This is a genomic window from Achromobacter sp. GW823-FHT04E03 (genome assembly GCF_058796095.1).
In genome coordinates this window covers 448291-488710 of sequence record NZ_JBXAIJ010000004.1, presented here as the reverse complement: position 1 = coordinate 488710, position 40420 = coordinate 448291, and the positions used below count along the sequence as shown (strand labels likewise).

Sequence of the window (40420 nt, the reverse complement as noted above, 5' to 3'; positions counted from 1 at the left end):
CGCTTGTGGCCGAAGCCACTATGCACTCGCATCAAGCGCCCACACTTATCGGTTGTTTAATTGTTAAAGAGCGGTACTGCCAAATTCTGTACTACTTACTGCCTGCTCGCTTCGCTACGCCGCTTTCGCTGGCGCCGCGCTGTTTGCAGCAGAGAAGCGAGATTATGAAGAAGTTTTTTCCGCTTGTCAAGTCGGCGTCACATACTGCGTTTCGCTTTCTTGCTTGCGACCTCTTCAGGTCCGCCTCTCTTAGCAGCTATCGAAATATCAGGGTTAACCCTAAGCTTTCGGCAACTGCCAAGCCCAAGACTATAACACGATTTTTGCAGATTGTGCAACTGGCTTTTGCCTAACTTGCACCTTATCTAGCAACCCCATCGCCGCCGCTTTCGCTTTGAATCTGAGATCGGTTACCGCCTGGATGGCCAGCGATATAAGGGTAAACCCTTAATAATCATCACCAGCCAAGCCCAAGACTATAGCACGTTTTTTGCAGATTACGCAACTGGCTTCTGCCTAATTTGCTGCAACCCTTGCAATAACCGCTGTCAACATCGCTGCTGACCTGGCGGCAGGCCGGCTAGTTTTCCCTTAGCCAACCCGTGTGCCTGCTTGGCTTCACGCTTCAAAACTGCCCGAATCGCGAAGGAGCGAGACTATAGCACGGAATTTTGGCGGGACTACGAAGGTGACACCCTTTTTTTAAAAGATGCATCCTTTACGGGGACGCACCATTCGCTCTGGACACCCCACGACAAACGTCTGATGGCGGTACCTATATATAGAGAGGGGCTGAAAAGCCATAGCTAGAGCCTGAGCTCTGTGGTTTCCTTGATCTGCTGTAGGGCGAAGAATGAACGCATGTCCACCACTGCAGGGTGGCGCATCAGCGTATCCATGGCGAACCGGGAGAAATGCGCCAGGTCGGCGACCTGTATACGCAACAGGTAGTCCATGTCTCCGGACATGGCATAGCACTCCACGACCTCCGGCCATAGTTGCACGTCGCGTGCGAAGTCGCTCATGGGAGCATGACTGGATCCGCTGTGCTTGTTCAGACGGATGTTTACGTAGGCGAGCAGCCCCAGGCCGACCTTCTTCGCGTCGATCAGGGCGACGTACTTCTTGATGAAGCCCTTCTCTTCCAGTCTGCGGACCCGCCGCAGGCAGGGACTGGGCGACAGCGACACACGATCGGCCAGCTCCTGGTTGCTGAGGCGGCCGTCGCGCTGCAATTCGGCCAGAATCCGTATATCTGTCCTATCCAGCTCAATGTCAGACATTTTCAGCCCTTAATATTTTCTATCCGGCAATATTATTGCTCAACCTACTGGCTTTCGCGACATGTTTGCAATTGTCTGCCCGTCGTTCCTTCCTACAATCTCCGTCTAGACTTGAAGAACAAGTCGTCCTTAAAAACGATGCAAGGGAGCAGACTTATGAGCAGCGCTTTCCAACCCTGGGACAACCCGATGGGCACCGCCGGGTTCGAATTCATTGAATATGCCGCGCCGGACCCCGCCGCGCTGCGCAAGGTGTTCGAACTGCTGGGCTTCAAGGCCATCGCCAAGCACCGCCACAAGGACGTGACCCTGTACCGCCAGGGCGGCGTCAACTTCCTGATCAACGCAGAACCGGATTCCTTCGCCCAGCGTTTCGCGCGCCTGCACGGCCCGTCGATCTGTGCGATCGGCTTTCGTGTGCAAGATGCCAACGCCGCCTACAAGCGCGCGCTGGAACTGGGCGCGTGGGGCTTCGATTCGCACAGCGGCCCGATGGAATTGAACATTCCGGCGATCAAGGGAATCGGCGATTCGCTGATCTACCTGGTGGACCGCTGGGCTGGCAAGGACGGCCATGGCGGTATTGGCGACATCAGCATCTATGACGTGGACTTCGTTCCCGTGGATCCGCAAAACGCCCAGGCCGACTTGAATCACCGCGGCGCAGGCTTGACGCTGGTGGACCACCTGACGCACAACGTGCACAAGGGCCGCATGGCCGAGTGGGCAGAGTTCTACGAACGCCTTTTCAATTTCCGCGAAGTGCGCTACTTCGACATCGAGGGCAAGGTGACGGGCGTGAAGTCCAAAGCCATGACCTCGCCTTGCGGCAACATCCGCATTCCGATCAACGAGGAAGGCACGGAAGAAAAAGGCCAAATCCAGGAATACCTGGACCTGTACCGTGGCGAAGGCATCCAGCACATCGCCATGGCCACGGAAGATATCTACGCCACCATCGAAGCGCTGCGCCAGAACGGCGTAGTGTTCCTGGACACGCCGGAAACCTACTACGAGCTGCTGGACCGGCGTCTGCCGAACCACGGCGAAGACGTAGCGCGCCTGCAAAAGAACCGCATCCTGTTGGACGGCGCCCCCGGCGGCGGCCTGCTGCTGCAGATCTTCACCGAAAACCAGATCGGCCCGATCTTCTTCGAGATCATCCAGCGCAAGGGCAACGATGGCTTCGGCGAAGGTAACTTCAAGGCCCTGTTCGAGTCGATCGAACTGGACCAGATGCGCCGCGGCGTGGTGAAGACCGTCGAATAAAGTCTTCCCCCGCCAGCGCCCGGTGCTCGGGCATCGGCGCTGGCTTTGAAACCTCACCTTGTGGTGAGGTTTTTTTTGCCTGCTACTTTTGCAGCCGCTCCTGGAACTGCTTGCGGAACTTGGCGACCTTGGGCGCGATCACGAATTGGCAATAGCCTTGCTCGGGATGCAGGGCGAAGTAGTTGCTGTGGTAGTCCTCGGCCTGCCAGAACTTGGCGGGCGGCAGCACGTGCGTCACGATGGGCGCATCGTAGATCTGCTGTGCATTGACCTCGGCGATGACGGCTTGGGCCTGCTCGCGCTGCCCCTCGTTCTGCCAGAAGATGGCGGATTCGTATTGCGGACCGACGTCATTGCCCTGGCGGCCCGGTGTGGTGGGGTCGTGGGTCGCGAAGAATACGCGCAGCAAGTCACTGTAGGACAGTTCAGCGGGATCGAACTCGATGCGGGCCACTTCGATGTGGCCCGTGGCCTTGCCGCAGACCTGCTCGTAGCTGGGATTGTCCACATGCCCGCCGCTATAACCGGGCAGCACGCTCTTGACCCCGCGCAGCTCGGTGAACACCGCTTCAACGCACCAGAAGCAGCCGCCGCCAAGTACCGCGACCTCATTGCCCGGAGAGGGTTGTTCTGCCATGACGATTCCTTCCTGATAAAGGGCCGCGGAATACGGCCTGGCGTCCCGGCTTTCGTGCGCGGAACGCGAGAGAATAAGACTACTGCTTGGGCGGAGCCAGCGACAAGATCCATTCGGCGAGCGCGCGGGCGTCGTCCGGGCTGACCTGAGTCTGCGCGGGCATGGGCACGGCACCCCAGGCGCCGCGACCGCCGCCGCGGATCTTGCCTGCCAGGTAATCGACCATGGCGTCGCCCTGCCCCGCATAGCGTTCAGCCACGCTCTTGAGCGGCGGGCCGACACGCTTGGCTTCGACCTGGTGGCAGGCCATACAGGCCTTGTTCTTGGCCAGATCCAACCCGGTGGTTTGCGCTTGCGCCGCCCCCGCGCCCAGGACGCAGGCGGCGGCCAACAACAGACTACTCTTCAAATGCATCGGTAACTGCCCCACGGCTCGCGGTGCTGGCGAGCTTGCCGAATTTGGCAAGCACACCGCGTGTATAACGCGGCCGGGGCTGAACCCAGGCCTGGCGACGAGCCGCCATTTCTTCGTCGCTGATATTGAGCTGCAATAGCAGCTTGTGGGCATCGATGGTAACCGAATCGCCCTCGCGGATCAGCGCGATGGGGCCGCCCACGAAAGCCTCCGGCGCGACATGGCCCACGACCATCCCCCAGGTGCCACCGGAAAAACGGCCGTCGGTGATGAGACCCACCGTTTCGCCCAGTCCCTGGCCGACCAGCGCGGAGGTCGGCGCAAGCATCTCACGCATGCCGGGACCGCCCTTCGGCCCTTCGTAGCGGATGACCACCACGTCGCCATCGCGGATCTCGCGCGCCATGATGGCGGTCATGGCGTCATCCTCGGAATCGAAGACGCGCGCCGGGCCCGTGATGACGGGATTCTTCAGGCCAGTGATCTTGGCGACACAGCCTTCGGGAGAGAGATTGCCTTTCAGGATGGCAAGATGGCCTTGCGGGTACAGCGCGCGATCCAGCGGCATGATGACATCCTGGTCCGCCCTGGGAGCGTCGGGCACATCAGCCAGGGTCTCGGCGATGGTCTTGCCGGTGATGGTGATGCAGTCGCCGTGCAACAGGCCGGCGTTGAGCAGCAGCTTCATGACCTGCGGAATGCCGCCGGCGCGATGCAGGTCGGTGGCGACATATTTGCCGGACGGTTTCAGGTCGCACAGGACAGGCACGCGCTTGCGGATGCGTTCAAAGTCGTCGATGGTCCACGGCACTTCCGCCGCATGCGCGATTGCCAGGAAATGCAGCACGGCGTTGGTGGAGCCGCCCGTGGCCATGATGACGGACACCGCGTTTTCGATGGATTCGCGCGTGATGATGTCGCGCGGGCGCAAACCCTTCCTGACCGCCTCGACAAGCACGCGCGCAGACTCCGCGGCGGAGGTGACCTTTTCTTCGTCCTCGTTGGCCATGGTGCTGGAATACGGCAGGCTCATGCCCATGGCTTCGAACGCGGAGCTCATGGTGTTGGCGGTGTACATGCCGCCACAGGACCCGGAGCCGGGAATCGCGCACTTCTCTATCTGCTTGAAATCTTCTTCGGGCATGCGGCCCATGGTGTATTCGCCCACGGCCTCGAAGACGGAGACGATGGTGAGATCGTTGCCCTTGTAGTGGCCGGGCTTGATGGTGCCGCCATAGACGTAGATGCCGGGCACATTGGTGCGCGCCAGTGCGATCATGCCGCCAGGCATGTTCTTGTCGCACCCGCCTATCACCACCACGCCGTCCATCCACTGCCCTTGCGCCGCGGTCTCGATGCAGTCGGCGATGACCTCGCGGGAGACCAGCGAGTACTTCATGCCCTCGGTGCCCATGGACATGCCGTCTGAAATGGTGGGCGTGCCGAATACCTGGGGATTGGCCCGTGACGCGCGGATCGCATCGATGGCCGCATCGGCCAGGCGCTGCAGGCCGCTATTGCATGGCGTGATCGTCGAATGGCCGTTGGCCACGCCGATCATGGGATTTTCGAAGTCGGCTTCCTGATAGCCCAGCGCGTAATACATGGCGCGATTGGGCGCGCGCGCGACACCGTGGGTGATGTGGCGGGAACGATCGTTGTGCGGCATGGTCTGTCTCCTGTCGGCCGCCGGGGCTCGGACATGGCAACCGCCCCGGGGGAACTGGCTCGCTTGCGCGCGAATCTTCAATGTTCGCCGGTTATTATCATTCAACTTTATTGTGTCGGGCAGAACATGCTGCAATATCCCCAATTTGACCCCGTCGCCCTGCAGATCGGGCCGCTTGCCATCCACTGGTACGGACTGATGTACCTGGTGGGCTTCGCCCTGGTGTACCTGCTGGGACGCCGCCGCATCACTTCCGGCCACACCACGTCACTGAACGTGAAGGATCTGGAAGACCTGATCTTCTATAGCGTGCTGGGCGTGGTGCTGGGCGGACGGCTGGGTTATGTGCTGTTCTACAAGCCCTCTTACTACCTGTCCCATCCGCTGGAAGTGCTGTACCTGTGGCAGGGCGGCATGTCGTTCCATGGCGGGCTGATCGGCGTAATCGTGGTGATGCTGCTGTTCGCACGCAAGAAGAAGCTGCCATTCTTCGCGGTCAGCGATTTCATCGCGCCGCTGATTCCGCTGGGGCTGGGCTTTGGCCGCCTGGGCAACTTCATCAATGGCGAACTCTGGGGCCGGCCCACCGATGTGCCGTGGGCCATGGTGTTTCCGGGCAGCGGCGACGGACTGGCGCGCCACCCCTCGCAACTCTATGAGCTGGGCCTGGAAGGCATCGTGCTGTTCGCGCTGCTGTGGTGGTTTTCGAGCAAGCCGCGCCCGCTGGGCCAGGTGAGCGGGCTCTTCCTGATGGGTTACGGAACGTTCCGCTTCCTGGTGGAATTCACCCGCGAGCCGGACAATTTCCTGGGCCTGCTCGCGGGCGGGTTGAGCATGGGACAGTGGCTGTCCGTGCCGATGGTCGCCCTGGGCGCCATCATGTTCAGCCTTACTGCAAAACGATCGTCCCGTTGACCGCGATGCTGACCGTGACGTTGCCCGCTTCCAGCGGGACGTCCGGGCTATAGCCGCCCGAGGCGTCCTTGGCCATGGCCGCGGCGCCCATCATGCGCGGCATCGGCACGGGGCCGCCCGAGCCGCCCAGTTCCAGCTTGGACAGGCGGTAGCCCGAGAAACCGAAGGCGTTGGCTGCGGCCAGCGCGCGGTCCTTGAAGGCTTGCGCGGCTTCCTTGAGCAGCTTGCGCTCTTCCGCCTCGCGCACTTCGCGCGACAGCAGGAAGCTGATATTCGAGATGGCGGTCTTGTCCGACAGCTTGGACGCCAACGCCGCCGCGGCTTCGAAGTCCTTGGATTCCAGGATCACTTCGCCCTGGCCGCGCCAGGAACCGATCTTGCCCTTGCTGGAAGTGTTCGGCCAGACGTTGTAGCCGCCAGTGCGCACTTCCACGCCTTTGACGTCGCGCGCACGCTTGACCACGTCGTCCAAGGCCGCGCTCAGCTTCTTGCCTGCGGCGGGCTGGTCGGGCGCCTCGACTTCGGCGGACAAGGAAATGCGAACCGTGTCCTGCTTGACTTCAGAAGACGCATTGGCCTGCAGAGTCAGTTCGGGCGCGCGGCTGGCCGACGCTTCGGTCGCGGCGGCGGGCGCCTGGGTCTGCGCATGGGCAAGCGGCGCGGCGCTCAGAGCGGCCACGGCTGCGCACGCTGCGCCGAGTTTGGTCAGCGAGAAAACAGGGTGTTTGAACATGGACTGGTCCTAGAGGGAGGACGAAGGGGAGTGGTGAGGCGCCCGAGGCGGACCTGCTCTTATGGCAGGCCCGCTGGGATAGATGCCCCGCCTGTGCCGTCAAGGCCGGCATCTCGAACCCTGAGGTTCAAGGTGGTCGCGTTCCGAAGAGCGTCGGGTTCGTCTACAGGAGACGATCACTCCAGCTCTGCACTCCCGCAACCAATATGCCATAAGACATAGGTTCAGAGAATGTATGGCCTAGTCACGAACACGGCAGGGACAAACTGAAAATACTTGAGTACTGCTATATGAACTGTCAGAGCAGCTTTTCCTGACCCGACAAGGCGTCATCGAGTACTGCGTTCATGTCCTCGATTCTACGCTTGAAGTCGCCGACCGCCAAACCGCCCAGCGGACCATCGGGCGCTTTCATGGCGAGCAGCTCGCCCGCGACTTGCAGCGCGGCCATCACGGCGATGCGTTCATTGCTGGAGACCTTGCCCGTGCCCTGGATGCGCAGCATCAGTTGGTCCACGTGGCGCACGGCGGCCAGCAGCGTCGGCTTCTCTTCGGCGGAACACGCCAAAGAATAGTCGCGCCCCAGTATGGTGACATCTACGCGTTCCATCAGTGTTGCTCTCCAGACGGTGCGCCCGGCAAGCGGGCCAGCACGGCGTCAATGCGCTCGCGGGCCGATGCGGCGGCCACGCGCAAGCGCTGTAATTCGGTGTCGCGGGTCTGCAAGCTGCCTTGCAATTCGGTTTCACGGGCGGAGAAACGCGATTCGAGAGACTGGCGCTCGGAGGTTTCGCGGGCCAGTTGCTCGCGTAGCGCGGCCTCGGCCTGCTGGGCTTGCTCGAGCATGGAGGTGACCGCGCCGTCGTGATCCTGAAGCTTGCTCTGGAGCGTGACGATTTCGGCCTCGCGCTCGGCGGCGCGCTGCTTGAGCACACGCTGCTCAGCTTCGGTTTCGTTCAGGCGTTGGCGCAACGCGTCACGCTCTGCGTGGAGTTGCCGGGTGCGTTGCACCAGTTGCCCTATGCGGGCGGCGAGTTGGTCTAGATCTTGCAGCATGGGCGCTATCGTAAACCATCCTGAGTTGAACGGGGTCTCTTCACGCAAGGTGAGAAACCCGGCAATATTCAGTAGGATTTATTCCTGCCTCATTCGAAAGCCACGCATCCGGCCGATCCTGCTTTCGTCTTTCTTTCTATAAACTTTCACTTAGCTTTCAAAAAGCCCTCAAACTTCCTGACCCGTTACAACTCGGGGTCGGGAGTTCCCGAATTCTAGGGAAAACCCCAGCCTTTCACCGACCTTACAGGGTTTGCAGCGTGGCGGGCGTCCATTACCATTCGCCCTTTCAAGAATCCCAGCCTTACCTTTCATAAGAACAAATGGCACCCTGAAGTGCCTTTTTTGTGCCTGTCACTCGCCTGTCGGCGGGATTGGCCACAGACCTTTTTATCTACATGCTGTAAACAGGAGCCAACCAATCATGCAGCTACGCAATCGACAGGACTTCTGGTCGGGGGTGATGTTCATCGCCCTTGGACTGGGATTCGCCTGGCAGGCCAGCAGCTACCAAATGGGTACTGCCGCCCGAATGGGCCCAGGGTATTTTCCTTTCTGGCTAGGCATTGTTCTGGCATTGCTGGGCGCCATCGTGCTGCTTGGCTCGATGTCCAAGAAGGCGCACGAAACCCACGTCGACAAGTTCGACTGGCGCATCGTGTTCCTGGTGGTCGGATCGGTCGTGCTCTACGGCTTCATCCTCAAGCTGCTGGGCATCTACATCTCGGTGTTCGTTCTGGTTGTCGTCAGCAGCCTGGCCAGCCATGAGTTCAGCCTGAAGGTCGCCGTTGCCAACGCGATCTTCCTGGTGGTGTTCTCGTATCTGGCATTCGTCAAGGGGCTGGGGCTGATTTTCCCGCTGTGGCCGTCGTTTCTGGGCATGAACTAAGGAGCCTTCGGCCATGGAATTGTTTGACAACCTCATGCTGGGCTTCTCGGTGGCGTTCACGCCCGAGAACCTGGCCTATGCCCTGCTGGGCTGCATCCTGGGCACGCTGATCGGCGTGCTGCCGGGCATCGGCCCTGTCCCGACCATCGCAATGCTGCTGCCGATCACGTACGTGCTGCCCCCGGTGGCCGGCCTGATCATGCTGGCAGGCATCTACTACGGCGCCCAATATGGCGGCTCCACAACGGCAATTCTCGTGGCCTTGCCAGGGGAAACGTCCGCGGTGGTGACCGTGCTGGACGGCCACCAGATGGCCCGCAACGGCCGCGCGGGCGCCGCGCTGGCAATCGCTGCGCTGGGTTCGTTCTTCGCAGGCTGCGTGGCCACGCTGCTGCTGGCCGCCTTCGCGCCCCCGCTGGCTGAAGTCGCGTTCAAGTTCGGCCCGGCCGAGTACTTCTCGCTGATGTGCCTGGGCCTGGTCGGCGCCGTGGTGCTGGCTTCGGGTTCGCTGCCGAAGGCCATCGCGATGATCCTGCTGGGTCTGCTGCTGGGCATGGTGGGCACCGACGTGAACTCGGGCGTCGCCCGCTTCGACTTCGGCATCCCCGAACTGCAAGACGGCATCGACTTCGCCATCGTGGCCATGGGCGTGTTCGGCTTCGCCGAAATCATGACCAACCTCGAGCAGAAGGAAAACCGCGTCGACATCACCGACAAGATCGGCTCGCTGTACCCCAACAAGCAGGAATTCAAGGAAGCCGCCCCCGCTGTGCTGCGCGGCACGGCTCTGGGTTCGGCCCTGGGCATCCTGCCTGGCGGTGGCGCCGTGTTGTCGTCGTTCGCCTCCTACACGCTGGAAAAGAAGATCTCGCGCAATCCGGAACGCTTCGGCAAGGGCCACCCGGCCGGCCTGGCTGGCCCGGAATCGGCGAACAACGCTGCTGCCCAGACCTCGTTCATCCCGCTGCTGACCCTGGGCATCCCGGGTAACGCCGTGATGGCGCTGATGGTCGGCGCGATGACCATCCACAACATCCAGCCCGGCCCGCAAGTCATGACGAGCCACCCGGAGCTGTTCTGGGGCCTGATCGCCTCGATGTGGATCGGCAACCTGATGCTGGTCGTGCTGAACCTGCCGCTGATCGGCCTGTGGGTCAAGCTGCTGAAGGTGCCCTACCGCATCCTGTTCCCGGCGATTCTGGTGTTCTGCACGATCGGCGTGTACTCGTTGAACTACAACACGTTCGACATCTTCACCACCGCCATCTTCGGCATCATCGGCTACGTGTGGTCCAAGCTGAAGTGCGAAGGCGCACCGCTGCTGCTGGGCCTGGTGCTGGGTCCCATGATGGAAGAGAACTTCCGTCGCGCCCTGCTGCTGTCGCGCGGCGACTTCACGACCTTCGTGACGCGTCCGCTGTCGGCTTCGCTGCTGGCCGTCGCCGTCTTCCTGGTGATCCTGGTGGCCCTGCCGGCGATCCGCAAGAAGCGCGAAGAGACCTTCGTCGAAGAAGACTAAAGCCAGCCTGCCGCCCCGCTGCGGCAGTCTCGCCCTGAAAACCCCCGGGTTCCGCCCGGGGGTTTTTCTTTGCGCGTCCGGCATCCAGTCCGATAAACGCTACGAATCAATACAACTCAATACGAGTTATGTTCAAACGCAGTTCGCGTACGGTAAGCTAGGGGTTTACCCCACGCGATGATTCGAGATGAATTTCAACTGGAACAACCCCTATCCCACCACCCGCCGCCCCGTGTTCGCACGCAACGTGGTCGCCACGTCACAACCGCTGGCCGCCCAGGCAGGCTTGCGGATCCTGGCGCAAGGCGGCAACGCTGTCGACGCGGCGATCGCTGCGGCCGCCACGCTGGCCCTGACGGAGCCGGTCAGCAACGGGCTGGGATCGGATTGTTTCGCCATCATCTGGGACGGGTCCAAGCTGCATGGACTGAATGCATCGGGAACGGCGCCGGCAGCCTGGAACATGGATTATTTCCGGCGCAAGCACCAGGGCGCCATCCCGATGCGCGGCTGGGACAGCGTGACGGTGCCGGGCTGCGTGGCGGGCTGGGCCGCCCTGCACGAAAAGCTGGGCCGGTTGTCCTTTGCCGACGTGCTTGCACCCGCCATCGAATACGCCGAGCGCGGCTTTGCCGTGTCGCCCATCGTGCAGGAAAAGTGGGCGGCGCAAGCCGACCTCCTGCAACCGCAGCCGGGCTTCGCCGAGCATTTCCTACCTCGCGGACGCGCGCCGCAGGTCGGCGAGCACTTCGTGCTTCAAGGCGCGGCCGCCACGCTCAAGCGCATTGCGGCCAGCGGCGGCCGGGACTTCTACGAAGGCGAGACCGCCCACAAGCTGGTGGCGCATGCCCAAGCCCACGACGCCGCGCTGACGCTGGCGGATCTGCGCGATTACGCGCCGCAGTGGGTGACGCCGATCAGCCAAAGCTACCGCGGCCACACGTTGCATCAGATTCCGCCCAACGGCCAAGGCATCGCCGCCCTGATCGCCCTGGGCATCCTGCAGAACTTCGACGTGGCGGCACGCCCGGTGGATCACCCTGCAACGCAGCACCTGCTGATCGAGGCGATGAAGCTGGCCTTTGCCGATGTCTACGCGCACGTGGCCGACTCGCAGCACATGCAGGTCACGCCCGAACAGATGCTGGCCGCGGACTATCTGGCGCAGCGCGCGCGCCTGATCGACCCCGATGCGGCGCAGCCCCACGCCAGCGGCCACGCGCCGCGCGGCGGCACCGTCTACCTGACGGCCGCAGACAAGTGCGGCATGATGGTCAGCTTCATCCAGTCGAACTACATGGGCTTCGGCTCCGGCGTGGTGGTGCCGGGCACCGGCGTCAGCCTGCAGAACCGCGGCCATTGCTTCAGCACCGACCCTGGCCACGCCAATGCGGTGGCGGGCGGCAAGCGCCCCTTCCACACCATCATCCCCGGCTTCCTGATGCGCAATGGCGCACCCGTCATGAGTTTCGGGGTCATGGGAGGCAATATGCAGCCCCAGGGGCAGGTGCAGACGCTGGTCCGGATGCTGGACTATGGCCAGCAGCCGCAGGCCGCCTGCGACGCGCCTCGCTGGAAATGGAATCATGGACTGTCGCTGGACGCGGAGGCCGGCCTGCCCGCGGCCGTTGCCGAGGGACTGCGCGCCCGCGGCCATGTGCTCGAAAGCATGGCGGATCCCTACATGGACTTCGGATCGGGGCAGTTCATCTGGCGCCTGGGCGACCCGGCCGTGGACGGATATGTCAGCGCCAGCGACAGCCGGCGCGATGGACTCGCCGCGGGCTTTTGATTGCGTTAAGGTTAGGGCCTGTTTACAGGCGTCAACGCCTGACGGCCCCAATCACATAAAGCGGAGTCCCCTGCATGGCAACGATCGGTACCAAGAGCTACGACGCTGTCGTAGCCCAGAAAGTCACTTTCCTCGGATTGGGCGTGATGGGCCTGCCCATGGCCGGCCACCTGGCGCGCGCAGGACACGACGTCACGGTCTACAACCGCTCGCCCGCCAAGGCCCAGGCCTGGGTCGCCGAATTCGGCGGCAAGAGCGCAGCCACGCCGCGCGAAGCCGTGGCCGGCGCGCAGATCGTGTTCGCCTGCGTCGGCAATGACGATGACCTGCGCAGCGTCGTGCTGGGCCCCGACGGCGCTTTCGCCGGCATGACGCCCGGCGCGGTCTTCGTCGACCACACCACCGCATCCGCCGACGTGGCGCGCGAACTCTACGCGCAGGCCAAGGAGCTGGGCCTGAATTTCGTCGACGCGCCGGTATCCGGCGGACAGGCAGGCGCGGTCAACGGCGTGTTGACCATCATGTGCGGCGGCGAACAAGCCGTGTTCGATGCGATCAAGCCCGTGGCGCAGAGCTTCGGCCGCGCGGTCACGCTGGTGGGCCCGCCCGGAGCCGGCCAACTGGCCAAGATGGTCAACCAGATCTGCATCGCAGGCGTCGTGCAGGGCCTGTCCGAGGCGATCGCTTTCGGCCAGGCTGCCGACCTGGACATGAAGCTGGTGCTGGACGTGATCAGCAAGGGCGCGGCGCAGAGCTGGCAGATGGAAAACCGTGGCGGCACCATGGTCGACGACAAGTTCGACTTCGGCTTCGCGGTGGACTGGATGCGCAAGGATCTGGGCCTGGTGCTGGCCGAAGCCCGCCACAATGGCGCGCGCCTGCCCCTGACGGCCCTGGTGGACCAGTTCTATGGCGACGTCCAGAAGCTGGGCGGCGGCCGCTGGGATACCTCCAGCCTGATCAAGCGCCTGCGCGACTGAGCCCTGCCCTCGCGGCAAGAAAAAAGGCGAGCCGCAAGGCTCGCCTTTTGCTTTGGACGCCTGCGCTTACGCAGCCAGGCTGTCCTGCTGCGCAGCGGGCAGCAGCGCGTCGATGCGCTGCTTGGCCTGCGCCATGCCTTCCAGCGCGGCCACTTCACCCATGGCCATGCCTTCGGCGGCGATGAAGGTGACGTCGGTCATGCCCAGGAAGGCCAGCATCTGGCGCAAGTAAGGCGTCATCGTGTCCGAAGGCGTGCCTTCGGCCTTGCCGCCGCGGGCGGTCAGCACGAACACCTGCTTGCCCTTGACCAGGCCTTCCGGCACGCCTTCGGGGGTATAGCGGAAGGTGACGCCGGCGCGGGCGAGATGATCGAGATAGCTCTTGAACTGAGCGGGCATGTTGAAGTTGTAGACCGGAACGGCGAACACGATGCGATCGGCATCCATCAATTCGGCTACCAGCGCGTCGCTCATCTCAACCAGGCGTTGCTGGTCCACGCTGCGGGCATCGGCCGGAGTGAACAGGGCGCCGGCGGTGTTGCCGTCGAAGTAAGGGATGGGCTGGGCGCCGATGTCGCGGACCTTGATGGCCGCGGCCGGATTAGACGCCTTGACGCGGTTGATCAGGTGATCGGCCAATTGCTTGCTGTTGGAACGATCGCCGAGAATAGAGGAAAGGATAACCAGGGTCTTCATTGCAAATTTCTCCAGTGAGGGCCCGCTCGCTGCGGGCGGTCAGGATCCGTAGGCTTTGATCAGATCCCGAGTGCATGGCGTCACTGTAGACGGGTTAATTGTTCACATAAATCCGGTTATGATGAACTATTCGTTCCAGGAATAGAACAATCATGCAAGATCTCAACGACCTCTACTACTTTTCCCAGGTAGTCGAACAGGGAGGGTTCAGCGCCGCCGCCAGGGTGCTGGACATTCCGAAATCCCGCTTGTCGCGCCGAATCTCGCACCTGGAGGAAAGCCTGGGCGTGCGCCTTCTGCAACGCACGACGCGCCGCTTGCGCCTGACCTCGGCGGGCGAACGTTATCTGCACTATTGCCGCGAAATGGCCGCATCGGCGCGCGCGGCGGACGACGCCATGCGGCAGTTGCAGGCCGAACCCACCGGCCCCGTGATCGTGAGCTGCCCCGTATCCATCGCGCAGGACGTGCTGTCGCCGCTGCTGCCCGAGTTCCTGGACGCCTGGCCCGCCGTGTCGGTGCAGTTGCTTGTGACCAACCGCCGCGTGGACCTGATCCGCGAGGGCGTGGACCTGGCGCTGCGCGTGCGCACCAAGCTGGATACCGACGCCGAACTGGTCGTGCGTCACTTCGGCACCGCGCGCGGCACACTGGTCGCCAGCCCCAGCTACCTGCAGCGCCATGGCACGCCCGACACGCCGCAGGACCTCGCCACGCACACCACACTGAGCTTCAGTGATCCGCAAAACGAAGTGCGCTGGCCCCTGCGCAACGACAAGGGCGAGGAAGTGCATGTGGAATTGAAACCGCAGCTGTCATGCAACGACTTCATCGTGCTGACCGAAGCCGCGGTGCGGGGCCGCGGCATCGCCCTGCTGCCCTCGATCGCCACGCATGAACAGCTGCGGCGCGGCCAGCTGGTGCAGGTCTTGCCGCAATGGCAGTCACCCGAGGGCATCGTGCATTGCATCTATCCGTCGCGGCGGGGCATGATGCCCGCCGTGCGCGCCCTGCTCGATTTCCTGTCGGAGCGCCTGCCCGCCATGTACCAGCGGCTGGAAAAAGCCCCGCTGCCGCCGGCTCAGTAGCCGCGCGAGCGGTCGACCACGCCGGTGATGGCTTCGCCGCGCTGCAACTGCGCGACCTTGCCTGCGATCTGGCGAATGCTCTCATCGCGCAAGGTGCGCGCCGCGATGTGCGGAGTCACGTGCACCCGCGCATCGCGCCAGAACGCGTGGTCCTTGGGCAAGGGTTCGGTGTGGAACACATCCAGCGTGGCGCCGTCGATTTCGCCTTCTTCGAGCATCTGCACCAGGTCATCCTCGACCAGGTGTTCGCCCCGGCCCACGTTGACCAGATGCGCATGGGGCAGCAACTGCGACAGCGTTTCGCGGTTGAGGATGCCAACGGTGTCCGGCGTGAGCGGCAGCACGTTCACCAGGAAGCGCGTGCGGGCCAGGAACGCCGGCAAGGCGGCCGCGCCCGCAAAGGTCTCGACGCCGGGAATTTCGCGCGGCGTGCGCGACCAGCCCGCCACGGGATAGCCGAATTCGGCCAGGGTCTGAGCGACTCTGGCGCCCACCTGCCCCAGGCCCAGCACGCCGACCGGCCAGTCCGCCTGCCGCGAGCCTTCGCGGGTATCCCAGTGCTGCCGCGCCTGCGCATGATCGAAAGCTTCGAAATCGCGCGCGACGCGCAGCAACGCGTACAGCGCGTATTCCGCCATCTGCACCGACATGCCCGCGTCTTCCAGACGGACGATGCGCACCTGCGGCGGGATCTCGGGCATCTTCAGCAAGGCGTCGACGCCCGCGCCCAGGTTGAACAGCGTGGTGAGGCCGGTCTCGTGCTTGAAGAGTTCGGCCGGCGGACGCCACACCAGAGCCGCCTGCGCGCCCGAAGGCGGGCCGTCCGGGTTCCACACGGAAATGCGGCATCCGGGCATGGCGGCTTCCAGCAGCGGAACCCAGGCGGCGGGATCATGGTGGGGACAGGCAAAGAGTATGTGCATGGTGGCTCTGTGTGCAGACTGGGGAAGCCTCAAGCATGAGGGATGCCGCCGCACAAATCAAACGGCCCGGCATGTAGCCGGGCCGCGTGCAGGCAAACGGAAAAGCGCTCAGGCCGCCTGCGGCACCTCGGGCTTGCCTTTGCCCTTGTTCTTGTTGCGGCGCAGGAAGGCCCACACCTGCAGGAGGACCAGCAAGGCGCTCGCACCGATGAACCACGCGCTGATCGGGCGCTCCACAAACACCGCCAGATCGCCGCGCGACAGCAGCAACGCCCGGCGGAAGTTCTCTTCGACCATAGGGCCGAGCACGAAGCCGAGCAGGATGGGCGCAACCGAGAATTCCAGCGTCATGAGGATGGCGCCGATTACACCGAAAGCCAGCACTTCCCAGATCTGGAAGAGACTGTTCTGGGTACTGAACACGCCCACCGCGATGAAGAACAGCGCCGACGGGAACAGATAGCGGTACGGTACCTGCAGCAGTTTCACCCACACGCCGATCAGCGGCACGTTCAGCACCATGAGCAGCACATTACCCACCCAGAAGCTGGCGATCAGGCCCCAGAAGATGTCCGGATGCTCGGTGATCAGTTGCGGGCCGGGCTGGATGCCCTGGATCAGCAGCGCGCCCAGGATCAGCGCCATCACGGCGTCGCCGGGGATGCCCAGGCTCATCGTGGGGATGAAGTCGACCTGCGTCTTGGAGTGCGAGGACGCTTCCGGCGACGCCACGCCGGCGATCATGCCGGTGCCGAATTTCTCGGGCGTCTTGGAGATCTTGCGCTCCAGCGCATAGGCCACGAAGGTGGTGATGGTAGGACCGGTGCCGGGCATGGCGCCAAACAGCGTGCCTACCGCCGTGCCGCGCACCATAGGCCAGAAGGCGGTCTTGAGCTCCTGCTTGCTGGGCCGCATGTCGCGCAGGCGCAGCTTGGCGCCGCTGCCGATGATGGTCATGCGGTTGACACTCATGAGGAAGTCGGCAACGCCGAACAGGCCCATGGAAATCGCCACCAGCTCCAGGCCGTCGGACAGGTCCAGCAGCCCGAACGAAAAGCGGATGGTGCCGGTATTCACGTCCGTACCCACCACGCCGCACATCAGGCCGAACAAGGTCATCGCCACGCCCTTGAGCGGCGAGCCGCGCGACATGGTGGCGCCGGCCAAAAGGCCCAGCAACATGATCGAGAAGATCTCGGTGGGACCGAACTTGAACGCGACTTCGACCAGCAGCGGAGACGCGAAGATCATGACGATGATCCCCACCGACGCGGCGAAGAACGAACAGATCATCGTGATGCCGAGCGCCGTTCCGCCCTTGCCTTGTTTGGTCAGCGGATAACCGTCCAGGCAGGTGACCGCGTGCGGCGGATGCGAAGGCAGATTCAGCAGGATCGCGCCGATGGCGCCGCCGTACTGCGAACCGTAGAAGATGCCGGCCAGCATCAGGATGGCCGGCACCGGATGCATCACGTAGGTGAGCGGCAGCAGAATGGAAATGGCCGACAGCGCGCCCATGCCGGGCAGCACGCCGATGAGGTTGCCCACCAGCACGCCGAAGAACGACCACATCAGGTTATGCCACTGGAAGGCGACGCCGAAGCCGTACCAGAGGTCCATCAAGGATTGCGAAATCATGGCGCTTCAACCCCAGCGAAACAGCGGAAGCTGCAGCTGCAGCGCCCACCAGAAGACGACGACCGCGATGACGGTCATGGCGATCGAAAGCAGCAGAGCCTGCTTGATCGTGTTGTTGCGGTCGCCCAGCGCCGAAATGAAAACGATGGCGAACGTGGCAGGCAGCAAACCGCCGTAATGGCCCAGCAGCAGGAAAGCCAGGATGCCCAGCAGGATGCAGGCGCCGCCGCGGAAGTCCGGCAGGCCGTGGGCATGGCCGTCGCCGGGCGCAGGCGCGGACGATTCACCCGAGCGCGCCGAGATGGCGATCAGCACGCCGGTCAGCGCCAACAGGCCGCCGAGCGCCGCGGGAAAAAAGCCCGGCCCCATGTGACTCAGGGTGCCGATGTGATAGTCGGTGCCACCGTAGATCGCCCCCAGCCCGATGAGGACCATCAGCGCTCCGCCGTAATAGTCCTTTCTATTGATTGTCTTTTGCACTTCATCCTCCTTCGTGGTGCGGCCGTGTGCCTGGCCGGGACGCACCCGCGAAACGAGCGCCATCCGGTGCCTGGCGACAGGCCCGGACGCAGATTACGGAAGGAAGCTGCTAATCCGCTTTCTGTGCGCTGTCGCGTTCCTGAATTCAGGGGTTATCCCTGAACGGAAGCCGCGCATGACTGCGGAAATGGGGAGAAGTTACTGATCGCCCTTGAGCTCGACATCGAGCGGACGAGGATATTGGGAGACCGTGGACGCCAACGGCAGCCACAGCACGGAGGCCAGGCCAACACCGCCTTGCGCGTTCGGTTCGCCGTCGCGCAGTTCGATGTCACCGTCGTTGCGGCGCGCGTAGGCGCGGGCAATCGCCAGGCCCAGGCCCGAGCCCGACGAGGCGACCGGCTTGTCCGTGCCGACCCGCTCGAAACGCGCGAAAGCGCGCTGGCGCAGTATCGGGTCCAGCCCCGGCCCGTTGTCGGAAACAGCGACCTCGGCGCGGTTGTCGTGGCAGCAGACCGACACGGTGATGCGTGCGCCCGCGGGCGCGTAATGGATGGCGTTGTGCACCAGGTTCGACAAGGCTTCGTGCAGTTCGGCCTCGTTGCCCGACACCGGCGCGGGGATTTCCTGGCCCTCTTCGGAACCCGCCTGTACCCAGCCCAGGTCCTGCTGTTTTTCGTGCGCCAGCGGCAGATATTGCAGCACCACCTCGCGCGAGACGGCGTTCATGTCCAGCAGTTGCCGCGGCAACTGGTCGGCCTGGTTGGCGTGAGCCAGCGACAGCAGCTGTTCAGTCAGGCGACGTGTGCGACCCAGCTGGTCGACGATGCCGCGCAGGCCCTCCTGCGCCCGCGCCGGATCGCGTTCGCGCAGCGCATACTGCGCCTGCGTCAGCATGATGGCCAGCGGCGTGCGCAATTGATGCGACGCATCGGCCAGGAACTGCGACTGCTCGTCGAGGACGCGGCGGTAGCGGGCGATATGGTGATTGACCGCATCGACCAGCGGCGCCACTTCGCTGGGCACGCGCGAGGCATCCAGCGGCGTCAGGTCGTCGGGGCGGCGCGCGCGGATGTCGTTACGCAGGCGGCGCAGCGGCTTCAGCGCCCACGACACGCCCCACCACACCAGCAGCGCGACCAGCGCCAGCATGCGGGTGTCGCGCAGGATTTCCTGGCGCCGGGCATTGTTCTCGGCCTCGATGCGCTTGCCTGTGCTTTCAGCCACCACGACCAGCACCTGGCGGTGCTGACCCTGGTAGTACAGGTCGCGCACGACGGCCACGACGCGCACGGGATCGTTGCGATAGACGCTGTCGTAGAAAATCGGCTGGCTGTTGGAACGCGGCCAGGTGGGCGGACGCGGCATTTCCGGCATGCCGAGCAAAGTCTTGCCGGGCTCGGTGGGCACGGCGGCGCCGTCCGGCAGCGGCGGATCGATCTCTTCGATGCGGAAATACTTGCGCAGGCCAGCGCGGGACTCGAGCATCACCTGCGCGTACAGCGGCGTAGCGACCTGCAGGTTGCCGTCAGCAGTGAATTCCAGGCTGCTTTCCAGCACCCGGGCCGGCTCGACCAGGGCGCTGTCGTAGGCTTCGTTGGTGATCTCGGCCAGCGTGCGGTAGTCGTTCACGCTGTCCACGACCAGCAGCATGATCACGCCCGGCAGCAGCAGAATGATCAGCAGCGCGCGGATGCCCACGCGCGGCAGCTCGGATAGCCGCAGCCTCACTCAGGATTCCGCGGACTCGCTGGCGACGCTTTCCAGCATGTAGCCCAGCCCGCGCACGGTGACGATGCGCACGTCGCTGCCAGCCAGCTTCTTGCGCAGCCGGTGCAGCACCACCTCGATGGCGTCGGGATTGGCTTCGCTGTCGTGCGTGAAGACCTTGCCGAACAGCTGGGATTTGTCCACCGGATAGCCGCTGCGCGTGAGCAAGGCAGCCAGGGCGGCATGCTCGCGCGGGGTCAGGAACAGCAGCGAGCCGTCCAGGGTGAAGGCGCGGCTTTCGCTGTCGTAGGACAGCGAACCGCATTGCAGGCGCGGATGCTGGCGGCCGCGGCTGCGGCGCACCAGCGCCGTCAGGCGCGCTTCCAGTTCCTCGAGCGCGAAAGGCTTGGTGAGGAAATCGTCCGCGCCCAGGTTCAGGCCACGCACGCGGTCCTGCAAGGCGCCCTGGGCGGTCAGCAGGAGCACGGGGGTGCGGTCGTCGCGGTTGCGCATTTCACGCAGCACCACCAGGCCGTGCTTGTCGGGCAGGCGCAAGTCCATGACGATGGCGTCGTATTCGGTACCGGCCATGAAGGCTTCGGCGGTGCGGGCGTCGGCCGCGTGGTCCGGCACGAACCCGCTCTGGGCGAGCGCGCGCATCAACCAGGACGCCATGTCCCGTTCGTCTTCAACCAACAATATGCGCATGACCGTCCGTTCCTTCGGGCAGATTCTCTGCCGCCCGTTGCCCGTGCACCCGCTGGCGCAAGTAGCGGGTTTCGTGATGGCGCCGGAAGAGGATAGCCGACAGCTCGTTCAGCGCCTGGGTGTAGACGTCGCGCTTGAACTCGATCACGGCATCCAGGGGCACCCAATACTGGCTCCAGCGCCAGGCATCGAATTCCGGATGCTGCGTCGCGCGCAAGCACACGTCACTGTCACGTCCTACCAGGCGCAACAAGAACCAAATCTGTTTTTGTCCTTTATAGTGGCCACGCCACTCACGCCGGACGAAGTGATCGGGCACGTTATAACGTAACCAATCGCGTGTACGCCCCAAAATACGGACATGCTCGGGCTTCAAGCCCACCTCTTCATGGAGTTCGCGATACATGGCCTGCACCGGGCTTTCGCCATACTTGATGCCGCCTTGGGGGAACTGCCAGGCATGTTCCCTGATACGCTTGCCCCAAAAGACCTCGTTTCTACCGTTGACGAGAATGATGCCGACATTGGGGCGGTAGCCTTCGCGGTCAAGCATGGGCCACCCCCACCGAATTCAATACAATTACGATCGATTATACGTATCTGCAGCCACCTTTAAACATGCGCGCATCCAACTACCACATCAACACCCTCAAAGAAGCCCCTTCCGAAGCCGAAGTCGCCAGCCATCAGCTGATGACCCGGGCAGGGATGATCCGCAAGCTCGCGGGCGGCATCTACACCTACATGCCCCTGGGGCTGAAAGTCATTCGCAAGGTCGAGGCCATCGTCCGCGAAGAAATGAACGCCGCGGGTGCGATCGAGCTGCTGATGCCGGTGGTGCAGCCGGCCGAGCTCTGGCAGGAGTCGGGCCGCTGGGAGCAATACGGCGCCGAGCTGCTGCGCATCAAGGACCGGCACCAGCGCGATTTCGTGCTGCAGCCTACGTCCGAGGAAGTCATCACGGACATCGCGCGCAATGAAATCCACAGCTATCGCCAGCTGCCGGTGAACTTCTATCACATCCAGACCAAGTTCCGGGACGAGCGCCGCCCGCGCTTCGGCCTGATGCGCGGCCGCGAATTCACCATGAAGGACGCCTATTCGTTCGACCGCGACGAAGCCGGCGCGCAGGCCAGCTACGACACCATGTTCAACGCCTACATGCGCATTTTCGGCCGTCTGGGCCTGGAATTCCGCGCCGTGGCCGCTGACACGGGCTCGATCGGCGGCACCCGCAGCCACGAATTCCAGGTGATCGCCGACACCGGCGAAGACCTGCTGGTCTACAACGCCGACTCGGACTACGCCGCCAACATGGAACTGGCCGAGGCCCCCGGCCTGTACCCCACCCGCGCCGAACCCGCCCAGGCCATGGCCGAAGTGCCCACGCCGGGCGCCGCCAAGTGCGAAGACGTGGCCAAGCTGCTGGGCCTGCCGCTGGAGCGCACGATCAAGTCCATCGTGCTGGCCACCGACGGCGAGAAAGGCGCCGACATCTGGCTGCTGCTGCTGCGCGGCGACCACGAACTCAATGAAATCAAGGCAGGCAAGCTGCCCGGCCTGGCGGGCTTCCGTTTCGCCACGGAAACCGAGATCGTCGAAACCTTCGGCTGCAAGCCGGGCTACCTGGGCCCGGTCAAGACCGTCCGCCCCGTGCACGTCATTGCCGACCGCACCGTGGCCAACATGGCCGATTTCGTCTGCGGCGCGAACAAGGAAGACTTCCACATCCAAGGCGTGAACTGGGGCCGTGACCTGCCCGAGCCCGAACTGGTAGCGGACCTGCGCAACGTGGTTGCCGGCGACCCCTCGCCGGACGGCAAGGGCACCCTGTCGATCCAGCGCGGCATCGAAGTCGGCCACGTGTTCTACCTGGGCAAGAAGTACTCGGAAGCCCTCAAGGCCACCTTCCTGGACGAAACCGGCAAGCCCGCCGTCCTGGAAATGGGCTGCTACGGCATCGGCGTGACCCGCATCGTGGGCGCGGCCATCGAGCAGAACCACGACGCCCGCGGCATCATCTGGCCGCGCGCGATCGCCCCCTTCGAAGTGGTAATCTGCCCGGTCGGCTGGGGCAAAAGTGAAACCGTGCGTGACACCGCGCAAAAGCTCTATGAATCCCTGCTGGCGCGCGGCGTGGACGTCATCCTGGACGACCGCGATGCCCGCCCGGGCGTGATGTTTGCTGAATGGGAGCTGATCGGCGCCCCGCTGCGTGTAACAGTTGGAGAACGCGGGCTGAACGATGGTGTGGTGGAATTGCAGGCCCGTCGGGAAACCGAAGCGGCCAAGATTCCGGTAGAGTCCGCGCTTGAAGCCGTGCTGACGAAACTCGACACGCTGTAAACTTTATAGTAACTACGGACTTTCCGCGTCCCGACTGCCCTTTCCTATCCATCGTGACCGATCCGAAGTCCGCCGAATCCGTCCTGCAGGTCCGTGTCTATTACGAGGACACGGATGCAGGCGGAGTGGTTTTCTACGCCAACTACTTGAAATTCCTGGAGCGCGCACGCACCGAGTGGCTGCGCGACCTGGGGGTCAACCAGTCCAACCTGGCGGTCAGCGAGCAACGTCTATTCGTTGTCCGCTCCCTGGACATGTCCTACCGCAAGCCGGCCAGGCTGGACGATTTACTGACGATACGCAGCCGGGTCACACGACTGGGCCGCGCTTCGATACACTTCGCGCAACGCGCGGAACGCGACGGGGAACTGCTTGCCGAAGGCAACATCCAAGTCTGCTGCGTCGATGCCGTTCACATGCGGCCGGCGGAGTTGCCGGCTGACGTTCGCGCCAAACTGGAATTCATTCAGGAATAACCATGCAAGTCACCAACGACATGTCGTTGCTTTCGCTGATTTCGCACGCCAGCGTGCCGGTCCAGCTGATCATGCTGATGCTGTTGGGCATTTCGATCATGTCCTGGACCTATATCTTCGCCAAGCGGCTGGCGATCAAGCGGGCCCATGCCCAGACCCGCCGCTTCGAAGACGATTTCTGGTCGGGCGGCGACCTGTCCATGTTGCAGCAGGCCGTGGCCTCGCGCCGCGACGAGCAAGGCGCGCTGGCTCGCATCTTCGATGCCGGCATGACCGAATTCCTGAAAGCCCGCCGCGGCAATGCCTCCGGCGACGCCACCGCCCTGCTGGACGGCCCGCGCCGCGCCATGCGCGCCGCCTACCAGCGCGAGATGGATTCGCTGGAATCGCACCTGAACTTCCTGGCTTCGGCCGGCTCCGTGTCCCCTTACATCGGCCTGCTGGGTACGGTCTGGGGGATCATGCACGCCTTCATCGGCCTGTCGAACATGCAGCAGGCCACCCTGGCCTCGGTGGCTCCCGGCATCGCGGAAGCGCTGATCGCCACCGCCATCGGCCTGTTCGCGGCCATTCCCGCCGTGGTCGCCTACAACCGCTTCACGAACGACATCGATCGCATCTCGATCCGTTTCGACAGCTTCGTCGATGAATTCCTGAACATTCTGCAACGGCAGGTGCGCTAATGCCCTCGGTAAGCTCACGCGGCAGGTCCGGCCGCCGCATGAAGGCCGACATCAATGTGGTGCCGTACATTGACGTGATGCTGGTGCTGCTGGTCATCTTCATGGTGACCGCCCCTCTCATCACGCCCGGCCTGATCCAGTTGCCCTCCGTTGGCGCGGCCTCGGACGTGCCGGTCAAGCCGCTGGAAGTCCAGATTTCGGAAGACGGCAAGATCGCCCTGCGCGTGCGCGAACCCGGCGCCACCATGCAGGACATCGCGCGCCCCGAGCTGGTGGCGCAAGTGCGTTCGCGAATTACCGCGGAAACCCCGGTGGTCATCGCCGCCGACGGCAAGGTGCCCTACGAGACGGTCGTGAAGGTCATGGATGAACTTCGCACCAGCGGCATCACCCGCCTGGGTCTGCTGGTGGACCAGTCCGCCGGCGCATCCCAGCCAGCTCCCGCGAAAAAACGCTAACGCGACGCCTTCCGCCGGCGCCGCCGGCATGCAACGCTCATGACGCCACCCATAATCCGACACCGCAGCGGCCCCCCGGCCACCCCGCCCAACCACGACAACCGGAAGGCATTGATCCTGGCCGTGGCCGTGCACGTGCTGCTGCTGATCGTCTTGATCTTTGGCGTGAACTGGCGCTCCGAGAGCCCCGGCCCCGTGCAGGTACAGCTCTGGGCAGACGGCAACTCGCCCGACTCCCCGCCGCCCACGCCGCAACCCGAACCCCCGAAGCCGCAGCCCAAGCCGGAACCGAAGCCGGAACCTGAAAAGGCGCCCGAGCCTCCCCCGCCGCCGCCCCCTCCTCCCAAGCCTGAGCCCGAGGCCCAGCCCAAGACCGAGGAAGTCGATCCCGAGATCGCGCTGCAGGAAGCCAAGAAAAAGCGCGAGCAAGAGGAAAAGGCACGCCAGGCCGCCGAAGCCGCCAAGGAAAAGGCGCGCCTCGACGAAGAACGCAAGCAGGCCGAACTGAAGGAAAAGAAGCGCCTGGAGCAGGAACGCCAGGCCGCTGAAAAGGCTGCTGCCGAAAAGGCCGCCGAGAAAGCCGCCGCCGACAAGGCTGCCGCCGAGAAGAAGGCCAAGGACGACGCCGCCAAGAAGGCCGCGGCGGAAAAGGCTGCCGCCGAAAAGGCCGCTGCCGAGAAGGCTGCGGAAGAAAAGGCTGAAAAGGCGGCTGCCGAAAAGGCTGCCGCCGAGAAGAAAGCCGCGGCCGAGAAGAAGGCCAAGGAAGAAGCCGCCAAGAAGGCCGCCGCCGACAAGGCGCTGAAGGATGCCTTCCGCAATGACGCCCTGGGCGCCGCCGGCATCCCCGGCGGCACGGCCGACCGCAACCAGGCGGGCGGCGGACGCGACAGCGGCTATGGCGCCAAGGTCCGCGCCTGCGTGCAACCCGGGGTGGCTTATCCGCCCCCGCCCCGCAGCGGATCGGAAAATCCCACGGCACAATACCGGGTACAGTTAGGTTCCGACGGGAAGGTCAACGGCGTCACCTTGACCAGTTCTTCGGGCAATGCCGGCTTCGACCGTGCGGTCGAGACGGGCATCCGCCGTTGCAACCCCTTCCCGAAGCCCTCGACGGGCCGCTACGAACCCATTATTGACGTTGTGTACAGAATGTATGATTGACAGGAGATTGATGAATATGACTCCCGCTTATAGCCGACGAGTACCCCCCCTCGCTCTCTGGCGATCGTATGGACTCGGGCTGCTGATGCTGGCCCTGGCCTGCCTGATGGCCATCAAGCCCGCCCATGCGCAGCTGCGCGTCGATATTTCCGGTACCGGCGCCACCCAATACCCCGTGGCCATCGCCGATTTCGCGGTCGACGACACCCATGGCCGCGCCCTGGCCGAAGTCATCCGCGCCGACCTGACCCGCACGGGCCAGTTTCGCCTGATCAACGCCGCCGGTTCCGGCCTGAACGTGGACTCCCCCATCGCCCATGACGACTGGCGCGGCAAGGGCGCCGATTTCATCGCCTACGGCAGCATCGTGCGCGGCGCCGACGGCCGCTACGACGTGCGCTACCGCCTGGCCGACACGGTCAAGAAGAGTCAGCTGGACGGCGTGGCGTTCTCGGGTACCGAGCAGGAACTGCGTCGCGTGGCGCACCAGATCGCCGACCGCATTTACGAGAAGATCACCGGCGTTAAGGGCGTTTTCTCGACTCGTATCGCGTACGTGCTGAAGAAGGGCGCCACCTACGAACTGCAGGTGGCAGACGCCGACGGACAGAACCCGCAGGTCGCCCTGCGTTCGCGCGAGCCCATCATTTCGCCGTCCTGGTCGCCCGATGGCTCCAAGCTCGCCTATGTGAGCTTCGAATCCGGCAAACCTGTCGTCTACGTGCACAATCTGGCAACCAGCGCCCGCTCGCCTGTCGCCAACTTCAAGGGCAACAACAGTGCGCCCGGCTGGTCGCCCGATGGCAGCAAGCTGGCGGTGGCTCTGACCCGCGATGGTTTGTCGCAAATTTACATCGTTGGCGCGACCGACGGCTCGAATCCGACCCGAGTTACGCGTTCTCCCGGGATTGACACCGAACCGAGCTTTACGCCAGACGGTGCTTCCATTATCTTTACGAGTGACCGCAGCGGCGGGCCGCAGATCTACCAGACCGGCTCGAGTGGTGGCGAAGCACGCCGCCTCACGTTTAATGGTGGTTACAACATATCACCCCGAATTTCCCCCGATGGATCGACGCTGCTGTACGTTGCAAGACGCGACGGCGCGTTTCGAATCGCATCGTTGAACCTGTCCTCAGGCTCCGAGACCTTGTTGACTGATGGTCGTGACGATCAGTCCCCGAGTTTTGCGCCGAATGGAATGCAAGTCCTCTACGCAGCCATCCAAAATGGCCGTAGCGTGCTTGCTGGTGTCTCGAGCGATGGCCGCGTACGGCAGACGCTTTCGGTACTGAATGGGGAAATACGTGAACCGACTTGGGGCCCATTTACCCGATAACACGTGTGACTCTCTTTGCAAAGGAACTATCATGAAGTCGCGCATTGCCAAAAGCCTAACCATCGCCGCTCTGGCTGCCGCCCTGGCAGCTTGCAGCTCCGTCCCTCTCGACGATAAAGCGGGTCAGGGCGGAGGCGCTGGCCAAGGATCCTCGGCCTCTGGCCAGATCCTTGATCCCTTCAACCCCCAAAGCATCCTGGCGCAACAGCGCTCGGTGTACTTTGACTTCGACAGCTACACGGTGTCGGACCAGTACCGCAGCTTGGTCGAAACCCACGCCAAGTACCTGGCCTCGCATCAGCAGCAGACCATCAAGATCGAAGGCAACACCGACGAACGCGGCGGCGCTGAATACAACCTGGCCCTGGGCCAGCGCCGTGCCGACGCTGTGCGCCGCATGATGACCCTGCTGGGCGTCAGCGACAACCAGATCGAAACCATCAGCTTCGGTAAAGAAAAGCCGAAGGCGACTGGCACGTCGGAAGCCGACTTCGCGGAAAACCGCCGCGCCGATATCGTTTATCGCCGCTAAGCTTTTTCGTATAGTCTAGAGCCCTACCACGCGTCGGGACGGTCAACCGGCCGTCCCGACGTTTGTTTTTATACCCGGGAATTTTCATGCGCGATAACGTTCTGTCCCTGCGTCCTCTGATTGCGGCCACCGGCCTGGTGCTTGCCGCCCTTGCGGCGCCCGCCCACGCTTTTTCCGACGATGAAGCCCGCCGGGCCATCCTGGACTTGCGCCAACAGGTGCAGCAGCAGAACGAACAAAGCCAGCGCGCCAAGCTGCAATTGGCCGACCAGATCCAGGCCTTGCAGCAGGAAGTCGCCCAACTGCGCGACCAACTCGAACTGGTGTCGCGCCAGCAGCCCTCGGCCAAGCCGGGCGGCGCGGCGGGCAGCGCCAATCCGCCGGGGGCCTCCGCTGGCGATCCCCAGGAACAGGCCGCCTATGACGGCGCGATCGATCTGTTCCGCAAGGGCCAGTACAAGGAAGCGTCCGAATCGCTGGCCGCCTTCACCGCCCTGTACCCCGCCAGCCAGCTCGCGCCCAGCGCCCAGTTCTACCTGGGCAGCAGCCGCTATGCGCTGAAGGACTTCAAGGGCGCCATCGAGCAGTTGAACGCCATGGTGCAGAAGGCCCCGGACAACGCGCGCGCACCGGACGCCCTGCTGGTCATCGCCGGCAGCCAGATCGAAATGAACAACCGCGCCGGCGCCAAGACCACGCTGCAGCGCATCGTGCGCGACTACCCGACCACGCCGGCCGCCAACACGGCCAAGAGCCGTCTCCAGCTGCTGCAGTAATGCCGCCTGCCGCGAGCGCGGTTGCCGCTTACCAGCACATCCTGCGCCGCCGGGCAGGGCTTATCGCCCTGCTGCTGGCGGCGCTTTTCATTGCGCTGCTGGCCGACTTCACGGTCGGCCCTTCGGGCCTGCCCTGGGGCGAACTGTGGCAGACGCTCACGGCTCCCGCCGCGGCCGATCCAACCACACGCGTGATCGTGTGGGAGATCCGCCTGCCATCGGCGCTGATGGCGGCTCTGGTCGGCATGGCACTGGGAATGGCGGGCGCGGAAATGCAGACCATCCTGAACAACCCGCTCGCCAGCCCGTTCACGCTGGGCGTGTCGTCCGCTGCGGCCTTTGGCGCCTCGCTGGCCATCGTGCTGCAGCTGGGCCTGCCCGGCGTCCCCGCCGGCTGGCTGGTGGCGGGCAACGCCTTCCTGTTTGCGCTGCTGGCGGCGCTGATGCTGGACGCCGTGACCCGCTGGGGCGGCATGAATACCTCGGGCGTGGTGCTGTTCGGCATTGCCATGCTGTTTACCTTCAATGCCCTGGTGTCGCTGGTGCAGTTCATGGCCAGCGCCGAGGCGCTGCAGAACCTGGTGTTCTGGACCATGGGCAGCCTGTCGCGTTCCAGCTGGACCACGGTCGGCGTGCTGGCTGGGGCCTTTGCAGTGGCGCTGCCGCTGGCCATGCGCCAATCCTGGAAGCTGACCGCGCTGCGCCTGGGTGAAGACCGCGCCGCAAGCTTCGGCGTGGACGTGCGCCGCGTGCGCGTCGCGGCGCTGGCCCGGGTCAGCCTGCTGTCGGCGCTGGCCGTGGCTTTTGTCGGCACGATAGGCTTCATCGGGCTGGTCGCGCCGCACATTGCGCGGCGGCTGTTTGGCGAGGACCACCGGTTCTTCCTGCCGGGCAGCGCGCTGGTGGGCGCGGTGATCCTGTCGCTAGCGTCGATCGCCTCCAAGAACCTCATGCCGGGCGTGATCGTGCCGGTGGGCATCGTGACGGCACTGGTCGGCATACCCTTTTTTGCGTCGGTGGTGCTGCGCCGGCAGATGCCATGACCGCGCCGCGCACCGCTTCTGCAACGACGCTATCCGTGCGCGGCCTCACCGCCGGCTACGGACGCACGGACGTGCTGCATGCGCTGTCGATACCCGAGTTGGCCGCCGGCCAGGTGACCGCCCTGCTCGGTCCCAATGGCAGCGGCAAATCCACCCTGCTCAAGGCACTGGCGGGCCTGGTCCGCGTGCGCGCCGGAAACGTCACGCTGGACGGCCGCGACCTGCTGCGACAAAGCTTCGGCGAACGCGCGCGGCACGTGGTCTACCTGCCCCAGGGCCTGCCCGCCGCCGTGCACCTGCGGGTGTTCGAATCCGTGCTGGTGGCGGCCAAGGCCGGCGACGGCCTGGGTACGCCGGTGGACATGCACGCCATAGACCGGCTGCTGGAGCGCCTGGGCATTGCCCATCTGGCCTTGCAGTACCTGGATTCGCTGTCCGGCGGACAGAAGCAACTGGTGGGACTGGCGCAGGCCTTGATCCGCCATCCGCGCGTACTGCTGCTGGACGAGCCGCTTTCGGCGCTGGACCTGAACTACCAGTTCCACGTCATGCAACTGCTGCGGCAGGAAACCCTGGAGCACGGCCTGATCAGCGTCATCGTGCTGCATGACCTGAACGTGGCGCTGCAGCACGCCGACCGGGCCGTCATGATCCATGATGGCCAGCTGCACGCCGAGGGGCTGCCGGCGGATGTGATCACGCCGGCATCGCTGGCGGCGGTCTACGGGGTGGAAGGACGGGTGGAGGCCTGCTCGCGCGGCCTGCGGCAGGTGCTGATCGACGGGCTGCAAGCACACCCGCACTGAGCGCGAGACGGCGCGATGTCAGGCGCGCAGCGCCACGTCCACGACCGGCGCGCCGGTCATGTCCGCCAACTGCCGCGGCGTCAGGTTGAACACCGCGTGCGGATGCCCGGCGGCGGCCCACAGGCTGTCGTAGTTGAAGAGATCCGCGTCCAACAGCATCACCGGCTTGACCGCATGGCCGATGGGGCACACGCCGCCGATCGCGTAGCCGGTCATGTCGCGCACGAACTTCGCGTCCGCCTTGGCCAGCCCGCCCACCTGCGAGGCCACCTTGGCCTCGTCCACGCGGTTCGCGCCGCTGGCGATGACCAGCACCGGCGCGTCATCCGAGGCGCGCCGGAAGATGATGGACTTGGCGATCTGCGCAACCTCGCAGCCTAGCCCCGCCGCCGCTTCCGCCGAGGTCTTGCCGGTTTGCGGCAGGACGACCACGGGCTTGTCATGGCCCAGCTCCAGCAGCAGGCGCGCGACGCGCTGGGCGGATTCGGGCAAGGCGGCAAGGGACTCAGGCGACATCGGGGCGGCTCCGTGGAGTTGGGAAATCAGCGCGACCAGCGCGCCGAGGGATCGGAAAACGAGTTTATCAGCGCCGGCGCCCGGCGCCCGGCGCCTGCGGGCTAGAATGCGCTCCTGGCTTTCCCATCCGACACCCATGCGTTCCGAACCCGTCCTGCCCCTGCAAACCGCCCTGATCGGCGGCTACGCCTTGTCCTACACCGAGTACGGCAGCGGCGCGCCTCTGGTGCTGGTGCACGGTTCCCTGTCCGACTGCCGCTACTGGAAGTCGCAGATGGCGCCGTTGGGCAAGTCGTTCCGCGTGCTGGCGGTATGCCTGCGCCGCTACTGGCCCGAGACCTGGGATGGCGAGGGTGATGGCTTTTCGATCGAACAGCATGCCAGCGACGTGCTGGAGTTCGTCGATACCGTGGCGGGCGAACCGGCCCATCTGGTGGGGCATTCCCGCGGCGGCCGCGTAGCGCTGGAAGCGGCGCTGCAGCAGCCCGGCGCGCTGCGCAGCCTGACCCTGGCCGACCCGGGCCTGCCCTTGCCTGGTGACGACGACCTGCGCGGCGGTTTTCGCCAGCGCGCGCTGGCGCTCATCCGCGACGGCGAGATCGAAGACGGCCTGGCGCTGTTCGTGGATACCGTGACTGGCCCCGACACCTGGCAACGCATGGTGCCGTGGTTCAAGGAGATGGTGCGCGACAACGTCGGCACGCTGTTCGGACAGGCCGAGGAGAAGCCCGAAGCGCTGACGCCGGCGCAGATCGGCACGCTGAAGCTGCCGACCCTGCTGATTGGCGGCGCGCTCAGCCCTGCCCCCTACCCGGCCGTGCTGGACGCGTTGTCGCAATGGCTGCCGCAGGCGCAGCGGGTGACGATCACGGGATCGTCGCATGGCATGAACTTGGGCAACCCGCGCGCCTTCAACGGCGCCATCGAAGCCTTCATCAACGGCTGACGCCGGATCTGCCCGGCCGCAGCGCGCGCCTCAGGGTTCGACCGAAGGCGTGTGCTTCAAGCGCCGCAACACAAAGGTGGATCGGCTGTGCCGCACGCCGCGCAGCTTGTAGAGCCGCTTGCGCAGGAATTCCTCGTAGCCTTCGGTCCCCGCCACTGCCACCTTGATCAGATAGTCGTACTCGCCCGTCACGAGAAAGGCCTCGACCACTTCCGGCAGCCGCGTGATCTCTTCGCCAAAGCGCGCCAGCGTGTCGTCGTCGTGATGTTCCAGCGTCACCTCGATCATGACGGTGTCCGGCAGGCCCAGCGCTTTCTGGTTCAAGAGGGCCGCGTAGCCTTCGATCACGCCCGCCTCTTCCAGGGCCTTGACCCGGTTCCAGCAGGGCGTGGGCGACAGCCCCACCTGCTCGGCCAGCTTCAGGTTGGTGAGGCGTCCGTCGGCGCGTAGCGCGCGCAGGATCTTGCGGTCGGTTTCGTCGATTTTGGGCGATGCGGGCATGATGGACGGATAACGAAGATATTTTCCCTTCAAAAACTAATTCTACAAGACAACTATTCTTCAGATTTCCCAAATATGGCGTGAATCAGGAAACCTATTTTGCCCTCCTGCCCGTAGACTCTCCTGCAAGACGGTCACCTATCCCGCCCGTCCGATTTCGGCGTCCACGCTGCGGCACAACCCGGCGCAGGCGCCGGCAGTATCAACGCAGCACGCCGCGCGCCGATCCGCGCGGCAGGAAACCATGTCTCTCGCAGCAGCAGCACCCGCAAGATCCGGCCTGGGCCTGTCCGGCACCGCCATGCTTTTCGCCGCTCCGGCGCTATTCGCCTCCAACATGGTGGCGGCCCGCTGGGCCCATGATGCCAACCTCCCTCCTGTTTTTCTGGCCTTCGGCCGCTGGCTGATCGCCCTGCTGATCCTGCTGCCGCTTGCCGCGCCCGCACTGCGCGCGCACCGCAAGACCTTGTGGCGCGCCCTGCCGTCGCTGGCGCCGCTGGCAGTGCTGGGCATGGGCGTGGCCGTGGCACCGCAGTACATCGGCGCCCAGAACACCAGCGCGACCAATATCGCCCTGATCTTTTCGTGCAGCCCTATCCTGGTGGCGCTGCTGGAAGCCATCATCTGGCGCAAGCCGCTGTCCGCCCTGCGCGGCGCGGGCCTGGCGCTGGCCCTGGGCGGCGTGCTGGTGGTGCTGGCGCGCGGCGATGCGCAGACGCTGGCCCGCCTGGATTTCGGCCAGGGCGACCTCTGGGTGCTGCTGGCCGCCACCGGCTGGGCCTTCTACACCGTGCTGCAAAAGCGGCTGAGTCTGCCCGCGGTGCCGGACAGCGCCCGGCTGGCGGCCATGATGCTGGGCGGCGTGCTGGCCCTGGCGCCCTTTGCCGCGATCGAGGCTGCGGCCGGCGCCACGCCGCCCTGGGGCGATCCGCGGCTGGCCGCGGTGCTGCTGTTCCTGGCGGTGGTGCCCAGCCTGGGCGCGTACTACGTGTACGGCCGCCTGATCAGCCAGGCGGGGCCAGCCACGGCGGGGCTGTCGATGTTCCTGGTGCCGGTCTATGCCGCGCTGCTGGCCTGGCCGCTGCTGGGCGAGGCCCCGCAGCTGTTCCATGCCTACGGCTTCGTGATGATTCTGCTGGGCGTGAAACTGGCCTCGTCGCGCATGCGCGCGGCGGCGGCCACGGCCGCCGCCCCCGCCTGACGTTGACTCAGCGGCCCGAGCCCTGGGCCGCCATCACTTCCTGCGCCACCTGGCGCGGCGCCTCGGCATAGTGCTTGAACTCCATGCTGTAGGTCGCGCGCCCCTGGGTCAGCGACCGCAGCGAGGTGGAGTACCCGAACATTTCGGCCAGCGGCACTTCGGCGCGCACCAGTTTGCCGCCGCCACCCGCGATGTCCTCCATGCCCTGCACCATGCCGCGCCGCGAGGACAAGTCGCCCATGACGTTGCCGGTGAAGTCTTCGGGCGTTTCCACCTCGACCTGCATCATGGGTTCCAGCAGCACGGGATCGGCGCGGCGCATGCCTTCCTTGAAGGCCATCGAGCCCGCCATCTTGAAGGCGTTCTCGTTCGAGTCCACGTCGTGGTACGAACCGAAGAACAGCGTCGCCTTCACATCCACCACGGGGTAGCCCGCCAATATGCCGGCGTTCAGCGCTTCGCGTATGCCCTTGTCGACCGCCGGAATGAATTCGCGCGGCACCACGCCGCCCTTGATGGCGTCGACGAATTCATAGCCCTTGCCGGGCTCCTGCGGCTCAAGCTTGAGCACCACATGGCCGTACTGGCCGCGTCCGCCGGATTGCTTGACGAACTTGCCCTCGACCTCGTTGCAGGTCTTGCGTATGGTTTCGCGGTACGCGACCTGGGGCTTGCCCACCGTGGCCTCGACGCCGAACTCGCGCTTCATGCGATCGACCAGGATCTCCAGGTGCAGCTCGCCCATGCCGGAAATGATGGTCTGTCCGGACTCTTCATCCGTGCGCACGCGGAAGGACGGATCCTCCTGCGCCAGGCGGCCCAGCGCGATGCCCATTTTTTCCTGGTCTGCCTTGGTCTTGGGCTCCACCGCCTGCGAAATGACGGGCTCCGGAAAGACCATGCGCTCCAGGATGATGATGTGGGCCGGGTCGGTCAGCGTGTCGCCGGTAGTGACGTCCTTGATGCCCACCGCCGCGGCGATGTCGCCCGCGTAGACCTCGGTGATTTCGCGCCGTTCATTGGCGTGCATCTGCAGGATGCGCCCCAGGCGTTCCCGCTTTTCCTTGATGGGATTGAAAACGGAGTCGCCCGACTTCACCACGCCGGAATAGACGCGGAAGAACACCAGCTGGCCGACGAAGGGGTCGGTCATGATCTTGAAGGCCAGCGCCGAGAACGGTTCGTTGTCGGTGGGATGCCGTTCGATTTCGTGGTCGCGCTGGTCATGGCCCTTGATCGCGGGTACGTCCACCGGCGAAGGCATGTAGTCGATGACCGCATCCAGCATGGCCTGCACGCCCTTGTTCTTGAACGCGCTGCCACAGAGCATGGGGACGATTTCGTTGGCGATGGTGCGCATGCGCAGACCCTGCTTGATCTCGTCTTCGGTCAAGGGTTCGCCCGACAGGTATTTTTCCAGCAGGGTTTCGTTGGCTTCAGCCGCCTTCTCCACCATCTTGTCGTGCCATTCCTGGGCCTGCGCCTGCATTGCGGCGGGGATGTCGCGGTACTCGAAGCGCACGCCCTGGCTGGCCTCGTCCCAGATGATGGCCTTCATCTTGACCAGGTCGATCACGCCTTCGAAATGGTCCTCGGCGCCCACCGGCAGCTGGATGGGCACGGCGTCGCCCTTCAGGCGCTCGGCGATCTGGCGCTGCACGCGCAGGAAGTCCGCGCCGACCCGGTCCATCTTGTTGACGAAGGCCAGCCTCGGCACCTTGTACTTGTTGGCCTGGCGCCAGACGGTTTCCGACTGCGGCTGCACGCCGCCCACGGCGTCGTAGACCATGACCGCGCCATCCAGCACGCGCATGGAGCGTTCGACCTCGATGGTGAAATCGACGTGGCCCGGCGTGTCGATGATGTTGATGCGGTGTTCGGGATAATTACCCGCCATGCCCTTCCAGAAGGCGGTGGTGGCGGCCGACGTGATGGTGATGCCGCGCTCTTGTTCCTGCTCCATCCAGTCCATCACGGCGGCGCCGTCGTGCACCTCGCCAATCTTGTGGGTGATGCCGGTATAGAAGAGGATGCGCTCGGTGGTCGTCGTCTTGCCCGCGTCGATGTGGGCGCTGATGCCGATATTGCGGTAAAGCTCGATACGCGTCTTGCGAGTCATGGCCTCTTCCCTTGCAGTGAACTACCGGGCGAAGACGGCAAGCCCGACCGGGCCTTGCCGCGGCGGGCGCCATGCCGCGTAGGGTGCTTGAGAATCGCGGAACCGCGCCCGCACTGATGCGTAAATATTACGCGCGGCGCGCCAGGAAACAAGCCTAGTCCCTGCAAAGGCCAAGGATAAAAAAAGCCCCTCCAGCGGGAGGGGCTCGGTAGCCATGCACCAGCCTGGGGCAGCTCCGTAGAGCATTCCGCGGCGGTCGATGCGACAGGCTACTTCTTTTCTTCCTTGACGCGATACACCAGCACTGCCGTGCTGGCCAGCGACAGGACCTTGGCGGTGACGCTGCCCAGCAGCAGGCGCGACAGGCCGCTGCGGCCGTGGCTGCCGATGAAGATCAGGTCGCAGCCGGCGTCGGCGGCGGCTTGCACGATGCCGTCGGCAACGTTGAAGTTCGACACGGCGCGCGACTCGGACTTCACGCCAGCGGTGTCGGCGCGGTCGGTGATCTGCTTGAGGTACTTGTCGGCCTGCTCGGCGGAGGCCTTTTCGTAGTCTTCGTCGGTGATGGCGTAAGCGGCAGCCATGCCGTCAAAACCGATCGTTGCCGCGAAAGGCTGGGTCACGTAGAGCGCGACGACTTCAGCGCCCACGGAACGCGCAAAGCAAATGCCGGCATTGGCGGCTTGGGCCGAGAGCGGAGAACCGTCGGTGGGAATCAGGATCTTCTTGAACATCTTGCCTGCTCCTGTTTGTGAGGTACCTCCATGCTACCGGAAACGCGCCAGGTTCACATCAACCGAACCCAGCGCGCCTTGACGCGCGTCAAGCCTGCGTTCAACCCAGCTGCTGGGCGGCGGCGAACAGATTGGTGCAGCGGGTGCCGGTGCGGCAGTACGCCAGGACCGGGCCGGGCAGCGTGCGCAACAGCTCGGCGAAACGCACCACGTCGGCGGCGGTCATGGCGCTGCCCACGACGGGCTGGTACTCGATCTGCAGGCCGGCGGCCAGGGCGGCCTTGGACACGTCTGCGGCGGTGGGCTGGTCCGGGCCGCCTTCGAAATCGGGACGGTTGATGATCACGCTCTTGTAGCCGGCGGCGGCGACGTCCGCCATGTCGTCCGGGCCGAGCTGGGGCGCGACGGCGAAATTCTGGGTCAGGGGTTTGATGGGTGCGGACATGGCGGTTCCTTCAATGGCTTCAAAGAGACAGCTTTCTATTATTGATTGCTGGAGACGTTTTGCGCGAAGATTTTTTCCAGATCGGTCCAGACGCCCCGATGATCGGCGATCGTGACCGAAAAGCGCAGCATCGTCGACGGCGCCTGGGACGGGGAAAACAGCGTGCCCGGCGCCAGCAGCATGCCGTGGTCGGCCGCCACGCGCGCCAGCGCCTCGGTATCGCGACCGTAGTCGGCCCAGACGAACATGCCGGCGTGCGGCTCGTGATGCACCGTCAGGCCCAGTTTCAGCAGTCCTTTCAGGCACCGCTGGCGGGCATCGTCCACCCGCAGGCGCACGCGCTCGATGTGGCGGCGGTACTGCCCTTCCATCAGCACCCGGTGGATCACCCGCTCGCCGAGTTCTGGCGAGGTCAGGCCGGCCAGCATCTTCAGGTCGGCGAGCTTCTGCAGGATCTCGGGATTCGCGGCCAGATAGCCCACCCGCAGGCTGGCCGCCAGCATCTTGGAATAGCCGCCCACCAGGATCACCCGCTTCAGGCGGTCCAGCGCGGCCAGCTTCATGGCGCCGCCTGGATGCAGTTCGCCGTAGGTGTCGTCCTCGACCACCAGGAAATCGTGGCGTTCGGCGATGCGCAGGATGTCGTAGGCGGCGCCGGCCGACAGCGTGTGGCCGGTGGGGTTGTGCACCGAACCGTTGATGATGAAGAGCTTGGGCTTGTGCTGGGCCGCCAGCTGTTCGAGCAGCGCCGTGTCGGGGCCGTCCGGGCCGCGCGGCACGCCGATCAGGCGCGCGCCGAAGGCGGCCAGCCGGCCGAAGATGACGAACCATGCCGGGTCTTCGACCAGTACGGTGTCGCCCGGTTTGACCAGGTGCCGCGCGATCAGGTCCAGCCCGTGCGTGACGCCGTTGGTCGTGAGCAGATTGAGTTCCGGATGCGCAGGCACGCCGTCGTTCTGCAGGAAGGCGGCGATCTGCTGGCGCAAGGGGCCGAAGCCCTGGGGATGCCCATAGCTGACCAGATGGCCGCGTACGGAGCGGCCCACGGCGCGCACCGCGCCTGCCACCATCTCGGGGTCCAGCCAGTCCGCGGGCAGCAGTCCCGCGCCGCCGGGCATGCCTGAAGGATTGGTGTCGCGGAACATGCTGCGCAGCAGCCAGGCGACGTCGATCCGCGCAGGCGGCGTGAACGCCGCGGGCGCCGCGCTGGCCACGGCGGCCAGTTGCCCGCTGCGCGCCCGTACGAAGAATCCCGCGCCGCGCCGCGACTGCACCAGGCCGCGGGCCACCAGGCGGTCGTAGGCCTCGACCACGGTGAAGCGGCTGACGCCCGACTGTTCGGCCATCTTGCGGATCGACGGCAGGCGGGTGCCGGGCCGCAGGCCCTGTTCATCGATGCGGCGCGCCAGCCCGTCGGCCAATTGCGCCACCAGGGTGGCGTCGGCCTGGCGCACGGGCTGCCAAGGCATGGAGGCGGTCGCGGCGGAAGCAACTGTCATGGGGATTTCACCAGGCCAGTGATTAAAGTGATATGCAAAAGTGTACCGGTACTGTACCGACAACTATGCGTAGAGTGACAGCAATGCCGAAAACCCGCAATAGCGGATGGGCGCGATGCCCGCGGCGTTCCCCTACCTTGGTGGCTGCGATGACCCGTCCCGCTTTCTATCCGACCTCTCAGGCTGCGCCTGGCGCGCCCGCTGGGCTGTGGGAGGGGTACGGCTATGGTTTTCTGGGGGTGCTGGTCTTTTCCCTGACGCTGCCCATGACGCGCCTGGCGGTCGGCGAGCTGGCGCCGCTGCTGGTGGGACTGGGCCGCGCGCTGCTGGCGGCCGTGCCGGCGGTTGCCGTGCTCTGGCTGACGCGCGCCCGCCGGCCCAACCGTGAGGAATGGCCCGGCGTGATCCTGGCCGCCCTGGGCATCGTGGTGGGCTGGCCGCTGGCGTCCTCGCTCGCCATGCAGACCGTGCCCGCGTCGCAGGGCGCCGTCTTCAATGGGCTGCTGCCCCTGTCGACCGCGGCCTTTGCCGCGCTGCGCAGCGGTGAGCGCCCCTCGCCCGCCTTCTGGGCCTGGGCCGTGCTGGGCGCCGCGCTGGTGACGGCCTATGCGCTGCGCCAAGGCGAAGGCGCCCTGCAGACGGGCTATCTGTGGCTGCTGCTGGCCGTGTTGCTGGGCGGCCTGGGCTATGCCGAAGGCGCGCGCGCTTCCCGCACGCTGGGCGGCGGGCGCACCATCTGCTGGGCCCTGGTGATCAGCGCACCCGTGGTGGCCGCGCCAGTCGGCTGGATGGCGGCGCAGCAGGCCAGCTGGCCCAGCGCCCCGGTGATCTACGCCAGCGCCTATCTGGCGCTGGGATCGATGTTCCTGGGCTTTTTTGCCTGGTATCGCGGCCTGGCCGTGGGCGGCATCGCCCGGGTCGGCCAGGTGCAGTTGCTGCAACCGTTCCTGACGGTGGTGGCGGCCGCATTGTTGTTTGGCGAATCGGTGGAACCGGCGACGTATGTCTTCGCCGCTGCCGTGATCGCCGTCATCGCCGGCGGACGCCGCGCCATCGTCAGGACCAAAGAATGAATCTGCTCCCCTCCAACTGGGCCGACGTGCCTCTGATGTCCCTGTCCTTGCTGGGCCCCCTGGCCATGTTCGCGCTGGTCAGCTCCATTACGCCCGGACCCAACAACGTAATGCTGGCCTCGTCCGGCCTGAATTTCGGCTTCCGCCGCAGCGTGCCGCATCTGCTGGGCGTGAACCTGGGCTTCACCTTCATGATCTTCCTGGTGGGCATCGGACTGGGCTCGGTGTTCCAGCAGGTGCCGCAGTTGTACACCGTGCTGAAGTACGCGGGCGCGGCCTATCTGCTGTACCTGGCGTGGAAGATCGCGAATTCAGGTGAAATGGACGACGGCGAGACGCGCGGCAAGCCGTTCACCTTCCTGCAGGCCGCCGCCTTCCAGTGGGTCAACCCCAAGGCCTGGGTCATGGCCGTGGGCGTGATCGCCACCTACACGCCGCAGAACGGTTTCTTCGCCAATCTGGTCATCGCCACCGTAGTCTGCGGCATCGTCAACCTGCCCAGCATCGGCATCTGGGTGACCTTCGGCACGGCGCTGCGCCGCGTGCTGCACAAGCCCTGGGCGATCCGCGCCTTCAATGTGGGCATGGCGCTGCTGCTGGTAGCGTCGCTGTATCCGGTGGCGCTGGAAATGCTGCACTGACGCGGCCCTCAGGCCAGCAATCCCACAACCACGGCGGGCGTGACCAGCACATTGAACAGGCCCGCCATCACCATCACCAGGCCCGCGACGGCGCCCTCATCGGCCGCCAGCTCGCGGGCCTTGGCCGTTCCGGCGCCATGCGCGCCCATGCCGAACAACGCGCCGCGCGCCAGCGCCGATCGCAGCGGCAGCCAGCGCCGCATCAACTGGCCCATGGCCGCGCCGAACACGCCCGTAACGATCACGAAGACGGCGGTCAGGTCCGGCACGCCGCCCACGTGCGACGACACGGCCACCGCGAACGGCGTGGCCACCGAACGCGGCAGCAGGCTCAGGCGCAGGTCCGGCGACAGGCCCAGCAAGCTGCCCAGCATCCAGGCGCTGGCGCCTGCGATCAGGCTGCCCACCGCCACGCCCGCCACCAGCACGGGCCAGTAGCGGCGGATCAGCGCGCGCTGTTCATACAAGGGCAGCGCGAAGGCGACGATGACCGGCCCCAGCATCGCCATCAGCCAGTGCGACCCCGCCATGTAGTCCCGGTAGCCGGTGTGCAGCGCAAGCGCAAGCGCCAGCAACAGCGCGGGCGCCACCACCAGGGTCGACGTGCACCAGTAGGCGTAGCGCCGGTAGAACAGGCGCGCGCAGACATAGGCCAGCACCGTCGCGGCGGGCCAGAACAACAAGTTGAAATCAGCTGGCATGGCGGTTCATCCAGCGGTAGCAGA

Annotated in this window: 44 protein-coding genes and 1 other RNA gene (1 of these 45 cut by a window edge); 22 read left to right on the top strand and 23 right to left on the bottom strand. The window is 64.9% G+C overall.

Annotation, left to right across the window (positions count from 1 at the left end; translation table 11 throughout):
* The coding region (locus AC1RHV_RS27450) for a hypothetical protein (protein WP_492302306.1) at positions 1-353 on the top strand (353 nt) is incomplete at its 5' end.
* A 453-nt stretch (positions 354-806) separates the two neighbouring features.
* Here the strand turns inward: AC1RHV_RS27450 and AC1RHV_RS27445 are convergent.
* Positions 807-1283, bottom strand: coding sequence for an Lrp/AsnC family transcriptional regulator (locus AC1RHV_RS27445; RefSeq protein ID WP_054458545.1), 477 nt, complete (start codon positions 1281-1283; stop codon positions 807-809).
* 156 nt (positions 1284-1439) lie between these two features.
* On the opposite strand from AC1RHV_RS27445, the gene hppD reads away from it, so the two are divergent.
* On the top strand, positions 1440-2552 hold the full coding sequence (gene hppD, locus AC1RHV_RS27440; protein ID WP_054458542.1) for a 4-hydroxyphenylpyruvate dioxygenase: 1113 nt from the start codon (positions 1440-1442) through the stop codon (positions 2550-2552).
* An 82-nt stretch (positions 2553-2634) separates the two neighbouring features.
* Here hppD and msrA read toward each other — a convergent pair whose 3' ends face one another.
* The 3 genes from msrA to ilvD form a co-directional block, all read right to left on the bottom strand.
* On the bottom strand, positions 2635-3189 hold the full coding sequence (gene msrA / locus AC1RHV_RS27435; protein ID WP_054458540.1) for a peptide-methionine (S)-S-oxide reductase MsrA: 555 nt from the start codon (positions 3187-3189) through the stop codon (positions 2635-2637).
* A gap of 79 nt (positions 3190-3268) precedes the next feature.
* Positions 3269-3604, bottom strand: coding sequence for a c-type cytochrome (locus AC1RHV_RS27430; protein WP_054458538.1), 336 nt, complete (start codon positions 3602-3604; stop codon positions 3269-3271).
* Positions 3588-5273, bottom strand: coding sequence for a dihydroxy-acid dehydratase (gene ilvD / locus AC1RHV_RS27425; RefSeq protein WP_054458536.1), 1686 nt, complete (start codon positions 5271-5273; stop codon positions 3588-3590). Before ilvD ends, AC1RHV_RS27430 begins: the two co-directional genes overlap by 17 nt.
* Before the next feature lie 126 nt (positions 5274-5399).
* Between ilvD and lgt the strand changes: the two genes are divergently transcribed.
* Entirely contained in the window at positions 5400-6188 is a 789-nt protein-coding gene (lgt, locus tag AC1RHV_RS27420; protein ID WP_054458535.1) for a prolipoprotein diacylglyceryl transferase, read from the top strand.
* Here the strand turns inward: lgt and AC1RHV_RS27415 are convergent.
* The 4 genes from AC1RHV_RS27415 to AC1RHV_RS27400 all read right to left on the bottom strand — a co-directional run bounded on the left by AC1RHV_RS27415 (position 6163) and on the right by AC1RHV_RS27400 (position 7977).
* Positions 6163-6921: an SIMPL domain-containing protein gene (locus AC1RHV_RS27415; RefSeq protein ID WP_054458533.1), complete on the bottom strand. Its 759-nt coding sequence runs from the start codon at positions 6919-6921 to the stop codon at positions 6163-6165. The genes lgt and AC1RHV_RS27415 overlap by 26 nt on opposite strands.
* A gap of 80 nt (positions 6922-7001) precedes the next feature.
* Positions 7002-7186, bottom strand: a non-coding RNA gene (gene ssrS / locus AC1RHV_RS27410) — 6S RNA.
* A gap of 33 nt (positions 7187-7219) precedes the next feature.
* Positions 7220-7531: a cell division protein ZapA gene (locus tag AC1RHV_RS27405; RefSeq protein WP_006388757.1), complete on the bottom strand. Its 312-nt coding sequence runs from the start codon at positions 7529-7531 to the stop codon at positions 7220-7222.
* Entirely contained in the window at positions 7531-7977 is a 447-nt protein-coding gene (locus AC1RHV_RS27400; RefSeq protein WP_054458532.1) for a hypothetical protein, read from the bottom strand. Before AC1RHV_RS27400 ends, AC1RHV_RS27405 begins: the two co-directional genes overlap by 1 nt.
* 424 nt (positions 7978-8401) lie before the next feature.
* On the opposite strand from AC1RHV_RS27400, the gene AC1RHV_RS27395 reads away from it, so the two are divergent.
* From AC1RHV_RS27395 to AC1RHV_RS27380, 4 genes are all read left to right on the top strand, one after another.
* Positions 8402-8866 carry a tripartite tricarboxylate transporter TctB family protein gene (locus AC1RHV_RS27395; RefSeq protein ID WP_054458530.1) on the top strand — a complete coding sequence of 155 codons (465 nt, stop codon included), beginning with the start codon at positions 8402-8404 and terminating at the stop codon, positions 8864-8866.
* 13 nt (positions 8867-8879) lie between these two features.
* Complete coding sequence (locus AC1RHV_RS27390; RefSeq protein WP_054458528.1) at positions 8880-10385, top strand: tripartite tricarboxylate transporter permease; 1506 nt, start codon at positions 8880-8882, stop codon at positions 10383-10385.
* 187 nt (positions 10386-10572) lie between these two features.
* On the top strand, positions 10573-12177 hold the full coding sequence (locus AC1RHV_RS27385; protein ID WP_175161287.1) for a gamma-glutamyltransferase family protein: 1605 nt from the start codon (positions 10573-10575) through the stop codon (positions 12175-12177).
* Positions 12178-12251: 74 nt separating this feature from the next.
* The gene (locus tag AC1RHV_RS27380) at positions 12252-13157 is read left to right on the top strand and encodes an NAD(P)-dependent oxidoreductase (RefSeq protein ID WP_119449440.1); all 906 of its coding nucleotides are present in this window, start codon (positions 12252-12254) and stop codon (positions 13155-13157) included.
* 66 nt (positions 13158-13223) lie between these two features.
* Here the strand turns inward: AC1RHV_RS27380 and AC1RHV_RS27375 are convergent, their stop codons facing one another.
* Positions 13224-13853, bottom strand: coding sequence for an FMN-dependent NADH-azoreductase (locus AC1RHV_RS27375; protein ID WP_054458522.1), 630 nt, complete (start codon positions 13851-13853; stop codon positions 13224-13226).
* A gap of 152 nt (positions 13854-14005) precedes the next feature.
* On the opposite strand from AC1RHV_RS27375, the gene AC1RHV_RS27370 reads away from it, so the two are divergent.
* Positions 14006-14941: a LysR family transcriptional regulator gene (locus tag AC1RHV_RS27370; RefSeq protein WP_054458519.1), complete on the top strand. Its 936-nt coding sequence runs from the start codon at positions 14006-14008 to the stop codon at positions 14939-14941.
* Here AC1RHV_RS27370 and AC1RHV_RS27365 read toward each other — a convergent pair.
* From AC1RHV_RS27365 to AC1RHV_RS27340, 6 genes are all read right to left on the bottom strand, one after another.
* Positions 14935-15864 (bottom strand): 2-hydroxyacid dehydrogenase, encoded by a 930-nt coding sequence (locus AC1RHV_RS27365; RefSeq protein WP_119449438.1) that lies wholly within the window; start codon positions 15862-15864, stop codon positions 14935-14937. The two genes, AC1RHV_RS27370 and AC1RHV_RS27365, sit on opposite strands and share 7 nt — an antisense overlap.
* 108 nt (positions 15865-15972) lie before the next feature.
* Positions 15973-17502, bottom strand: a complete 1530-nt coding sequence (locus tag AC1RHV_RS27360; RefSeq protein WP_042796392.1) for a tripartite tricarboxylate transporter permease — start codon at positions 17500-17502, stop codon at positions 15973-15975.
* A gap of 6 nt (positions 17503-17508) precedes the next feature.
* Positions 17509-17937, bottom strand: a complete 429-nt coding sequence (locus tag AC1RHV_RS27355; protein WP_054458558.1) for a tripartite tricarboxylate transporter TctB family protein — start codon at positions 17935-17937, stop codon at positions 17509-17511.
* Positions 17938-18180: 243 nt separating this feature from the next.
* Complete coding sequence (locus tag AC1RHV_RS27350; RefSeq protein WP_119449443.1) at positions 18181-19683, bottom strand: sensor histidine kinase; 1503 nt, start codon at positions 19681-19683, stop codon at positions 18181-18183.
* Between the two features lie 30 nt (positions 19684-19713).
* A complete protein-coding gene (locus AC1RHV_RS27345) occupies positions 19714-20400 on the bottom strand; it encodes a response regulator (RefSeq protein ID WP_008157866.1) in 687 nt (228 codons plus the stop codon).
* Entirely contained in the window at positions 20381-20953 is a 573-nt protein-coding gene (locus AC1RHV_RS27340; protein ID WP_042796390.1) for an RNA pyrophosphohydrolase, read from the bottom strand. The genes AC1RHV_RS27345 and AC1RHV_RS27340 overlap by 20 nt, the downstream gene beginning before the upstream one ends.
* 65 nt (positions 20954-21018) lie before the next feature.
* On the opposite strand from AC1RHV_RS27340, the gene AC1RHV_RS27335 reads away from it, so the two are divergent.
* The 10 genes from AC1RHV_RS27335 to AC1RHV_RS27290 all read left to right on the top strand — a co-directional run bounded on the left by AC1RHV_RS27335 (position 21019) and on the right by AC1RHV_RS27290 (position 30020).
* The gene (locus AC1RHV_RS27335; protein ID WP_054458515.1) at positions 21019-22746 is read left to right on the top strand and encodes a proline--tRNA ligase; all 1728 of its coding nucleotides are present in this window, start codon (positions 21019-21021) and stop codon (positions 22744-22746) included.
* A gap of 53 nt (positions 22747-22799) precedes the next feature.
* A complete protein-coding gene (gene ybgC / locus AC1RHV_RS27330) occupies positions 22800-23222 on the top strand; it encodes a tol-pal system-associated acyl-CoA thioesterase (RefSeq protein ID WP_054458513.1) in 423 nt (140 codons plus the stop codon).
* A gap of 2 nt (positions 23223-23224) precedes the next feature.
* Entirely contained in the window at positions 23225-23905 is a 681-nt protein-coding gene (gene tolQ, locus AC1RHV_RS27325; protein ID WP_054458511.1) for a protein TolQ, read from the top strand.
* Positions 23905-24363, top strand: a complete 459-nt coding sequence (locus AC1RHV_RS27320; protein ID WP_054458509.1) for an ExbD/TolR family protein — start codon at positions 23905-23907, stop codon at positions 24361-24363. Before tolQ ends, AC1RHV_RS27320 begins: the two co-directional genes overlap by 1 nt.
* 39 nt (positions 24364-24402) lie before the next feature.
* Positions 24403-25524: a cell envelope integrity protein TolA gene (tolA, locus tag AC1RHV_RS27315; protein ID WP_054458507.1), complete on the top strand. Its 1122-nt coding sequence runs from the start codon at positions 24403-24405 to the stop codon at positions 25522-25524.
* A 16-nt stretch (positions 25525-25540) separates the two neighbouring features.
* Positions 25541-26863, top strand: a complete 1323-nt coding sequence (gene tolB, locus AC1RHV_RS27310) for a Tol-Pal system beta propeller repeat protein TolB (protein WP_054458554.1) — start codon at positions 25541-25543, stop codon at positions 26861-26863.
* Positions 26864-26894: 31 nt separating this feature from the next.
* Complete coding sequence (gene pal, locus AC1RHV_RS27305) at positions 26895-27395, top strand: peptidoglycan-associated lipoprotein Pal (RefSeq protein WP_042796384.1); 501 nt, start codon at positions 26895-26897, stop codon at positions 27393-27395.
* 86 nt (positions 27396-27481) lie between these two features.
* Positions 27482-28171, top strand: coding sequence for a tol-pal system protein YbgF (gene ybgF / locus AC1RHV_RS27300; RefSeq protein ID WP_054458506.1), 690 nt, complete (start codon positions 27482-27484; stop codon positions 28169-28171).
* Positions 28171-29214, top strand: a complete 1044-nt coding sequence (locus tag AC1RHV_RS27295; RefSeq protein WP_492302305.1) for a FecCD family ABC transporter permease — start codon at positions 28171-28173, stop codon at positions 29212-29214. The genes ybgF and AC1RHV_RS27295 overlap by 1 nt, the downstream gene beginning before the upstream one ends.
* Positions 29211-30020, top strand: a complete 810-nt coding sequence (locus AC1RHV_RS27290) for an ABC transporter ATP-binding protein (protein ID WP_492302304.1) — start codon at positions 29211-29213, stop codon at positions 30018-30020. The genes AC1RHV_RS27295 and AC1RHV_RS27290 overlap by 4 nt, the downstream gene beginning before the upstream one ends.
* An 18-nt stretch (positions 30021-30038) precedes the next feature.
* Here AC1RHV_RS27290 and AC1RHV_RS27285 read toward each other — a convergent pair whose 3' ends face one another.
* The gene (locus tag AC1RHV_RS27285; RefSeq protein WP_054458501.1) at positions 30039-30536 is read right to left on the bottom strand and encodes a YbaK/EbsC family protein; all 498 of its coding nucleotides are present in this window, start codon (positions 30534-30536) and stop codon (positions 30039-30041) included.
* Between the two features lie 136 nt (positions 30537-30672).
* Here AC1RHV_RS27285 and AC1RHV_RS27280 point away from each other — a divergent pair, with 136 nt between their 5' ends.
* Positions 30673-31482 carry an alpha/beta fold hydrolase gene (locus AC1RHV_RS27280; RefSeq protein ID WP_492302303.1) on the top strand — a complete coding sequence of 270 codons (810 nt, stop codon included), beginning with the start codon at positions 30673-30675 and terminating at the stop codon, positions 31480-31482.
* A 30-nt stretch (positions 31483-31512) separates the two neighbouring features.
* On the opposite strand, the gene AC1RHV_RS27275 is transcribed toward AC1RHV_RS27280, so the two are convergent.
* Positions 31513-31983 (bottom strand): Lrp/AsnC family transcriptional regulator, encoded by a 471-nt coding sequence (locus AC1RHV_RS27275; RefSeq protein ID WP_054458496.1) that lies wholly within the window; start codon positions 31981-31983, stop codon positions 31513-31515.
* Positions 31984-32227: 244 nt separating this feature from the next.
* Between AC1RHV_RS27275 and AC1RHV_RS27270 the strand changes: the two genes are divergently transcribed.
* A complete protein-coding gene (locus AC1RHV_RS27270) occupies positions 32228-33184 on the top strand; it encodes a DMT family transporter (protein ID WP_225596917.1) in 957 nt (318 codons plus the stop codon).
* Positions 33185-33191: 7 nt separating this feature from the next.
* Here the strand turns inward: AC1RHV_RS27270 and fusA are convergent, their stop codons facing one another.
* From fusA to AC1RHV_RS27250, 4 genes are all read right to left on the bottom strand, one after another.
* Positions 33192-35303 (bottom strand): elongation factor G, encoded by a 2112-nt coding sequence (fusA, locus tag AC1RHV_RS27265; RefSeq protein WP_054458492.1) that lies wholly within the window; start codon positions 35301-35303, stop codon positions 33192-33194.
* A 269-nt stretch (positions 35304-35572) separates the two neighbouring features.
* A complete protein-coding gene (locus tag AC1RHV_RS27260) occupies positions 35573-36037 on the bottom strand; it encodes a universal stress protein (protein ID WP_013391481.1) in 465 nt (154 codons plus the stop codon).
* 100 nt (positions 36038-36137) lie between these two features.
* On the bottom strand, positions 36138-36482 hold the full coding sequence (locus AC1RHV_RS27255; RefSeq protein WP_042796377.1) for a protein tyrosine phosphatase family protein: 345 nt from the start codon (positions 36480-36482) through the stop codon (positions 36138-36140).
* 38 nt (positions 36483-36520) lie between these two features.
* Positions 36521-37981, bottom strand: a complete 1461-nt coding sequence (locus AC1RHV_RS27250) for an aminotransferase-like domain-containing protein (RefSeq protein WP_054458490.1) — start codon at positions 37979-37981, stop codon at positions 36521-36523.
* A gap of 149 nt (positions 37982-38130) precedes the next feature.
* Between AC1RHV_RS27250 and AC1RHV_RS27245 the strand changes: the two genes are divergently transcribed.
* On the top strand, positions 38131-39054 hold the full coding sequence (locus AC1RHV_RS27245) for a DMT family transporter (RefSeq protein WP_306650888.1): 924 nt from the start codon (positions 38131-38133) through the stop codon (positions 39052-39054).
* Positions 39051-39695 carry a LysE family translocator gene (locus tag AC1RHV_RS27240; protein WP_054458487.1) on the top strand — a complete coding sequence of 215 codons (645 nt, stop codon included), beginning with the start codon at positions 39051-39053 and terminating at the stop codon, positions 39693-39695. The genes AC1RHV_RS27245 and AC1RHV_RS27240 overlap by 4 nt, the downstream gene beginning before the upstream one ends.
* An 8-nt stretch (positions 39696-39703) precedes the next feature.
* Here the strand turns inward: AC1RHV_RS27240 and AC1RHV_RS27235 are convergent, their stop codons facing one another.
* Together AC1RHV_RS27235 and AC1RHV_RS27230 are read right to left on the bottom strand one after the other, a co-directional pair.
* Positions 39704-40396: an LrgB family protein gene (locus AC1RHV_RS27235; RefSeq protein ID WP_054458486.1), complete on the bottom strand. Its 693-nt coding sequence runs from the start codon at positions 40394-40396 to the stop codon at positions 39704-39706.
* On the bottom strand, positions 40386-40420 hold the end of the coding sequence (locus AC1RHV_RS27230) for a CidA/LrgA family protein (protein WP_054458484.1). Its footprint extends 370 nt past the window's final position; 35 of the gene's 405 nt are visible here — the last part of the coding sequence; its start codon lies beyond the right edge, outside the window — the gene reads right to left on this strand; it ends in the stop codon at positions 40386-40388. Before AC1RHV_RS27230 ends, AC1RHV_RS27235 begins: the two co-directional genes overlap by 11 nt.

What these genes read in the sequence shown, in the direction of transcription:
- AC1RHV_RS27445 (WP_054458545.1), bottom strand. Translation starts at nt 1,283, where the DNA reads ATGTCTGACATTGAGCTGGATAGGACAGATATACGGATTCTGGCCGAA.
- hppD (WP_054458542.1), top strand. Translation starts at nt 1,440, where the DNA reads ATGAGCAGCGCTTTCCAACCCTGGGACAACCCGATGGGCACCGCCGGG.
- msrA (WP_054458540.1), bottom strand. Translation starts at nt 3,189, where the DNA reads ATGGCAGAACAACCCTCTCCGGGCAATGAGGTCGCGGTACTTGGCGGC.
- AC1RHV_RS27430 (WP_054458538.1), bottom strand. Translation starts at nt 3,604, where the DNA reads ATGCATTTGAAGAGTAGTCTGTTGTTGGCCGCCGCCTGCGTCCTGGGC.
- ilvD (WP_054458536.1), bottom strand. Translation starts at nt 5,273, where the DNA reads ATGCCGCACAACGATCGTTCCCGCCACATCACCCACGGTGTCGCGCGC.
- lgt (WP_054458535.1), top strand. Translation starts at nt 5,400, where the DNA reads ATGCTGCAATATCCCCAATTTGACCCCGTCGCCCTGCAGATCGGGCCG.
- AC1RHV_RS27415 (WP_054458533.1), bottom strand. Translation starts at nt 6,921, where the DNA reads ATGTTCAAACACCCTGTTTTCTCGCTGACCAAACTCGGCGCAGCGTGC.
- AC1RHV_RS27405 (WP_006388757.1), bottom strand. Translation starts at nt 7,531, where the DNA reads ATGGAACGCGTAGATGTCACCATACTGGGGCGCGACTATTCTTTGGCG.
- AC1RHV_RS27400 (WP_054458532.1), bottom strand. Translation starts at nt 7,977, where the DNA reads ATGCTGCAAGATCTAGACCAACTCGCCGCCCGCATAGGGCAACTGGTG.
- AC1RHV_RS27395 (WP_054458530.1), top strand. Translation starts at nt 8,402, where the DNA reads ATGCAGCTACGCAATCGACAGGACTTCTGGTCGGGGGTGATGTTCATC.
- AC1RHV_RS27390 (WP_054458528.1), top strand. Translation starts at nt 8,880, where the DNA reads ATGGAATTGTTTGACAACCTCATGCTGGGCTTCTCGGTGGCGTTCACG.
- AC1RHV_RS27385 (WP_175161287.1), top strand. Translation starts at nt 10,573, where the DNA reads ATGAATTTCAACTGGAACAACCCCTATCCCACCACCCGCCGCCCCGTG.
- AC1RHV_RS27380 (WP_119449440.1), top strand. Translation starts at nt 12,252, where the DNA reads ATGGCAACGATCGGTACCAAGAGCTACGACGCTGTCGTAGCCCAGAAA.
- AC1RHV_RS27375 (WP_054458522.1), bottom strand. Translation starts at nt 13,853, where the DNA reads ATGAAGACCCTGGTTATCCTTTCCTCTATTCTCGGCGATCGTTCCAAC.
- AC1RHV_RS27370 (WP_054458519.1), top strand. Translation starts at nt 14,006, where the DNA reads ATGCAAGATCTCAACGACCTCTACTACTTTTCCCAGGTAGTCGAACAG.
- AC1RHV_RS27365 (WP_119449438.1), bottom strand. Translation starts at nt 15,864, where the DNA reads ATGCACATACTCTTTGCCTGTCCCCACCATGATCCCGCCGCCTGGGTT.
- AC1RHV_RS27360 (WP_042796392.1), bottom strand. Translation starts at nt 17,502, where the DNA reads ATGATTTCGCAATCCTTGATGGACCTCTGGTACGGCTTCGGCGTCGCC.
- AC1RHV_RS27355 (WP_054458558.1), bottom strand. Translation starts at nt 17,937, where the DNA reads ATGGTCCTCATCGGGCTGGGGGCGATCTACGGTGGCACCGACTATCAC.
- AC1RHV_RS27345 (WP_008157866.1), bottom strand. Translation starts at nt 20,400, where the DNA reads ATGCGCATATTGTTGGTTGAAGACGAACGGGACATGGCGTCCTGGTTG.
- AC1RHV_RS27340 (WP_042796390.1), bottom strand. Translation starts at nt 20,953, where the DNA reads ATGCTTGACCGCGAAGGCTACCGCCCCAATGTCGGCATCATTCTCGTC.
- AC1RHV_RS27335 (WP_054458515.1), top strand. Translation starts at nt 21,019, where the DNA reads ATGCGCGCATCCAACTACCACATCAACACCCTCAAAGAAGCCCCTTCC.
- tolQ (WP_054458511.1), top strand. Translation starts at nt 23,225, where the DNA reads ATGCAAGTCACCAACGACATGTCGTTGCTTTCGCTGATTTCGCACGCC.
- AC1RHV_RS27320 (WP_054458509.1), top strand. Translation starts at nt 23,905, where the DNA reads ATGCCCTCGGTAAGCTCACGCGGCAGGTCCGGCCGCCGCATGAAGGCC.
- tolA (WP_054458507.1), top strand. Translation starts at nt 24,403, where the DNA reads ATGACGCCACCCATAATCCGACACCGCAGCGGCCCCCCGGCCACCCCG.
- tolB (WP_054458554.1), top strand. Translation starts at nt 25,541, where the DNA reads ATGACTCCCGCTTATAGCCGACGAGTACCCCCCCTCGCTCTCTGGCGA.
- pal (WP_042796384.1), top strand. Translation starts at nt 26,895, where the DNA reads ATGAAGTCGCGCATTGCCAAAAGCCTAACCATCGCCGCTCTGGCTGCC.
- ybgF (WP_054458506.1), top strand. Translation starts at nt 27,482, where the DNA reads ATGCGCGATAACGTTCTGTCCCTGCGTCCTCTGATTGCGGCCACCGGC.
- AC1RHV_RS27295 (WP_492302305.1), top strand. Translation starts at nt 28,171, where the DNA reads ATGCCGCCTGCCGCGAGCGCGGTTGCCGCTTACCAGCACATCCTGCGC.
- AC1RHV_RS27290 (WP_492302304.1), top strand. Translation starts at nt 29,211, where the DNA reads ATGACCGCGCCGCGCACCGCTTCTGCAACGACGCTATCCGTGCGCGGC.
- AC1RHV_RS27285 (WP_054458501.1), bottom strand. Translation starts at nt 30,536, where the DNA reads ATGTCGCCTGAGTCCCTTGCCGCCTTGCCCGAATCCGCCCAGCGCGTC.
- AC1RHV_RS27280 (WP_492302303.1), top strand. Translation starts at nt 30,673, where the DNA reads ATGCGTTCCGAACCCGTCCTGCCCCTGCAAACCGCCCTGATCGGCGGC.
- AC1RHV_RS27275 (WP_054458496.1), bottom strand. Translation starts at nt 31,983, where the DNA reads ATGCCCGCATCGCCCAAAATCGACGAAACCGACCGCAAGATCCTGCGC.
- AC1RHV_RS27270 (WP_225596917.1), top strand. Translation starts at nt 32,228, where the DNA reads ATGTCTCTCGCAGCAGCAGCACCCGCAAGATCCGGCCTGGGCCTGTCC.
- fusA (WP_054458492.1), bottom strand. Translation starts at nt 35,303, where the DNA reads ATGACTCGCAAGACGCGTATCGAGCTTTACCGCAATATCGGCATCAGC.
- AC1RHV_RS27260 (WP_013391481.1), bottom strand. Translation starts at nt 36,037, where the DNA reads ATGTTCAAGAAGATCCTGATTCCCACCGACGGTTCTCCGCTCTCGGCC.
- AC1RHV_RS27255 (WP_042796377.1), bottom strand. Translation starts at nt 36,482, where the DNA reads ATGTCCGCACCCATCAAACCCCTGACCCAGAATTTCGCCGTCGCGCCC.
- AC1RHV_RS27250 (WP_054458490.1), bottom strand. Translation starts at nt 37,981, where the DNA reads ATGACAGTTGCTTCCGCCGCGACCGCCTCCATGCCTTGGCAGCCCGTG.
- AC1RHV_RS27245 (WP_306650888.1), top strand. Translation starts at nt 38,131, where the DNA reads ATGACCCGTCCCGCTTTCTATCCGACCTCTCAGGCTGCGCCTGGCGCG.
- AC1RHV_RS27240 (WP_054458487.1), top strand. Translation starts at nt 39,051, where the DNA reads ATGAATCTGCTCCCCTCCAACTGGGCCGACGTGCCTCTGATGTCCCTG.
- AC1RHV_RS27235 (WP_054458486.1), bottom strand. Translation starts at nt 40,396, where the DNA reads ATGCCAGCTGATTTCAACTTGTTGTTCTGGCCCGCCGCGACGGTGCTG.